The following is a 47,267-nucleotide window of genomic DNA, read 5'->3' on the forward strand; positions in this document are numbered from 1 at the left end:
GGACCCCGGAGATTGCCTAGAAAACACTCAATAAACGATTGAGCAAATAAACATGAAAAATCTAGGAATCCTCGCCTTCTTCAAGGCGAGGTTGTTCAAAATCCTATAAATCCTAATAACATTAAAACAACGAATATAACAATTGCTGCTTTTAAAAGGGTTTTTAAGTTTTTAATAACCGCATATACTATAAAAAATAAAACAATTAATTTAAATATAAACAATAAGCTCATATTTAACCGCCTGCTAAGATGGTTTTAGTGCCTTCTTTTGATATTTCTTCTTTTTTGAATTCAACATCATATTTGACAGTTTCAATGACTTCTTTTAGTGCATCCAATGTTTCTCCACGATGTGCTCCTAAAACTGCCACTAAAAATAACATGTCTCCAGTGTAGAACTCTCCGATGTAGTGAACAACGGATATTTCATGAACGTTATATTTGATCTTTGCATTTTCCACGATTTTTTCAATTTCCGCTTGGGTCTTGTCCTTGTCCGGGGTTGTTAAAATTAACTTCTCAAGGTTCATGTTTTCTTCTTTTCCACGTACAATTCCTTCAAATGTGAAAATTGCACCGGAATAGTCTACTTTTGTACTTTTTTTAAGTTCTGCGATTAAATCTGCAGTTGTTACTTTGTCTTCTTTTGCTTCGATTACTCTTACAACCATTATTTCATCTCCATGTAAATATTGTATCTAATTGTATATAACTATTGTTATATGTCACTTATTTCCTTTACTGATAAATTTTTCAATCTTTCAACTCCGTTTATTTCATCCAATAACTCCTGAGTTGCCTTCGGAACAAGTTCCTCCCAGTTTTCATCGTTCAGTATTCTGCGTCTCACTTCACTTCCGGATAGGTGCAAGCGGTCATATAATAATGGCTGTCTGACCTCGTAGCCTTCCTCTGAAAATAACTGTTTGACAAGGGGATTTCCTGAATAGACAATTGAAAATGGTGGGGTAAGCATTTTTACATGTGCCGCCCAGATTGCATTGAAATTGATGTCCTGCATAGGTATGATGTAATACCTTGAAGGATCAATGCCGCTGTCTGCCAGTGCCTGGTTCATCATGACAATCCTCTCACCTGCAGTAAATGGATCCTTTATCTCATGGCTTAGCTGTGCACTGCCGATACCGATGATGATTTCATCCACTTCAGATAAAATCTGTTTTATAACTTCCATATGTCCGTTATGGACAGGCTGCATTCTTCCTATTAAAATTCCACGTACTTTTTCCATAATATCACGGGCTTAAAGTGTCAAGACTATTTACAAGATTTACTGCGGTCTGATGCTTTTGAGCTATTGAATCGGTAATTGAAGTTTCAACAAGAAGAGTGTTGATTCCCTTCTTGGCAATAGGTTCAGTTACCTTTTCGGGACTTGTACCCTCATCAAAATTGAAATCTACAAGGTTAACGTCATTGCTTAACTTTTGAATATATGAATCGATTTTGTCTGTACGGTTGGACAGGCTGAAAACGAAATTGGAATATTCGTAGTCCGGATTGATTTCATGAACGTCAACCACAACAAATGGATTGTCATTTCCAATATTCGGTACAATGAACTTGTTTGCAAGCTCTTCACCGGCTGCCCTTGTATCTTCTTGGGAAGTAAGGTTGTCTATTGTCTTGATGTAATATATTACATATTTTTTGTTGAGATTCTGGGAACTGTTTTCATTTGTAATGTTGTAAATTGTCTTGTTTACTTCTTCATGGATTTCATGCTCTCTTGGATGAACTCCTAGAATGATGCCTACGGTTTCGTTTGAAGATTCATTTCCTGCAATAATCTTATAAACCGTACCGTTAACATTACCTCCAACGCTTGTAACATTATAGGTGTTTTCAGGAGTTTTTATAACTTCACCTATAATGAATGATAGATTGATTACCACTATAACGATTAGTATTATAAGCAGTATCTGATATTGAATTTTTTTATTCATAAAATGACCTAATTTTCGTTAATATATAAATAATTATAAGTAAACTTATATTAAAGACTTTTTACTAAAAATATATTATATTAAATTATATGGAGTACTTTTAATGGAAACTAAAAATATAATAATCATTGCCGCAGTAATTGTGGTAATCGCCATTGTTGGCGTTTTTGCTTCTGGAATGTTAAACAATAATAATGGACCTGCCGGTGAAACCACTCCATTTAAGACAGATTTTATGGAAGGTACTTTCGCAGGTAAGGTAAAACTCGTTGATGACAATGAATCATACATGCGTTCATATGAGGATAAGGAAAACAAGATTACTTACAACATTTCTACCGTTGACGATTCTGAAGCACTGATGGATATTTACTACCTGCAGGGTGTGATGAATCCTGAAACCAGGTCATTCAATGGCAATGATTGGAACATATACTTCTCACAGGCTGTAGAAGGAAACGACTCAAACTCCTCTGACAAGCCGATGAACATCATCATCTGCCAGTCACAGGGTGAAAAGCAGGGATATTTAATTTATATGATAATCGATGCTGATTCAAAAGTAAATGCAACATTGAACACATATGGTCAGTCATACACTGACTTTGTGGAACCGTTACTTAAAAGCATTACCTTAAAGAAAAGTAATAATGTTCCAAAAATATATGAGCAATTTGGACTGACCGAGGATCAGTTTGCAGAACAAATGGAATTGATTCAACAGGTCAAAGCAGGTAATCAGACTGCTTTACAGCAGGTAGCAGGATAATATGAGAATTACAGTCTTTCATGCAAACGAGTGCGACAAGAAAAAGTGCACGGCCATAAAACTGGCGAAGATGGGAAAATGCAGGCTGGTGGAAAACATCAACAAGATTCCGTCAGGTGCAATCGTTTTAAATCCCTATGCGGAAAAGGCTGTATCATATGAGGATTACCGTTATGTGCAAAGAAGGGGAATTGTTGGGCTTGACTGTTCATGGAATGAGGTGTCAAAGTCCAAAAAATTCTTTTCTTTATCTAAATACCATCGCTCATTACCCTTTTTAATTGCAACAAACCCAGTAAACTATGGAAAGCCATGCATACTGTCCACCGTTGAGGCCATAAGTGCAACATTATACATTACACGTTTCAAGGATGAGGCACGTGACATGATGGACGGGTATAAGTGGGGCCATACATTTCTTGAATTGAACCATGATCTTCTGGAGGCCTACAGTGAGGCAGACACCAGTGCCGATGTTGTACGTGTTCAAAATGAGTTTCTTGAATCCAAGAATGAATGACTTTTACTTTTTTTAAAATATTTTTTTAATCTTTCTTTTTTGGTAAAATTTTAAATTTTTTTGTATATCAAAAATTTATATACAGTTTTATAATATTTTTTTCATGTTCTGTTAATTTTTCCGATTTATGACAAAAATGGATTACATTAATATTAGATTGTACATTAAAAGATGTTCTATAAAGAATTTCATTTATGCTTAAATATTTATCTTTCTATTTAAAAATATAATAACATTATTCATTTTTAAAATGATTCATGTTTAGGGTGTTTAGTTGTGAAGATAAAAAGCATAATGTTGATAACGGTAATGTTGTTGACAATTTTGATTATGGGTGTCGTCAGTGCTGGTGACACGTCAGATTTTAATGGGAGTGCAATATTGGAAAATGACCGTTGCCTTGATGAACATGTAATTTATGCAGATAATATTTATTGTGATGATTTATCACTAGAGGATGATCTTGAAGTTGAAAACACAGATTTTTTATCTAATGAGTATATGCCCAAGACTTCAAATGAAATTCAAAACTGTGTTGATGCGGCAAGTAACGGAGACACGATTATTTTTAATGGTTCATATCTGATTGAAAGCACAATTGAGGTTAATAAGGCAATAACATTCGTCGGTGTAAATGATGCGACAATTGATGGAAATAATCTTGTTAGATTGTTTAGCGTGTCAGCATCTGGTGTGGTATTTAAAAATATCACGTTCAAGAACGGTAACTCTTTAATGACTGGTGGTGCTATTTATTCTACAAATGTCGAGTTCAACACTTCAGTACAAAACTCTAGGTTTGTAGATAATTTTGCTAAAAATTATGGTGGTGCGATTTATAACGGTAATGCCTTGAATTGTACTTTCATTAATTCTTCAGTTTCCAAGAATGCTGGGGGTGTTATTTATAACGGTAATGCTTGGAATTGCAGTTTTATCAATAATTCTGCTGATTCTGCCGGAGGTGCTATTTTTAGAGGTTCTGCTGTTGATTGTCGATTTGTAGGAAATAAAGTTTATAGAAAAAACGGAGGTGCCATTTGTGATTGTGATGCAATAAACTGCAGTTTTGTTAATAATTATGCTAATGATAATGGGGGTGCTATTTATAATGGAAATGCTTGGAATTGCACTTTTATTGGCAATACTGTTACCTCTTATGGTGGTGCCATGTATGGTGGTAATGCCTGGAATTGTAGTTTTTTAAATTGTTCATCCAGAAGCAGTGGCGGAGCTATTAGAGACACATATGCATGGAACTGCCGTTTTGTTAATAATTATGCTAAAAATTATGGTGGAGCTATATTATATGGGGGTGCTTTCAATTGCAGTTTCGTTGACAATGTTGCTTATGCTGGTGGTGCAATTTTCTTTAATTGGGGCGATAATGCGGTGAACTGTACTTTTATTAATAATTCCGCATCAAACAATGGTTATGGTAGTGCAATGAATAATGGTAATGCTTTGAATTGTATTTTTATTAACAATTCTGCTCCTAAAAGTTGGGGTGGTGCTACAAACTATGTTTATGCTGTAAATTGTATTTTTATTGAGAATTATGCATATATTGGTGGAGCTATGGCTAGAGGTTCTGCTGTAAATTGTAGTTTTGTTAGAAATGCTGCCAGTTATGGAGGTGCCCTACGTGACAATGATGCAATTAACTGTAGTTTTATTAACAATTCCGCTAAGGGTCATGGAGGTGCAATTTCATTAGTTGCTCAGAATAATGTAATTAATTGTTATTTTGAAGGAAACACTGCCAATTTTGGTGCAGTAATTAGGATAGAAAATGGATCTAATATTACTTTGGAAAATTTAACCTGCATAAATAATTATGCTGAAACATATGGAGGAGTCCTAGATGCAAAAGGCTCAAATTTAACAATAAAAAATTGTAATTTCACCGACTGTTACTGCAATCAAAATGAGGGAGGAGCCCTTTCTTTTGACACATTAAACAATTTAACTATTGTCAATTGTAATTTTAATGCATGCCATTCAAGAGCATATGGTGGAGCTATCAGAGTAGAGGCATCCAATAATGTATTTATGGATAATTTAAGATTCATTGATTGTTATTCCCAAAGGGGAGGATCAGTTTATATTGGTGAAAATGATAAAAATGCTCACAGTTCAAATATTACTCTTTCCAACTGTAATTTTGTTAATTCATCATCCGATTATGGAGGATCGATCTCATGCATGGGCGAAACTAAAGATTTCAATTTATTGAACTCATCATTTTGGAATAGTTCCTCAAATATTCACAGTGGTGCGGTTGACTGCTATAAAATTGCAAATGTCAATATTAAGGATTGCGAGTTTATCAATTCCAGTTCCGTTTCATCCGGAACAATACGATTATATTCAGTTAGTGGAGTGAAAATAGGATATTGTGAATTTGAAAATTGTTCCTCAACTAATGAGGGTGGTGCCATTTATGCCAATGAGGCTGAAAATCTAATGATTGAAGATTCCTCATTTAAAGATTGCACCTCATTTTATGGAGATTATATTAATATGGGTGATGTTTCGGATTATTGTGTTGTTGATTGTATTTTTGATGTGATTCCGGAAGGTATAGACTATTATTATGATTCTATCATTGATGTTGATGATTTGTCCATTGTCCAGGGCGTTGATGCAATATTGGCCGTTAAGCTGTCAAATATTTTAGGTCCTCTTTCAAATAAAATCATAACATTTGCTATTGAAGGTGAAACATTTACAAAAAGAACATTTTCCGACGGTTCAACCGTTTTCGATATCACTGATTATTTGCCTGGTTTGGGAAAATATAATGTGACAATTGGCTATGAAGGTGAAGGTAAATTCAAATCAGTTTCAAAGACAATTGCTGTTCACATCAATACTCTCATAGCTAATTTGACTTTTGAAAAGATAGGTAAATATTATATGGATACTGTTTTGGCATTCAAATTAACCGATTCAAAAACAGGCAATGGAATTGACCATGTTCCAGTCATGGCGACATTTTCCAATGGAAAGACTGTTCGTTTTTCAACAGATTCCAATGGTGAATATTCATATAGGGTGCCTTTCATTCCAGGTATATACGGGTTTAAGGCATTGGTGGATATGAATAATGTTGAGGTAAATGCTATTGGGTCGGATAATCTGAATATCGAGAAAATCGCCGGTGAAATTGATATAAGCTTTACAAAAGGCAAAAGGGACATAAATGTAATCTTATTCAATCCGATAAATTATGATTTCTATAGGAATGTAAAGGTGATACTTGAGTTCAGTAACGGTGCATATACAGAAATAATAACCGGCAGTGATGGAATTGCAACTTATACAGTACCATTTGACATAGGCAATTATTCTGTTTTAGCTTATGTCGACGATGAGTATACAGAGTTTCCAATAACAGAATTCAATGGCATTGAAATTACTGAAGAGTCAGGTCCTGTTAATTTAGATCCTTCTAAAATTAGTTTCGGAAACAATATAGTTTTTGATTATAAAAATTCAGGCTACACAACCTTTGCTACTGTCGGCTGCAGTATCCGTTCTGAAAATGTTTTAGTTGTAAATCATCCTGAAATCAGGCCGAAGATAGTAGGAAATAGGATTACAGTTTCAGGTTTGGATGTCGGAAATTATGTTTTGCGTGTGGTAACCACTCCAGATGAAGGATATTATTCTGTTATAGGCCAAATTAACATAACTGTCAACAAGATTTCAGCAGTTGGTAAGGCTTCAAAGCTCACAGTAGTGCTGAAAAAAGGCACTTTATGGACTGTTAAAATCACTGATTCTAAGACAGGCAAACCTATAGCTGGTCTGAAGCTTACATTGAAGGTTTACAGTGGTTCTAAATTCAAGACTGTAAGTGTTTCAACCAATTCCAAAGGTATAGCAAGCTATCAGACTAAGGGATTAACCAAAGGAAATCACAAAGTAGTTGTAACTTCCAATCAGGCAGGTTATAAGTTAAGGGATTTCACATCATTCATTAATGTTATAAAGCCAAAGGCTTTGAAGTTTAAACTTAAAAAGAATAATCCTACTAAAAAAGCCACCTTGATTTCTTTCCAGATTCTAGACAAGAAGACCAAAAAGGGTGTCAATGGTGTTAAAGTTAAAGTAAAGATTTACACTGGCAAAAAATATAAAACTTTCACCCTCAAATCCAAAAAGGTCAGTAAGGTCAAAGGAATCATTGGATTTGCCACCAATGAGTTTTCCGCCGGAAAGCACAAGGTTGTAATCGAGCCTGTTTCCTTGAAATATAGTGGGTCTGGCAAAACCACGATGGTGATTAAGAAATCTGCTAAAAAATATCCTAAAAAGACATTTAAAGTATAATGAGAATATAATTTTTCTCATTTTGTTTAATGAAAGCTTGATTTACTCAAAAATTTCCTTAAACTTTATTTCAAAGGCAATATATACTTAATAATGACATAAAATTTAAATAAAGAATGATTCGAAGTTTCATATAAAAAATACTATACATTGGAGGTTTTATTTATTAAGATTAAAAAATATCTCTGGGTTATATTGTTGGGTGTATTGTTTATATTGGCAATTGCATCGGTTAGTGCGGAGGATTTAAACGATACTGATGTAGAATTAATTTCCGATGAAGTGGCTGTTGATGAAGACATATTTTTAAGTCAGGATAATCAAGACACAATATTGGAGATTGATGATGCTGAAAACAATACTTTAGAAGTTGTTGAGGGGGAAGTGTTGGCTGCCGAATATCAATATTTTAGTGATATTCAAGAAAAAATTGACTCAGTTAGTCCTGGAGATACAATTTATCTAAATGGGACTTATTACGGTTTTGGAAATCCAATTATTATTAATAAATCCATTACTCTTAAGGGACTAGGTGATGGGGCTCAATTAAAGGCCAATATTAATACAAATCTAAAACAGTGCGCGATATATGTTAAACATTCGGATGTTACTATTGATAACTTAAAGATAAGTAACGGATGTGATCAATGGGGAGGAGGCATTTTAATTTATTATAGTTCACCCTTGTACAAGAGAATCACAATCACAAATTGTCAGATAAAGGATAACAGTGCTGATGGCAATTATGGTTATGGTGGAGGAATCTTTTTTTGGACAGAGGATTCCATCATAAATAATTGTACTTTCATCTCTAATCACTGCACAGATTTTGGAGGTGCAATATATACCAACGGACTGAACAATAAAATCATGAATAGTAAATTCAGTTACAATTATATTTCTAATGAGCTATCTGGAGATGGACTTGAATATTTCAGAGGAGGTGCAGCAATATACAGTGACTGTCAAAGTTTAATAATTGATAACTGTACGTTTAGTGAAAACTCTGCTCGTGAATCATATGGAGGTGCTCTCAGATTGGCAGCTTCAGGAATTGTCAGAAATTCAAATTTCAAAAGTAACATAGCGCTTTTAGCAAAAGGGATATATGTTACAAATGATAATATCACTTTCAATGGAAATTCATTTTTCTTAGAATATAAAGAAGATCCAAATGCATTATTTGGAGGCATAACTGCAGACAAGTTAAAATCCTCAAATACTTTTAACAAGACAAGAATTGATACAAGTGTCAAATTCAGTGCGGAAATGATAATGGAATATTCCACATCAGGCTCAATTTATGTGACTGTTGATGGTGGAGTCATAGATAAAACTGCCATCAAGGTTATAAATCATCCTGAAGCTAAAATATCTTTCATTGATAATGTTATCACTGTTTCTAATTTGAATGTGGGCAAGTACACATTATCCGTAACAACAATTCCTGATGATGACCATAAATCTGTAGACAGTACTTTACCTATCACCGTTAAAAAAGCAACTGCAGTTATTAAGGCATCTTCTGCTACTGTTGTCCTTAAAAAAGGCACTGTTTGGGTAATTTCATTGGTCAACTCTAAAACAGGTAAACCAATCAGTAATGTGGAATTAACATTAAATGTATATACAGGTAAATCCTATAAACCTGTAAAGGTTAAAACCAATTCCAATGGGATTGCTAGTTTTAAAACAAATATTTTGACTAAAGGTACTCATAAAATTGTTGTGAGAGGCACACATGAGGGTTATAATTTTAATACTTTAACTTCCTCAATTAAAGTTATTAAACCAAAAGCTTTGAAATTCAGGTTACATAAGAAAAACAACAGTAAAAAAGGCTCTCTTGTTACTTATCAGGTTTTAGATAAAAAGACCAAAAAGGGAGTAAATGGCGTTAAGGTTAAAGTTCTCATTTATACAGGTAAAAAATTCAAAACAATTAATTTAAAAACTAAAAAAATAGGTAAATATAAGGGGATTGCAGGATTTTTCACCAATGAATATTCAGTTGGAAAGCATAAGGTTGTCATTAAACCTATTTCGATCAAATATTCAGGTTCTGGCAAGACATCTATTATAATATTGAAATCCGCTAAAAAGTATCCTGCAAAAACATCAAAAGCATGAATATTTAAGTTAAATGAGTATATTTTAGAATAATCAGTAAATTGTGGTGTGTGAATGTCTGAAAATAAGGCTATTTTCATAAGTTATTCAAGCAAAAACACGGAAATTGCTGAAAAAGCCAGAGATTATCTTGAAGAAAATGGTCTAAATTGTTGGATGGCTCCAAGAGACATCAAGACAAGTGTCAGTTATGCTCAGGCAATCATGGATGGTTTAATCAATGCTAATATGGTTCTTTTGGTATTCTCAAAAGATTCTCATGATTCAAAATATGTCCGAGAAGAGCTGAACAATGCATTCATTAGGGACAAGCCAATCTTGCCATTTAAAATTGATGATACTCTTCCAAGCGGTAGGGTTGAGTTCTTTTTGAGAAATCAGCAGTGGCTTGATGCAAGTTCTGATCCTGAAAGCTTTTTTGATGAATTGCTTGAGGATGCAAATCGTATCTTGAAGGGTATTCCGTTATCTCCTGTTGAAATTTTATTGTCTGAAAAGTTAGGGTCCAATCTGGATTCTCCAGAAAAGATTGAAGGTTTATATCAAAATATAGGCAACGTATCAAGGGTGATAATGAATTTTGATGGCATTGAGGATATGAGCGACGAGTTTGCATTGGAATACTTAAGTCAAAAGAAGAAAAAGAATTACGGCGTTATTGAGATAAACAGGTCTGAAAAAATCAAAAGGATTTTAAAAAATGTTTCATCTCCTCAGGAACCTAAAAAACGAAATATTCTGCCGTTAGTTGCAGTTGCAGCTGTAATACTTATTGCCGTTGTGTCATTTGTTGTGTTCAGCGGTAGCGGAAACGTTGATGAGGCCACCCCAACGGGAGTTGCAATTGACTATGTGCAGATGGATGATGACAGCTCAAAAGGATATGAGTGGAAATATTCATATTTCGTGTTTGGGTCTGTAACTGATGATATCGCCAATTCATCAGATTATAATGTGCATATAGAATTTTTGGATGATTCGGGAAATGTACTTGAAAAGAATGATACAAAAGTCAACAGGATTGAGGAAGGAATCCTTGCTGTCGCATATCTCAATGAGGATAATGTGAAAAAGGTCACGGCCGAATTGCGTGACGGAAACGGTAATGTAATCAATTCTGCAGAATCCAATACTATAAAATAAGGAATGTTGGTGAGATAAATGAGTCATGATGTTTATGTCTGTTATGATGATAAGAACCAGGAGATAGCGAACAAGATTTGCAATCATTTGGAAAAGAAGAGTTACCGTTGCTGGCTTAAAAGCAGAGATGTTGGAGTGGGAAACGTCATTGATGAAATGATGGAAGCCATTAACAACTCAATTTTAATGGTGCTGGTATATTCCGAAGACTCCAAGAGATCAAATTTTGTAAATACTGAAGTAGATTTTGCTTTTGGTGAAAACAAGCAGATAATAGTTTATAATATTGATGGTTCAAACTTGGACGGTGGTTTGGAGTTCCTTTTGAAAAACAAGCTCATGATTGAAGCACATCCCAACCCTGAAGGAAAGTTTGGAGAGCTTGTTAGTGCAGTTAATGAAATCACCAAACCATATGTTCCTCCATTCTGGAAAAGATATAAGATTCCAATAATTGCAGTAGTTGCAATTGTTCTGATTGCGATGGTTGGAGCATTTATCTTCACATCATCCGATGGTGGAGGAGATTCATCTGGAATGCAGGTAAATGCCGGTGATATTGCGATTAATGTCACAGACTTTCATGTGGATGACGTTACAAATGAGTCCTCCTCCTGGAACTATTCATACTTTGTAGGGGGAACCATTTCACCGAATCCAAGCAATCCCGATGACTGCAGAATCATTGTTGATTTTTATGACCAGTCCGGTGAATTGATAGATACAAGTGAAACAGTATTATCAGAGGCTCAGAAATTCAGCAGCGGATTCATTTTTGGATCTGCAGTGTCAGATACCAATAATATCAATAGGATAGATGTCCAATTGGTCAATTCCGATAATGTAATTTTAGCACAATGTGAATCTCAATTGTAAATGTGGGGAGTTAAAAATGAATACAAAGCATATCATAATTGTTGTTGCAGTTGTTGCGGTTGTCGCAATTTTTGGAGCTTATTTCATGTTGGGTGAAAATCAAGAAATAACCTCAGAACAGGTTCCCATGCGTTTAAGCAAATCTGCATATATGGAGATTCCAGACAATCCTAATGCAACACTAGAAACAGACAAAAATGGGGTTTCCCGTTATTCTGATGAAAAAGATGACATTAACATCACTGTTGCATCAAACCTGTCATTGTCATCAAGTAAAAATGAAATGGATAAGATTAAGGATTCGGTTGCTACAGGATCCAAAAAAATAGTGGAAGACAATGTTGTAATATATGAAAAGAATGGGACATATTCAGTTTTTGTTAAAAATACTCAATATAACGACACTGTACTTATTCAGTCTTCCAACAAGAACCTGCTACTTCAGTGCTTTAACAGCATTAAGTTCCATAGTCCTACGGATTCATTGAAATTCAATGATACTGGAAGTTCTAAAGGTTCAGACACTTCATCATCTAAAGTTGTTGATATTGCTCAGCAAACTCAGTCAACTGTCGAGAAATCAACCTCTTCGGCTTCTAGTTCCAGTTCAGTTTCTTCTTCAAGTTCCGGTAGCAGCTATGGAGACAGTTACAGTGATTATGTAAGCAGTTCAAGAGGTTCAGGATTAGGTGGTTCAAGTAGTTCCCATAGTTATGGTGACAGCTACGAGGATTTTGTCTAAATCATGAAAGATTGTAATTTAACTTACAATCTTTTTTTATTATTTTTTTCTATCAATTTTTCTTATTTTTACTCATTTTAACTAAACCTTTAAATACTATTAAGTTAAAATAATTAATTAATAGTTATGGTATTCATAACGGTTTATTATTATTAATTTTCATGATTATAGGAGGAGTTATTAATGGCAAGATTTGAAGAAGCAGAAAACAGAATGTTCAATGTTAAAATCTGTTTAAAATGTAATGCTCGTAACCCTGCTGCTGCTACAACCTGCAGAAAATGTGGTTACAAAGGTTTAAGATTCAAAGCAAAAGAATTAAGAGGATAATTTTAACCTCTTTTAACTTTACTATTTTTTTAATAAACATTAATTTAATATATTATTTTTAATAAAACTATTTTTAGATTCATATGAAAGACGTTGAAAATTATATCAGAGACATTTTAAAAACTAGGAAAATTCATTTTACATTAATAGATCCTGATGAACAGACACCAGAGGAAGCTTTAGAAATTGCCACTCAGGCCATTGAAGGTGGAACTGATGGAATCATGATTGGGGGGTCAACTGTCAACGGGGATGATGTCGACAACACCTGTAAGATATTGTCCGAAAACATTGCAGTGCCTATTATCATATTCCCTGGAAACACCAGCAGCGTAAGTAAATTCGCTGATGCAATCTTTTTCATGAGTTACGTTAACTCAACCAACCCTTACTGGATTAACGGTGCACAGGCACTTGCGGCACCTTCAGTAAAGGCATCCGGAATTGAAATTTTACCTATGGCTTATATGGTTGCAGAACCTGGTGGAACTGTTGGATGGGTCGGGGATGCAAAACTGGTACCGAGAAACAAGCCTAAAATACCGGCTATTTATGCAATGTCTTCTGAAATGTTCGGTATGAAATTCTTCTATCTTGAAGCAGGTTCCGGTGCGGATAAACCTATTCCTCCTGAAATGGTTGCATACTCAAAAAGGGCAACTGATAACATGATAATTGTTGTTGGTGGCGGAATTCGTGATGCAAAAGCAGCATACACTGCAGCCAAAGCAGGTGGAGATGTTATCGTTACAGGTACAGTTGTTGAAGAAGTCGATGACATTAAAGCTAAAATTCAAGAATTAACCGGAGCAATCCTAAAAGCTTCACAAGAGTAGTTACCAACTGCTCTTACCAAATCTTTTTTTAATATTTAAACATAATATATTAGTGTGATATTATGTTAAATTCATTATATGAAAAGGCCATCGCTAGTAGAGGATTGATAATCGATATTGAATCGGACACTGATATCGAATCCCAATTGGAACATAAATGGTTTAACAGGGACATCGGCGAAAGCCGTGCCGATTTTTCAATAGCCGCAGGGGACGGAAGTTTCAACAAGAAGAAATTCCTTACAACCAACTTCTGTGCAGTGGGAGCGGAATCCATTATTTATGATGGCGAGATTAAAAAAATTGACGACTCGGACATATTCAATATTCCGCACGTGTCCTTTTTGGATGAGCTCTTAAGCAACTACATGGCAATCTATGAATTGAAATGTGCGCTTAGGACCCTTAGGGACTATGATGTTGACTATTACATGATTGACGGTTCAATATTGGGAGATCTGCAGAATGCGTTTCCGAGGGGTGCAAAGCTGCCTTCCATAATAAGGGACAATCTGGACGATACATTATTGCATGAGTTTGAAAGCCGTTTGAAGACCCGGCATTATGGACTGCTCTTTCCGGAGATTAAAAGCAATTTGAAATTGATTGAAATGCCTAAAAGTGAGGATTCAACAATTCTTGAGGAAATCAATCTGCAATTGGCGGCAGTTGAAAAGATCATTCTTTTAAAGGAGATTCTGCAATATAGAAAAAGAATCATATCAATATCAAAGACCTCCTCAGACAATGACTTGTTTCACTGGAACATTCCTGACATAGCATTTCTTGACAAGTTCACCAAAAGGCAGGGAATGACAATAATAAAATACAGGACAGTTCATGAAAGCTTGCCTTTCCCATATTTCAAGGATTTCTTTACAAGTCTAACATTTACAGTATTTTATGTTCGTTTGCAGGATAATAAAAATGTATTGAAAGTTGAACTGCCTTACAAAGCAACTAAAGAGGAAGTATTTGAGATTTTACGAAAGATTAACGTTTTGTCTGTTCAGGGTTATCCGTACCTTCTAAACAAGGCCCACAATGATGTGGTGATAACCGACAGGAACATGAAGGAATTGATGAAGATAGCTAAGATTTACGAGACAACAAACAGGGAAGTGATGTCATGGTAGTAGGAATCTGTGTAGGAGAAACCAATTTAAATGAGGTAACATTTATTTCTAATAAAATGCCACAGGTTGGCCAATATGTAACAATTGAATACGATGGAAAAAAGGTGCTTGGAATGGTTGAAAACCTGGTAAGGGGAAACGATGCATTGAACGTTGACATCAATGACTTCAAGGCAATCCAGAAAATCTCCAAAATAGGTGTTGAGGACAACTACATCCGAGGAAAGGTCAAGATCCTTGGGGATGTAAACGATCATCTGAGGCTTCCAAGAACACCTGTGCTTCCGGGAACCGAAATTAAACTGGCTGATGCTGAAATCCTGAAGGAGATATTCAAGGTTACAAATCCGATTAAGCTGGGTACACTTGTAAATCAGAGTGATGTTGATGTAAACGTTGATGCAAATCCGGTTCTTTCAAGACACCTTGCAATCCTTGCGATGACCGGTGCGGGAAAGTCAAATACCGTTTCCGTTCTGATTGACCAATTGCTTGGATACAACGTTCCGGTATTCGTGTTTGACATGCACGGTGAGTATAAGGGTGCGGAGTTTCCAAACGGTGATGTTAATGTTATAAAGCCAAAGATAAATCCTACTTACATGTCATTTCATGAGATTAAAAAGCTTGTAAACATTCCGACAAATGCGTACCTTCAGGAAAGGTATTTCAGAAAGGCGTTCAAGGAAGCCAAAAAGCAGGTCAGTGACGGAACTGCCCATGAAAACAACTTCCTGCAGCTGATGTATGACATTCTTGAAGTCGATTCACTTGAGGAAGGTTCAGACAAAAGGATAGTCGATGTCATGAACAAGATTGACGATTCCATGGACAAGTACTCAAACCTCTTCGACCAGTACACAGGAAACATCCTCACAAGCATTAAAAAAGCCCATGTCAATGTCCTTGACTTGAGTCAGGTTGATGAGGCTGTAGCGAGCGTTCTTGTAAGTCATATCCTTAGAAATTCACTTAACCGTTCCAAAAAGGCAGCTCACAGTGGAAACAAGGAGGAACTGTTTGAAAATTCCGTATTCTATATCCTTGAAGAGGCTCATATCCTTGCTCCAAACAAGCGTGACAGCGATTCCAAACGATGGATTCAGCGTGTCGCACGTGAAGGGCGTAAGTTCGGTCTGGGACTTTGTCTTGTAAGTCAGTCACCAAAGACAGTGGATCATGATGCACTCTCACAGATGAACAACATGATAATCCTGAGGTTGGTGGAGCCTGAGGACCAAAGGCATGTCCAGTCAGCAAGCGAAAGCCTGTCACAGGATTTGGTCAACCAGTTGCCATCATTGAATGTCGGTGAGGCCATTGTTTTGGGTTTGATGACCAAGGTGCCTACATTGGTCAAAATCGATAAGTTTCAGGGCCGTACCCATGGGGATGATATGGACATTGTATCATACTTTAAGGATTCAATAAAAAAGGAAGCTGAGGAAATCGAAAGGCAGGAAGATGAACTGATGGATATGGGATATAATTATTAATGGTATCTCATTCATTTAAGTTCAATTTTAACATGGGACCCAATATAGAGATATCAAAGATTCAAGTGTATTGGGTTTGAACAGTTAACTGAAATTACAATAAGTTAATATTTTGAAAAATATTTTCAAGTTGCTAGTGATTTGAAAATCATTTTTTCAAATACTATTTTTTACCGTCTAAAATCAATATTGATTAGTTTTCAAATGCTCTCTAGGCAAACTATTAAATATGGATTGGAATATACTATTACACATTAAATGCTTGTTAAAGTGTTTAAATTGGTTATATACAATAAAATTAAAAAGGTAATATAATGAAATTTGCACATTTAGCAGACACTCATTTGGGTTATCGTCAATATGGTTTATTTGAACGGGAAAAGGACTTTTATGAAGTGTTTGATAAGGTTATAGATAAGATAATAGAAGAAAAAGTTGATTTTGTAATACATGGTGGTGACCTTTTTGAAACCGCAAGACCTTCACCGATGGCACTTTTGACATTCCAGAAAGGACTGCTTAAGCTTAAGGGTGCCGGAATACCTATGTATGCAATTGCAGGAAACCACGATGTCGTGATGAGAAAAGGATCCATCCCTCCACATGTAATATTTAAAAAGTTGGGCTTGAAGGTGATAAGCACTATCAATCCTACCTACCTTCATGGAGACATTTTCATTGCGGGGCTTCCATACTATCCGTCATCACATAAGAAGGCATTAAAAAACAAGTTGGCCGAGCTGTCTGAAAAGGCAACACACCATAAAAAGTCAATTCTTGTACTTCACCAGGGAATCGATCAGTATTTCAGTCTGAATTATGAATTGGAGCTTGGTGAAATTCCTAACAATTTCGACTACTATGCACTGGGCCATATCCACAAGTATGTAAACGATGCATACGGTAATGGAAGGCTTGTCTATCCTGGTTCGGGTGAAATATGGAAAACTTCCGAATTGCCGGACTATAGGGAGAACGGAAAGGGTTTTGTCGTTGTCGATTTTGATGGCACAAAACCTTTAATAAAAAGGGTAAAGATTGATATTCCACGTGAATTCATTGAAAGGACAATCAACTACAATGATTTGGAAACAGGCATTCAGGCTATCAAGGAAACAATCAAGGACTTTGATAAAAAGCCTATTTTAAGACTGACCATCAGGGAAGTTGAATCAGATACCAGCAGGGTTTATGAAATAATTAACGAGGAACTTGGTGAGTTGGCATTGATGATAAGGCCGACATTTGTCATGAAGGATGAGGATGTAACCATTCTTCCGACTGAAGGTGAAAGGATAGGTCCGGAACAGCTAATAATTGAAAGCCTTAAGGGGTATGGCAACAGTGAAGTGACAGAACTCGCCATTGATTTGTACCGTCTGCTTTCAAAGGACAAGCTTGAGGAGTCTGAGGAAATTATTAACCAATACTTTGATGGACACTACACCAATGTGGTTGAGGACACTGAATTCACTACCGAAGCAGTAGTTAAGGAACAACCTCCGGAGAAAAAAGAGGATGTGCAGTTAACATTTGGTAAGGAGGTTCAAGAATGATTTTCACTAAATTAAAATTAAACAATTTCAAGTCTCATGAACACACTGTAATTCCATTCGATAAGGGAATCAGTGTCATTGTAGGTGAAAACGGTGCAGGTAAATCAACAATACTTGAGGCAATCAGTTTTGCATTGTTCAAACAGCATACTGCCAAAAAAATTGATGATTTGGTAAGAAACAATGCCAATGCAATGTCAGTTGAGTTGGAATTCACATCAAACGGTCGTGATTATAAAATCATCCGTGAAAAAAGATCCAATCTCAAATCATCATTATATAAAAGAACCTCCTCTCAGGGTGGATTTGTCCACATCTGTACCGGAGACAGGGAAGTGGCTAATGAAATTCGCCAAATCCTTGACATCGATTCTGATCTTTTCCTGAATGCAATCTACATCAGACAGGGTGAAATTGCTGAGCTGGTTGACAAGACTCCTGCAGAGAAAAAACAGCTTATCGGTAAACTGCTCGGTATAGACTCCCTGGAAAAGGCATGGAAAAATCTTCTTCCTTACATTACAGGATATGAATCCCAGCGTTCTGAACTTAAGGGAAAACTATATAATTCCTCTGAGCTTCTGGAAAAGTATACAAATAAGAAACAGGAACTTGAAGTCCTTAAGCAAAAGGGCCATGAACTCGAAGAGCAGTTAATGGATGTTGACGGATTGCTTAAAGAAATTTCAGAAAGCAAAAGGAATATGGAACGTGAAAAGGAAATTTATGAAACTCAGGTCATCAATTTGGAAAATGAAGAAAAGACCTTCGCCAAGCTTGAAGAGGAAAAACATAGGGTTCAGGAAGAATTGGATAAAATCCGTGAATCCGAAGAGGAAATTTCCAGACTTGAGAAATATGTTTCAAAACTGGACATGTATCTTGACTTTGAAAAATCAGTTACAAGCATTCAAAGGCTAAAAGAGGATGAAAATGAGATATTGGAGAAATTGGATTCAATTGCCAGTCAAAAGGAAATAGTTTCTGCTAAAAAAGAAGGATACAACAAATATCTTTCCTCTGATGAGGACATTAACAGGTTAACAGACCAAAAGAACAGTTATGAAAATGAACTGGCTACAATGGCAAAACTTGAAAAGGACAAAAAGGGCCTGTTAAAGAATATCGAAGATGAGCGTAATGATATTGAAAACTTCTTTTCAAGATCCAAAGATAAGCTTGATGATTATGGTCTCCATCAAGACAAATTGGCTGAAATTGATGATTTTAGCCATTTGGAAAAGTCAACAAATGAGTTCATTGATGAGATTTCTACCAAAATAGAAGATTTGGGCAATGAAATCATTACCAAAAATGAGGATATAGTCGTTTACAAACAGAATATCAAGGCATGTCAAAAACCTTTGGATGATTTGGAGGGAATTGACAATAAGTGTCCGGTCTGTCAATCAGACATCACTTCCTACAAGAAAAAGGAATTGACCAAACATTATAATGCTGAAATCAAGGATAATGAAAAGTTGATTGCACAGGAAGAGGAAAACGTTCGTCTGTTGACTAAAAACAAAAACAGTTTTGAAGAAAAGCATGAAAGCCTTACTGAACTTTCCAAAAACATCATTGAATACAAGCACAAATTTGAGCATCTGCAAAATCAGCTGGTCAAATTGAACAAGATGGATGAGGATTTGGAAGGCAAGGAATTCATCAGCAATAAACTTGGTGAACTCATATTGGTCATTGCAAACAAGAAAGAGGAACGTGAGACATTTAAACAGGACCATGATACATATATCCAATCCAAAGGAGCTTTGGAAGTTTTAGGAAGTGAAACTGAATCTCAATATAAATTAAAACAGGTTCAAAATGAAATAGACAACCATGTAACCAACATCAAGTTGGCTATTGAACAGGATCCTCACTTGAGTGGAGATATAGGTCCAAATGAACTTAAAAATCGTATTGATGATTTAAAGGAAAAAACTGAACTTTACAATCAGCTTAAAGGTTTTGTTCAAAACAAAAATTCATATATGACTCAATTGGATAATATCAAGGAGGATATTGGTGTTTCAATCAATCAAAAGGATATCATTGAAAACAAGATTAAGGCATCCCTATATGATGAGGAAAAATATGAGCAAATATTATATAACTTTGAAAGATATGAAAGAAGGAAATCTTCATTCAATGAAGAGCTTTTCACCATCAAGGGACAGGCCAAGGAATCTATTGTTGTTTTAAATGATTTGGCTGATAAAATCAAGACTGCATCTCAATTCAAACAGGAATATGATAATGTTGATGATTATATCAATCTTTTAAAACATATCCGTGAATTGTACAGTCGTGGTGGAATTCAGAAAGAATTGAGAAATATTTCACGCCCTGCCATTCAAAAGCATACCAAAGAGTTTTTCAAGGAATTCAATTTCAACTATTCAGACTTGACAATTGATGATGACTATGAAGTGACTGTCTACGGTCCTGAAGGGGAATCTTCAATAAGTATGGTCAGTGGTGGTGAAAAGATTGCTATTGCACTTGCCTTAAGATTGGGTATAACTCAGGCAATGGCAAACGGTGAATTGGATACTATCCTGTTGGATGAGCCTACAATTCATTTGGATGCTTCAAGAAGACATGAATTAATTAATCTTTTGAAGGAAATGTCCACATTGCCTCAAATGATTATTGTAACTCATGAAGCGCATCTTGAAAATGCCGCTGACAATCTGATAAAAGTAGAAAAAGAAAATGGTATTTCAAAAGTAATAATGTAACCACATTATTACTCTATTTTTTTTAGTCAATCATTTCGATTGCATCTTTGATGGAATCGACAATACAGTTTACATTCCATCCCACAATGGTTGCGGCTTTTTGTTCTAGTATTTCAGGAACCTCTTCAAGTCCGTATGGTCTTACAAGAACGATTGGTATGTTGTATTCGTCACTTGCTTTAAGTAAGTTTTCAAAAAGTTCCTTGTTGTCATTGTAAAGTCCGGCAAGCATTATGATTCTGTCAACATTTTTGTAGAATGATTCACCTGCAAGGGAATAGTCTCCTGACATTGATTCTTTCCATAGAAAATCAACTTTGGAATAGAGTTTTTCTGTAAATTGGGCGTATTCTCCGGTTTTGTCAAAACCGTTAGTGATTATTAAATTGTAAATCTTGTCATTTCTTTCATCTTCAAACATTTAATCACCTTGCTTTTAATTTAATCGTAATGGTATAAAAATATTTATAAATTCTAAAATTTAATGTTTAACATAGTGATTTATTTTTTAGGAATTATTTTTTATGAAAGCGGCAGTTATTGGTTTGGGTGTAGAAGGTAAAAAGGCGGTTAATTCTCTTTTAAGACATGGTTGGGAAGTATATGCAACTGATTTGAACATTAATGTAGATTTAAACGGTTTGGATTTGCCAACATTGTCAGGAAGTATGATTGAGGATAAGCAGACCATTTCAATTGTTGGGGATAATATTACTGTTGATTTGGGTTTTACCAACTCATTCGCTATTGAAACCTGTGATGCAATAGCCATCAGCCCTAGTATGTTCGGAGGCTCATTTGCCGAAAAGCTTCTGGAAAATGGAGAACTTTTATGTGATGTTGTATCCGGACACAAGGATCTCCTCACAATAGGAATTACCGGAACCAATGGTAAAACCACTACAGTTCATATGCTGAAATCTATTTTGGAAGATGCAGGCAAAAAAGTCCTGGTCGGCGGAAATGGTGGTGGTGGATTTTCAGGTTATTATGACCTGATTCTTGAAGCTGAAGATGGTGATTATGACATCATGCTTGTTGAAGTGTGTGACATGACCCTGGATTTTGCCAATTACTGTTTTGATTTTGATATGGTTGGTTTGACCAATATTGGAAATGACCATATGGATGTCCACAAAACCATTGCCAACTATAAGAATTCCCTGGTAAGGTTTTTTACAGACAAAACCATTTTCACAGCTTTTGATCAGGATTTCAATTCCGATTTTAAGAATGCCGCAGAAAATACAATTCCCTATTTTGCCTATCAGGATGAACTGCAGTTGGTCGGGAAGTTCAATCTTTTAAATGCAGGTCTTGCAATGGCCATTGCCAGAGAACTAAAGGTATCCAAAACTCAAGTCAGGGAATCTTTGGCCAACTTCAAGGCTGTTGAAGGAAGACTGGATGTCTATAAGATTAATGATGCACAGGTTTATGTTGGAAAGACAGATAACTCCGATGCCCTTGCATCAGTTTTGGCTGAAAAGGACTTTTATGCATTATTTATTGGAACTCCAAGACATAATGAAACCCACAGGCTTGACATATTGGATGTTGCCGTCAACTACAATCCTGAAGTGATAGTGTTGTTCCCAGGTTTGGATGACACACTTGATATGGCAATATATAGGCTTAACTCATTAGGTTACATGGGAAATATCATCACTGTAAATACGCTAGACCAAATTATAGAATTGGTTGCAGAATATTCTCATGAGGAGGCCATTCTTATTGGAGGTAATGGTCAAGATACTATTATTGATATTCAAGAGAGAATTAAAGAAATTTCAGAAAAATTATAACAATTTTAATAACCTTTTTATAATAGTTGTAATTATAATTATATATTGTATATTTTATAGGTGTATGAAATGAGTAGTTGGAGAAAGATTTCTATTGCAATATTAATAGCATTACTTGCGTTATGTGTATTCATAGCCGTTGTTGGTTCTGCAAGTAATCATTATACTGCTGAATCCGTAGCTACTGACTATAATCTTCCAATTGGCCAATCCATGTTTGAAAATCAGTCTATTGTAGGTACAACTGACCCGGTTGTTGTTCCTTTAGCATCACATATAGGATTTTTAGCACATGAGCTTCAGGCATTTGATTTACAGGGAATGCTGATTGCTGCATCAACAGGTATGATTCCATTTGATTTTTCAACTGTTGCAGGTGAAGGTATAGATTCCTACGGAAATGTGGTTGATGTTCAAGGTCCAGGATTTTTGACTTTTTCCGGAGACAAACTGGTTGTAAAATCACCGGATAACTATGTATGGGCTTACAGTGCTCCATATAAATGGTTACAGAAAACCGAATCTGGTGTGGATGTTTATGAAAATGGTACAAAAATAAAATCTGTACCTGCAGATCAAATTCGTGAATTAGAATATCATAATGATTATTATAACGCTTCAACAATTGCAAGCTGGTATAATTATGATGCACAAGTGGGTTCCACATTCACATTGGAAAAGGGAATGGTTGGTCTATCTGATGGAAGAAATAATGTTTCTGCAGCTGATGTTCCTAAGATATTTGGTCAGGACACTGTAGACTATGCATCTGAATATCCTACCGGATCTTCCATATTGTTGTATGCGGGTAATTACACAGAACAAGCAGGTGAAGCTTACGGTACTGATTTAGGTTCCCACCCAGAATATGGAGATTCTATCAGGGAAATTAATGCAAGACAATTCGTTGATGCATGGAATGGAACTATAATTCCTCCAAATTCAACCGGAACAGGTAAGGATTATGTGTACTTCGAGTCTGCAAGTGATTCACAGGCTCCTGGTGGAAGTGCTGCACACGGAGTATGTCCTTCTGCAAGGGCATTAAGGGCTGCTGTTACCTCTGAAGGATTCGATCTTCCAGTAGGTATGTGTTGGGATGAAGATGCAGTTCTTTTCGGTTATAACCCTGCCCGTGATATTGTAGTGACTAATAATCATGACTATCCTGTACAGATTAAAATGTGGACCGAGGGTGAAGGTACTGGAATGGGTATCTATGCCCAAATAGTAAGATATATTCCTAATGATTGAATATATCTTTAATTAACTTTTTTTATGTCTATTTCTACTATCATTACTGCTGCGGGCAAGAATTCCCGTATGCGAAAAGATCAAATTTCTCGCGGCATTGAACTAACCAACAAACTTATTTTACCGTTCAATGAAAAGACCGTTATAGAGACCACCATTGATAATGCACTATCCTTAAATATAGACGAATGCATTGTGGTACTTGGGCATTATGCTAATGAAATAAAGGAAGCTATTTTTGATAATTACAAAGATGATGTAAAATTCATAGAAAACAATCCGGTTGATGTAGGTCTTTCAACATCATTGTATAATGGACTGTCAAATACTGGCTCTGATTTTGCATTGTGCATCACTGCCGACCAGCCGACAGTTCTTCCTGAAACCTTTGAGAAAATGATTGAAGTTTCCCAAAATTCAGAAAATCCTTTTAAAACAATATCTATATTGAGAAGAAGAAAGACAGGTCTTTTGGATACCGCTGAAGGTCTGGGAATGCCTTTTGTTGCGCCTCGTCAGAATCTTATGAGATATCTTGAAAATGAGGATGACAATCTTAATCCGATTTTAAGAAAGATATTTGATGATGGATACACATTCTATGGAATAAAAGAAAAAAATGAAAAAGAGTTATTGAATATTAATCATTATGATGATTATCTTCAGCTTCTAGACTGAATCGAGACCTGAGATAACATCTTCTATTTTTGCTTTGCTGATACCTACAATCATTTCATTGTCCATGATGTCCGCATAGCCTCTTGAACCGCTACAGCCTAAAGTGAAGTTCACGCCATCGCTTATGTATGGATTTGCAAAAGCGTCTCCACATAATGATTGGATACCTGCAAATGAAGGTTTCATTTTCGCACCGGTTTTATAGACGATACTTTGTGCAAGTTTCATTCCTCCGACCGGTTCGGTTATGACCTGAATCACGTCAGCTTCAAAATCTGCTTCATCTAAAGGAGCATATATGATTCCCCAGTGGATGTCCTTAACGATGGATAGTTCTGAAGTCAGTTTTTTAGCGGTTTCAAGGTCCTGGAATCTTCCAAGTGAAAAGTATTTTTCACCGTTTGCCAATTTTTCTGGCATGTCCCTTAAACCGATTGCACCTGCTCCTCCAAGGCACATTTGCTGGTCGACGGTGGAGTAGAAAGTGCTTCCCAGGGATGCTTTTCTAACCATTTCACAGTGTCTTATTTTTTCGCCAATCAGGTCAATGCCTTCAGGAAGTTCATCTTCTGTTTTAATCAATTTCATTGCTACAGGTTTTGCATCGAGATTGATTTTTTCTTCGATGGTTTCACAATATTTTTTGTTTAATTCTAAATTAGTCATACAATCACCTTAAATTGTTATTTGTATTAGGGAATTTTAATATCTTTTGTTTTAACACTGTTATTTTTACAGAATGTCTTGAAATCACATGCTTTGCAGGTTCTCTCGTCAGATTCGCCTTTCCAAGCGTCCTGAATTTTACATCCTTTAATCTCCTGAATCAATGAGCTTTCAATATCAAACACCACCTTGTCAAATTTGTCAAGGGATTCGTCAATCAGTGCATCGTCAATATTTATTATTCGAATTGATCTTGCAATCTTGAACTCATCACTTAACTCAGGTGCCTTTTCATCCTCATTCCAGTTCATGATGCGTTCGACATCATCGACAAATTGTGAATAGTCGATTTCATCATCTGTAAGGTCATGTGCAATTTCGTCCTGAATTAAAAGCAAATCCTCCTTTGATGGAACAAGTTCGTTTAGATAAAATATTATTCCCGCAAAAATAGGTTTTGCGTCTTCCTGTTGTTTTCGAAGCCATGAATATGTTAAAATTTGCTGTTCATGATTTTCCCAAGGGTTATTGATTCTGTCAGGGCTTTCTGCAGCAGGTCTTTTCATGCCCTTGTAGTCAATGATGATTTCATATTCGTCCCCATCGGTGAAATCGCTTATTTTTCTTGCAAATTCAGGGTCCTTTTTTAGAAATTCAATGATTCTGTTGTTGTAGTTGTCAAGATTGGTTTGACTCAGGTTGCTGTTAATCTTCAGGGAACTTAAAACATCAACAATACCGTTTATTCCATAATAATTTGACCTGCTGACATTTTTCTCATAATGGGGCATCTGCCTTATTCCCTTAATCGTAAGTTCAGTCGAATCAATCAATGGAAACAGATGAGGTCCCCAAACGTTAATTGCCTTTTCAGCCCTTGCACTTGCCAGTTTCTTATGGTCATGTTCATTCAAATCATCAATGGTCAAATCAGTGTTTAAAATACTGTAAAACAGATCCTCATCATATGGGTACAGTCCATCAACCTGCAGCCTCACATCAATCATATCCTCTATCGGTCTGATGTCCTCTTTCCAGTCCCATGGAAACTGCTTGTTGTCTGAATCCCACTGAAGATATGCCTCCTCCATAACTCCGTGGATGAATTCCCCAAACCATCTTTGAACAGGCCTTGAGGGTGGTAGGGTACCCTTGTTCTGGTAGCGGTACTGAAGATTGCAGTTTAAAAATGACAGCAAATCTCCGGTCAGGCTGTATTCGGGAATCATATATGCTTTTGATCTTGAAGGTAATTTCATTTTCTAACCTCATATTAAATATATCTCATTAAATCCAATGTAATTTTCATCTCTGCTCCATCCAAGCGCCACATTCGGAATATTGAAGTGGTCCTTTTTGCGAGAATATCCTTCTATTGCGGAGTTCAGTCCTACAAGTAACAGGACACTTTCCGCCCTTGAAAATGCAACAAAATACAGTCGTGTCAGGTCATCGAATGCACGGTCCTTTTCACTTCTCTCGGATTGTCCAAGTTCACTGTATTGACGTATGCTGTCTTCAATAGTGATGTTTTTAGGTTCCTTTTTAGGAAATCTCAGATGTCGGGTTTTAATATGGTTGTCATTGAATTTCGAACCCACATCAACAATAACCAATGGAAATTCCAATCCCTTTGACTGATGGATTGACAGGACATTCACCCTGTCATCAGGCAATGTGTCAAGCAGGGATTCGTCAATCTGTATTCCTCCGGTTGCAAGAGGTATGAATATGTTCCAGATTGCTTCAAGGATTGATTCCGTTTCAAGTTTCTTGTTTTCAAATGATATGTGTGAATAGTATTTGCTGAAGAATCCGGTTTGTGTAATGGACTTTGTAATCGCTTCAAGATATACTATTCCCTCAACGTCTTCCTGCAGTTCGTCAATCCATGTAATCAGCTTGTATGCAAGTTCCATAAGACTTGCCTTTTTGGGCCATTTGTCAACTCCTCTTGGAATTCTGTTCTGCCAGTAAAGGACGAATTGACTCAGGTTTATCGGTTCATGAGGTTCGGGGTTCAATTTTATATATTCGCGTGCCTTGACCCTCCATTTTGTCATGGTCACCTTTGCCAGATTAGGAATGCTTTTATCTGAAAGCTGAACTTTTCCTTCAGGGTCGATACATTCTAGAATCAATCCGCAGAATATCTCCACAATCTCGACTTTCTGAAGTTCTATTCCCCTTGGATTGAAGACCTCAATTGGTGTTCTTTGATTTTTAAGACTTTTTCTCAAATAGAATAGGAATGTGTTCTTTCCGAACTGCTGTTCTTTTGGGGAATAAGAAAGAATGGCAATGTCTGAGGCTGATCCGTATTCTGTGTCCAGCTTAAGTGTAATCCTTTCGATGCTTTTTCCCTGTCTTTCCCTTTCCGCATTCATCTGCTGCAGTTGGGCAATGTCAATGTCATTTAACTTGTTGAAGTAATCCTCATCAAGAACCTTGAGAACCTTAGGGCGGACCTCCCCCTCATTGATAAGTTTGGAAAGCAGCCTTGCAAGGTCATTTGAAAGCATCTTCACGTTGTTTCTGAACAGTCCCAATATGGGCATCTTGTCCTTTTCAAAATCAGGGGCTATGATTTTAGGCTTATTCTTAACCCTTGCATGCTGATATTCACCATCCAGTTCGACAAACCTGTTGCACAGGTTGATAATGTTTTCTGTTGAACGGTAATTTGTCTTTAGGTTGATTTCCTCTACATCAATTCCCAATTTTTCCTTTACCCTTTGCTTATAATTGGTAAACAGGTCAACTGTGGCTCCCCTAAAGCGATAAAGTGACTGGTCATCGTCACCTACAACTGTGATGTTTCCATTGTTTTTTATTGCGGATTCTGCAATTGTGAAGTAAATCTCTTCCTGAATCAGATTGGTGTCCTGGTATTCATCGATCAATACAAGGCGGACGTTGTCTAAAAATAGGTCCAGCTTTCCGTCTTTCAGGAATTTCAGGAATCTGGATTCAAGCATTGTGAAATCCATAGTGTTTCTGTTTTTAAGGATTTCTTCATATCTTTTGATGCATTTAAGAACAATCTGCATTCCTGTATCATGTTTGGCTTGTTGTAGCAATTCATCGACATCCAGTTTGTCCTGATATATTCTGTCCTTGATTTCAAGCAGTGTTCCACTCATTTTAGAAGGTTCATCAAGCTTTTCCTTACCTGTCAGGAATTTAAGATACTCCTGCAGGCTTTCATTCTTGTATAACTCATTTTCACTCAATACCTTTATCATGGCTGAATTGGCCACGAACTCTTCAATAACTATCGGATGATTTTGTCCTGGCTGTTTGTGCTGTCTCATTATCTCTTCAGCTAGTTTATCAATTGTACCTACATTGATTTGATTCAAATCGATTCTGATTATTTTCCCGATTGTATCGAAGTCATCGGTATCTTCAAGTATGTGGGTTTTTATTTCATCTCCCCAGCCAAGAATCCTGGAATAGAGTTCTTCTGCAGCTTTTCTTGTAAAAGTTGTTGCAAATATCTCATCAGGGTTAATGTCATCTACAAAAATGTATTTTAATATTTTCAAAACCATTACGGTGGTTTTTCCGCTTCCAGGTCCTGCTACTAAGAATAATGATTCGGTTGTTTTTGATAAAATTGCCTTTCTTTGGTCTTCGTTTGAAGAAATGTCCCTTTCAAGTACATTCACTATTATTTCTTCAAATTCCTTTTGTGAAATCATTTTTCACCTCTAATTTAATTTATTAATTCTTATAATTAATATATTAATTGAGAGAGCATTTGAAAACTGAATGTTCAATTTCGTTAGGTATTTTTTTTGAATACAAAAATTTTATAAATATTTATGGACATAATAAAACATATGGGAGAAAAATCTTCCATAATATGTATAAGTTAGAGGCAATTTTGCTTCTAACTAAATTCTTTTTAAACAATATTTCTCCAATTTTCATTTTCAAAGAGTAGTTACCAAATGCTCTCTCATTTGATTTAAATACTAATTAGATTAATATAGTATTATAATTAATTTTAGCTGATATTATGTCTGATGTGGAAAATATTGATATGTTTAAAAATGATGTAAGATATAGGGAAAACATTGCCCATATTGAGACAATACCAGCTAAAAAAGCTAGTTTTAAGAAAGTCGATAACTTAAATAAAAAGATAACTGATTATCTTGACTCAAAGGGTGTCAAACTATATGAACACCAGGCGGAAACATATGAGGCAATACAGGATGGTGAAAATGTCATCATCACCACTCCGACGGCTTCAGGAAAAACTTTGGCATTTAATCTTCCCATTATGGAGACAATGATTGAGGATGAGGATGCTACTGCACTTTATATTTATCCTGCAAAGGCATTGTCAAACGACCAGTTGCATGTTCTCGAAAACCTTGAAAATGAATTGAAAATCAAAATCAAGCCCCGAACCTATGATGGGGACACTCCAAGGGAGGACAAACGCGGAATACGTGAAAAGTCCAGAATTGTTCTGACAAATCCATATCAGCTGCATCTTATTCTGTCCTGGCATCACCAGTGGTCAAGGTTTTACAAGAACCTGAGATATATTGTCATCGATGAATCACACTACTACAAGGGTGTTTTCGGTTCAAATGTTGCATTTCTAATCAAGAGACTGAAAAGGATTGCAAACTTTTACGGATCATATCCTCAGTTCATTTTATCCTCTGCAACACTTGCAAATCCTCTGGAGCTTGCAAATCGTCTGACCGGTGAGGATTTCAAGCTTGTTGACAATGACACCTCACCAAGCGGTGAAAAGGACTTTATCCTATACAATCCATTCAAGAATTATGTCAGAAAGAAAATCAACACTCAGAACGCCCCTTCAGTTCACATGGAAACAGAAAACATATTCCTCTACATGATGCTTAAAAACATCCAGACATTATGCTTCACCGTTTCAAGAAAGACAACCGAACTGATAGCAATGTGGGCTAAAAATGACATGACACAAATCAAGGGTCAGCTTGCCCACAGGATAGCCGCATACCGTGCAGGTTATCAGGCATCTGAAAGGCGTGAGATTGAAGAGGGACTGAAAAGCGGAAAATATCTTGGAGTGACCTGTACCAATGCATTGGAATTGGGAATTAATATTGGGTCTCTTGATGCGGTTATCATTTCAGGATATCCCGGCACCATGATTTCAACATGGCAGCAGGCAGGAAGGGCAGGAAGAAGCAATCAGAAATCACTTGCAGTACTAATTGCCTTTGAAAATCAGCTTGACCAGTATTTCATGAACAATCCTAAATTCTTCTTTGACAAGGCTCATGAAAATGCCATCATCGACTTGACAAACCCTATTCTTCAGGAGGCTCATCTTCTGTGTGCGGCCAAGGAACTGCCTTTGCAGAGGGGTGAGGCGGAAAAGTACTTCAACATTTCACAGAATGTTGTTGATGAACTTGTATCCAAAAAGGATTTGCATGAAAACCATAAGGGAGATTTTATCTATCCTTATGATGACAATCCTGCAATGGACCATTCCCTTGATCAGATTTCTTCACAGGAATTCAAGGTAATGAACAATGGAAAGCTACTTGAAACAATGGAGAAGTCACAAGTATATCGTGAAGCCCATGAAGGTGCTATTTTAATCAATAAGGGGGACACTTATGTTGTCGACAGCGTAAGCTTTAAAAATGGCTTTGTAAATGTAACAAGAAAGGATGTGGACTATCATACTATGGTTTTAAACCAGACAGATATCAGCATCAAAAAGAAACTGTCCAAGACAAAGTACGGCAAGCTAAGCATCCATTTCGGTGAGCTTACAGTAAGCGAGGACTACTTCAAATACAAGAAGATGCAGTTTTCAAAGTCAGTGGGCACCTATCCGCTGGATTTACCTCCACTGAAGTTCAATACCAAGGGACTGTGGTTTACAATACCTAAGCAGGTAAAGGACACATTGGAAGACATGTTTCCAAATGAGGAGGAGGTATTCGCAGGAGGTCTGCATGGTGCCGAACATGCATTGATAGGTCTTTTCCCACTTCATACGATGTGTGACAGGTTCGATATTGGAGGTCTTTCAACCAATTATCATGAGGATACTCAGGAAGCAACCATTTTTATCTATGACGGTTATGAGGGAGGAATAGGTATCTGTGAAAAGGCTGTTGACGTATTTGTTGAGATGTTGGATTCAACAATAGACCTTTTAAACAACTGCCAATGTCAAAGCGGATGTCCTTCATGCATCTATTCTCCGAAATGCGGAAACGATAACAAGCCTTTGCACAAGAATGCAACCAAATATATCCTTGAATACATGAGGAAAATGATTTCTAAGGATGATTTGGAGGTTGAAGCTGAAGTCATTGTCGAAAATGAGATAATTCCTGATGAATTTGACGAAGCTTATGAACTGTATAAGAAAGGGGATTATTCCGCTTCAAAGGATGTCTTAAACAGTATCATCAGTAATGATAAAAACCATTCTAAGGCATTGGCTTTGATGGCTCAGATATTATATGAACAGGATCAAAAGGATATAGCGCTGATGTTTACCAAAAAGGCACTTTCATGTGACAGGTCTAATGAAATGGCAAATGAGCTTGAGGTTCTTCTTACAAACAAGCAACCAAAAGAGACTATTGAACTCAATTCATTGGATGACATTGATGTTCTTTATGAAGAGGCCTATGATCTGTATGAGCAGGGGGATTTGGCAACCTCATCTGACATACTGGAGAAACTTCTGGACTTTGATGATAAAAACTCAGATGCCTTGGCATTAATGGGTTTGATATATTATCACTCAGGCATCTTTCCAAAGGCTGTCGAATATTACAGAAAGGCATCAAAAATAAATAAAAATGGTGAAATGGTTCGTGAATTGAAGATGAGGGTTTCCTAGGGTGAGCCTGTAAATGGGCTGAAACCTTCCTGGAAGTGTTCGCATACATTTTCAAGCTCTTCAGGAATGTCTATTTTTTGGGTGCAGAAATCTATACATGTTCCGCAGAATGTACAGTTTTCAGCAGGCACCTTTTCGAGGGCCAGTTTGTCATAGTATAATCTGTATATGTTTGACTCCGGCTGATTTTTATGGGTATTGTAGAGGTGGAAATATTCAGGAATTGGAATTTCCTCTGGGCATTCCTTCAGGCAATATCCGCATTCGCTGCATGGCACCGCCAGATTTTCCTTAAGTTTCAATGCCATTTCGGATAAAAACTCATTCTCCTCATCACTTATCACTTCAAAATTCTCAAAGGTGTTGCAGTTGTCCTCCAAATCACTCATTTTGCTCATGCCGCATAAAACCATTTTGACATGTTCAAGTGACGCGCAGAACCTTATGGCAAAACTTGCAACTGATTTGTCCGGATTGAATTTTTTGAATTCCTGGTTGATTTCATCGGATTGGTTTACGATAACCCCTCCCTTAAGGGGTTCCATCACGTAAACGTCAATTCCATGTTTTACGCATAAATCATAACACTTGCGGGATTGGATTGAGGTATCCTCCCAGTCGAGGTAGTTAAGCTCCAGCTGGACAATGTCGATTAAATCCCCGTATTTCTCAAGGACCTTTTCAAGCAGGCTTGCATGGTCATGAAAGCTGAAACCGATCTTTCGTGCAATCCCATCCTCTTTCATCTTTTTTATAAATTCAAATGAGTCATGCTTTTCTGCCAGTTTGAACCATGGTGTATTAATGTTATGGATGAACAGAACGTCAAAATAATCGATTCCCAGTCTTTCAAGCATTTCTTTTGTAAACTTTTCATTGTCATCTTTGCTTGTCAGAGCCCATGTTGGAATCTTGTCACATATCTTGAATGATTCACGTGGGTATCTCTCCACAACGGCCTTTCTTATTGCAATTTCACTCATTCCGTTGTGATATGCATATGATGTATCGAAATAGTTAAAGCCTTTTTCCATATATATGTCAACCATCTGGTTGAATAATTCTTGATTTATTGATGTTGGGTCGTTTTTATCGGTTTGTGGAAGTCTCATGCAACCGAAACCGAATTTGGATTTGTAAGTCATAATAATTGTCTCCTTTAACTATTATTTATATAAGAATATTATTTAAATGTTGTTAATATCAACAATTATGGATAATCATTATTGACCTTTAAGTTAAATCCAGACCAATTTATTTTTTTAATATTAAAAGTATTACTTACAAATGACTACAATAGTAAATACTTTTATTAATAAAAAATACTAAAATTATAATATTAATATTTAATTTAGGAGTAGTAAAATGCACGAATTATCTATGGCTCAAGGCATTATAAATGCAGTTCTTGAAACTGCAGAGGCAAATAATGCAACTGAAGTTAATGAAGTTGCCGTTGAAGTTGGAAGATTGGCTATGATAAATCCTGAACAGTTGGAATTCATATTGGGAATTTTGATTGAAAACACTATCATGGAAGATGCGGAAATTAAATTTGAAGAGATTCCTGCAGAGATTAAATGTCATGAATGTGATTTTCAGGGTGAGGCCATTCTGGATGACAGTGATCATTACGCTCCACTTGTTAAATGTCCTGAATGTGACAGTTTAAATGTAGAAACCTTAAACGGTAAAGATATTGTTGTTAAAAATATTGTTATAGAAAAACCTGATGACAGTTAAGGAGATGAAAATATGCACCAAGTAGCTGATGTGGAAGTAGCAAAAAATATTATGGATGCTAATAAAAGGTTAGCAAACAAAAACTTGAAAAATTTAGAGGAAAAGGATATCTTCTGTGTTGATTTTGTAGGAGCAATCGGTTCCGGAAAAACAACACTTGTAGAGGAAATCATTGACAATACTGATTATAAGATTGGTGTTTTGGCAGGAGATGTAATCTCCAAATTCGATGCAGGACGTATAGAAAAGCATGATGTTCCTGTTGTAGGTTTAAATACAGGTAAAGAATGTCACTTAGATGCACACCTTGTCGGTCATGGACTTGAAGACCTGCCATTGGATGACCTTGACATGGTAATAATTGAAAATGTAGGAAACCTCATTTGTCCTGTTGACTTTGATTTAGGTTCACACTTAAGAATCGTTGTCGTCAGTGTAACTGAAGGTGACGATACCGTTGAAAAACATCCAATCATATTCCAGACATCTGATGTGGTCGTAATCAATAAGGTTGACCTTGCGGATGCAGTTGGAGCAGATGCAGACAAGATGGTTGCAGACGCTCAAAGATTAAACCCTAACGTTAAGGTTATCAAATCCAGCCTTAAACAGGGAATTGGACTTGATGAAATCATCAAAGTAATTGAAGATGCAATGAATTAGATTTATTTGGGTGGTATGATGAAGATATGGATTGATATTTCAAATGCGCCTCATGTAAGGTTCTTTAAGGATGTAATCAAATACCTTGAGGCTGAAGGTGAGGATGTCATTGTCACAGCAAGGCAATTTGGTGATATCCATAAGCTGCTTGATATGTATGATATTGATTTCATTTCCGTTGGAAAACATGGGGTAAGTCTATATGACAAGCTCCGCGAGAGTACACAGAGAGTATACAATCTTGTAGACATTATTCATGGTGAAAGGGTTGATGTCGCCCTTAGCAAGCATTCCATTGAACTTCCAAGAATTTCTTTCGGTCTTGGAATTCCAAGCTTGTATGTTCTTGACAATGAAAAGGCCTTGGCTGCCAATAAGCTTACACTCCCGCTATGTGACAGAATCATCGCTCCAAACAGCATAGATTTCTGGCAACTGATGAAATTCGGTGCAGATCCAAACACTATCATTCCATATAACGGTACCTCTGAACTGATGCATTTTAAAAGCTTTGAATATAACGATAACATTTTTGAAGATTTAAATCTGGATTTAAAACATTCAAAAACCATACTTATGAGGCCTGAACCTTCATTGGCATCATATCTTGATGTTGACTGCAGAAAGTCAGTCCTCTCACCTATCGTTGACGAGTTAAAGAATATTGCCAACATATTGATTCTTCCAAGATTCAAGGAACAGTCCGAGATATTTGAGGGAATTGAAAACGTTTCAATACTAAAACCTCCAGTTGATACATCAAGTATCATCAAGAAATGTGACCTTGTAATCGGTGCCGGAGGAACTATGAACAGGGAAGCTGCAATCCTTCAGACTCCTGTCATTTCATGCTATCCTGGTGAAACATTGTCCGTTGACCAGTATTACATCAACAAAGGCTTGATGTACAGGTCAAACAATCCAGATGATGTTATTGAAAAGGCACTCGATTTAATTGTCAATCCTGGTGAAAAAATTGAGATTGAAACCGATGATTTGTTCCAGGTGATAATTGACAATTTATATGATTTGGCCAAAAATGGTAAATAGTTTTTTATACTAATACATTCATATAATAATAATGTACTTTATTTTTTGGGCTGGTAGCTCAGATGGTAGATCGTCGCCTTGGCATGGCGGAGGCCCCGGGTTCAAATCCCGGTCAGTCCATTTTTTAAATAAATGAATTTGTGATTATAATATGTTGTTAATTGCTCAAAACCACTTACAATTAATTGTAGAAGTAGGAATAATGCTATTTGTTACAATGGTATTTGCTCTTAACCTGATTCCATTATCACTCAGTGTCGTAACCTTTTTATCATTGTTTCTCATGGGAGGTTTCACACTTATTTTTGGAGCGGACATTGCTCTTTTGGTAATTTCTTCAAGTCAGGCAGAGTTTACACACCCGTTCGGTCCGATAGCATTGTTAGGTACTGTTGCAGCTTTAGCATCGCTGAAGGTGATGAAGGAATCGGGCGTTGATATACGGCCGCTTAGACGTTTTGTAATTTTATTTTTAATAGGTATCACTGTATTCGGTGGATTGATGCACAGGTCCTTTTTGATATTGTGGGTAATCGGTCTTTTCTTCGGATATCTGATGATTTCCAAATCATTCAGAGAAAAATCCATTTTCACCTTTAAAAGAATTATCGGATTTTTAGGTGTAATTGGAGTCGGTTTCGTTCTTCTTGAGGTCATAGCAAGAGTTACCGGAATGACAATTTTCTCACCTATGCTTAGGTTTGGAAGGATTGAGCAATATTCCCTATCAAGTATCAAGACAGTACTTCAAAATATTCAGTTGATTGGTCACAATGCACAGGCATCCTATTGGGGAGCGGAAGGTACAGCATTCGCTGAAGGTTATATCACATTGCCAATGCAGCTGGTACTTTTCTTCGGTCTTCCTTTCCCGATGTTTTTCGGTATACTTGTAAACCAGAAGGATACAATCGACTATATGCTTCCAGGTATCTTCGGATACGGTTTTGATTTCGGTATACTCGGATTGGCAGGTTTGATGCTGTTTGTAGTTGGAACCATTGTAATTGGTTTTAAGGTATTGAATAAATACAGAGAGAAAAGAGAAAAGAATAATAAAAAATACTTGGGAAGAGAAGTATTGTTAACAGGAGCATTAGCTTCATTCTGTGCACAATCTCTTATTGGACTATTTGTGTTCAACAGGACAATCAATGGTATGGCATTGCTGACATTCATATTCGTTGGCGCATTGATTCTAGCTAATGTCGTTACACTCAAAACAAGATCATAGAGGGTAGTTTTATGAAAGCTTTAGTATTACTTGGATGTCCTGAGACTCCATCACAAACTCCACTGGCAGTTTATGTTTTTAACAAATTGACAAATTTAGGTTATGATACAACAATTGCGGCAAATCCTGCGGCTAAAAAACTGGTTAAGATATCTGACCCTGAAGATTATTATCATTTGAACCTGGTTGATTTGGAAAGACTTTTAGGTGATATAAATCCGGGTGATTTTGATTTGCTTGTAGGTTTTGTTCACAAGGATGCGGCAGCATCATTTTTCGTAACATTTGAGCAAATATTGCAGTGCAAATCTCTTGCATTGGTATTTTCAAGAGATGCCGATGAAGTTGCGGAATTTGTCAGTATGATAGAAGAGAGCGGAAGTGACGCAAGTATTGCAGCCGTTAGGGCTTTCCATAATCCTTCACCGATTAAAGTTAAATTTGACAGAGCAATCAAGGAGATGGAATAATGTCTTTTTGTTTAGATACTTACTTACAACAGTCTGACAATTATGAAATCCATGCCTCAAAAGCAGGTTTTAAGGACTGTGCAATGATTATAAGATTCAAGGCTGATGATTTGGTCTACATCAAACCTGGTGATGAGGTGTTGGGTGTTCGCGTCATTGGAATTCCTCCGATACCAATAGGTTTTGACCATGAAAAGGGAACCGTGTTCCTGCCTTATACAAAACCTTGTCACGGAACTTCCGTTGTGGAATTGCCGATTGATGAGGAAGAAGTTGAAAAAATCAGAAAACTCGACACCGGTAAAGGCAAATGAAATCAACAGTCGTTGGAAGCTTTCCCGTTGAAGTCAAAAAGGACACTTCAACTAAAAATAAATTATTAAGTGCTCTTGGAGCATATGATCCTTTTAAGCAATCCATTAAGGATAGTGTCATCGCTCAGCTTGATGCAGGAGTTGATATAATCTCCGACGGTCAGGTTAGAGGTGACATGGTTTCTATTTTTACAGAATTTATTCCCGGAATGAAGATTGTGGACGGTAACACTGAAATCATCTCAAAAATCAGAAAGCCGACTCAGGAAATTTCAATCAAGGACCTTCAATATGCAAAAAAGGTCATGAAGGATTATTATAATGGAAATATTCCTGAAGGATGCGGTGTAAAGGGAATTATCACTGGTCCAAATACTATTGTGCATTCCTCAAGGATTCAGGGATTTTATAAAAACAAGGAGGATGCCATAATCGATTTGGCACATTCACTGAAATTTGAGGTTGAGGCAATCGTAAAAAAGGTTGAGCCGGTTTACATACAAATCGATGAGCCGTTTTTATCCACAGGAATGGTTGACATGAAAACCGCACGTGAGGCAATAGACATTCTCCATGACGGTCTTGATGTGCCTTTGGCGATGCATGTCTGCGGTATTTTAAAGGATGCCTTCAGTGACATTTCCAGATTCAATGTTGAAATACTTGATTTTGAATTTGCAGGAAACAATGTCAATCTGGATGTTTTGGAAAAGAACTATTCACTGGTTTCAGGCAAAAAGATAGGTTTCGGATGTGTTGATTCATCAGTTAACACTGTTGATGATAAAAATGATGTCGATGAGCTTGTCCAGAAGGCCATTGAAATAGTCGGAAGGGATAATCTGTTGCTTGATCCGGACTGTGGTCTTAGAAGGGCACCGAAGGACGTTGCATTCGATAAGCTTAAACTGATGAACCAGATTAAAGATAAATACAGCTAATTTTGATTTTATGACTAGATTTTGTCCAAATTGCGGTGAGCCATTAAAGGAGGATGCCTTGTTTTGTGCCAACTGTGGTGAACAGGTTTCCCCAAAGAAATCTTTTAGAAACTATCTGATTTTGGCAGCCATTGTTGTCATTTTGGTTGTAGGTGTATCAGCTATTTTTTTAACCAATCAGACTCAAACCGTTACCGTTGACAATGTGCAATTTAAAATTCCCTCAGATTATGAAAAGGAACCCTTAAGAACAGATGTTAATTTTGATAAGAATGTCAAGTCAAGTTCCATGGGATGGAGCAATGACAAGCACTATATAGAAATTGGTGTTTCAAGAACTCCTGGTGAGGGTGTAAACAGCGAAAAGGTCGCAGCAGGTTTGGGCGGAACACCGACTAAGATGTTGGGATATTCAGGTTATCTTTTGGAATTTGAAAATGAGGGTTATGCGTTCATTTTTGGTCTGAGGGATGAGGTTGTAATGGTATATGTCAACGATTATGATGCATTTGGCGATGTTGGGGTCGTTGGTCAAATTTAAATTGATGGTTTGATTCCTCAAAAATCATGTCTATGACTTTTGAGAAAACCGGTATTTTTCAAACTTTAACGGTATTCATGTTTAAAGTTTTTGTCATATAGCTTAGATGCATTAAACTCACCTGGGTCTAAGACATCTCCCACCACAATCATTGCAGTCTTTGTTATATTGGCATCTTTAACTTTTCCTGCAATATCTGCGAGGGTTCCTCTAATTATTTGCTGGTCTGGCCAAGTTGCCTTTTTGACCACTGCCACAGGGGTAGTTTCCTCATACCCTACAAGCAGTTCATCGACCACCTTGTCAATCATGCCTATGCCCAAGAAGATGCACATTGTAGCATGATGCTTTGAAAAGCTTGAAATGCTTTCTCCGGATGGTTTTGGAGTTCTTCCCTCAGGACGGGTGATAATGACACTCTGTGAGATTTCAGGTAGTGTCAATTCAGCTTCCAAAACGCTGGCGGTACCAAACAGTGAACTTACGCCAGGAATGATTTCATATTCGATATCATGTTTTTTCAGCTCACGGATCTGTTCTGCTATTGCGCCGTATATTGAAGGGTCTCCTGTATGTACACGTGCAACAAGTTTTCCTTCGTTTACCGCTTCAGTGATAATTCCGTCGGTTTCCTCAAGATTGAGGTATGCGCTGTTGTGAATTTCACAGTCTTCACGGGCAGGACTCAACACGTCCTTGTTTACAAGTGAACCTGCATAGATGATGACATCTGCCTCTTCAATGACTTTACGTCCTTTCACTGTTATTAAATCGGGATCTCCCGGTCCGGCACCAATAAAAATTACTTTTCCTTTCATGTAAATCAATTTGTTTTTAGTATTATTTAACGATTTTGTATCAATATTGACTTTTGTTTAGAGTAAACTTTATTAATTTCTAAGATAATTAAAAAATATGGATAATAAAGGTTTTATTTCAATAGAATATTTGTTTTCATTATTTATTCTTGTCATTATTGCTTTAGGCTTGTTATTTTTCGCATCCTCTTCAATATCATCAAGTTTAAATATTGAAGATAGTGTTGCTCACAGGCTGATTCTTGATGATGTGGCAAATCAGATTGCCCAGGTTGACTCGAATGGTGTGGGGTACTCAAAAATCCTGAAATTGCCTTCAGACAGGGGATATTATGAAATAACTGTCGACAAGAACAGGATGACAATGAAATTTTCAGACAAGAAGGGTGAATCGATGCTTATTCTTGCAGATATTGGCTCGAAATATACATTGGTCAGTGGAAGGAGTTATATGATTTCAAAAACGTCAAAAGGTGTTGTGATATCATGATTGACAATACGGGACAGGTTTCAGCCGAGTTTCTGTTTGTATTTGGTGTTTTGATATTGATTGTCATGTTGAGTATAGTGTTTGTAAGTGACCAGCAGGAACTGAACATTGCAATGTCTGCGGCCCGAAGCGGTGCAATCGAAGGAGTGGGCACATCATCTTCAGCAATCTATCCGGAAGACACGTTCAGGGATTATTCGTATGATAAGGAATCCTTGCTCATGCCATATGATGTTAGAATAGTCAATGTGTCATATAATGATTTGGGATATGACGTAAACTATGAAAAGAATTGGATACGGTTTGAGGTTTATGCAAAAACCTCCGACCGCTTCGATAGCGATGAGCTGGTATCAATCGGTGACAGGATTAACTATAACCTAAGAAAATCACTTGCGCTGAGCTTCAATTCAACCGCTTCGACAAACAAATTATATAATCCCGTTTTCTCCAATCATTATGTCTACACAACCGCTAATGTTAAATGGGTTTAAGTATAAACTAATCATCATGTCTAGATATGAAAAAGGTAAAAAAACTCTTGAAAGTATTCAGAACCGTTCAGTTGAAGAGATATTCAAGGAATTGGAGGATATTGCACCGGACCTCTCAAGGTTTGTGGTCGAGTTTCCATATTCTGAAATATACACACGCCAAGAGCTTGACTTGAAGACACGTGAAATCTGTACAGTTTCAGCACTTACTGTTCTTGGAACAATTCCTCAATTGAAGGAACATATCAACGCCGCATTGAATGTGGGAAACACTCCAACAGAGATTGTTGAGATAATAATGCAGATGAGTGCATATTGCGGTTTTCCAAAATCCATCAATGCAATGATGGCTGCAAAGGAAGTTTTTGCTGAAAGGGATTTGCTTTAAGTGATAATATGTATGAACTTGACGGTTATGACATTTCCGATACCAATTATGATAAGATATGTCTGAACTGCCAGTTTTGGGAATCAAATGTGCAGCTGTACGGTGCGGCTCAGGGAGTCATGTGCACAAGGGGAATGGGCCAGACAGGACCGAATGATTCCTGCAGCATGTTCCTGCCGAATACCAGTGCAAGCGAACAGGACCTGAACAGATATTTTGAAAAGCAACAGAATTTGCATGTCTGGAAACGATCGAGGGATTGAAATTACAGAAGAGACATTCGATGCTATTGCATCAAAGCTACAGGATGATTTGGCTGAAGCCATCCAGGGTAAAAAACAGATTAGCGAGTATGAGCTCATTGTCTACAAGTACGTGTTCATTTCAGAGCTGAAGATGCCTTTATTTGATGAAATGGAAATGGAAATCACCTCTGACTCATTTATAATTCATCTTATACCTGATGGTTTAATGTTATCTCAACTGAAAAAACTGGACGAGGCATTTGACAGATTCAAGATTAGTTTTTTACCAAATTCATACAATCTTATCAAATTGAATTTCAAATTGTGTGATTAAATGTATAGTGAAAAAGAAAAACAGGAACTTATGGATAATCTGGTTGAAATGGAAACCTTCAGAGTCGATACCGGCGATGAGGGCAAAATCCTTCAGGAAGATTTGAAAAAATACTTCATCAACGGTGAAGGTGATGTGGAGGATTTGATTTTCAGGATTGAACTCTACTTCTACGCCTTCAAACTGTTCTGCAGAAAACAGGTGAAAATAGACAGAAACCAGTTCACAATATTTTTAAATGATTCTCTTCTTGATTATCATCTGATTAATTTGGTAAAACAAGATTTGACCGAGTTTCAATTGGAAATTGAAGCGGTCAAGGAAAACAATGATGTTCTGATTAATCTGAACTTCATTTTACATTTCTAGATTTTAAATATTTTGCGGGCGTTGGCGGTGGTTATCTCATCAACTTCGCTGACACTCATATCTTTTATTTCAGCAATTTTATGAACTGCCTTAACGACATTTACAGGTTCGTTTCTCTCTTCTTTTGTCATTGCAAGATATGGGCTGTCTGTTTCTGTTAGGACATAATCAAGATCTATTTTTTCTATCAAATCCTGATGATGCTTTGAATAACAGAGCATTGTGGAAAAGCTCATGTATGAATCGTCACGGTTCATGATACGTTTTGCGGTTTTTAGGCTTCCTCCATAGCAGTGGAAAACGAAATAGGGGATGTTGTCATAGTCTTCAATGATGTTCACGGCTTTTTTCTCACAGTCCCTTACATGCATCACTATCGGTACCTTATATTCATCCGCCAGTTTTAAAAAGCTTCTGAAAATCTCCTGCTGTCTTTCACGAAGTGTTTTATCTGTGACATAGTAGTAGTCCATGCCCACTTCTCCGATTGCAACGATGTCATCCAGATGTCTGCGGATGTTGTCATGTGCAATTTCGATATCTTCCTGTGTGGCATTCTGTGAGCTTACCGGATGAAAACCAAAAGTAGGATAGATGAATCCTTCATAATCCTTTGAAAGTTTTAGAACGTCCATGTTGCTGTCATTGCTGTAGCCTGAAACAATTACGTGATTCAGTTTGTCCTTTGCTCTTGCAATGACCTCCTCACGGTCATGGTCAAAATCTTCAAAATCAATGTGGCAATGTGTATCTATCATCTAAACACCAAATCTACGTTCCCTTTCCTGATATGATCTGATTGCCCTTATAAAATCAACTTTTCTCAGTTCAGGCCATAGGGTTTCACAGAAATAAAGTTCTGAATATGATGACTGCCACAGTAAAAATCCGCTTAGACGTTCCTCTCCGCTGGTACGGATAATGAGGTTAGGATCTTCCAGTCCCTCGGTGTAGAGGTTTTTGCTTATAAGGTCCTCATCAACGTCATCGATACTAATTTCTCCTGCCTGTACCTGTTCGATAATCTTTTTAACGGAGTCTATGATTTCCAGACGTCCGTCATAACCAATAGCTATATTGAATAATCTTTTATTGTAGTGTGCAGTTGCGTCTTCTGCTTCCTTAATTGCATCACGAACGCTTTCAGGTATCAAATCAAGTTTGCCGACCACTTTGACCTTCACTTCGTTGTTGTGAATTTTTGGATGGTCAACCAATCTCTTGAAGTTTTTTACAAACAGGTTCATCAAACCTTCAACCTCATGTTCTGGTCTGTTAAAGTTTTCGGTTGAAAAAGCATAAACTGTAATTATTTCAATTCCAAGTTCGATACTCCAGTCAAGAACTTTCTCTAGGGTGTCAACACCTATTTCATGGCCTTTAACAACGTCAATGTTTCCCTGCAGTTTGGAGTATCTTCTGTTACCGTCCATGATTATGGCAACATGTTTTGGCATTTTTTCTGGTTTTAAATCACGTGTAATGTACCATTCATATAATCTATAAAGTATATTTTCTGCCATTCTAATCCCTTATTCTGATAAATCGCTAGCTAATGTTAAACTACGGACATAACCATCAATGCTTTGATCTCTACTTGTGTCGATATATACTCTATCCATTCCAAATGTTACTGCACCATAACTTGGCCAGGAACTGAGCAACACAAGTGTTCTGAAAATGATGTTTCCCACTCTTCCGTTTGGGGCGATAATAACGTTGGATTTGTTGTTAATTGCCTTTTCGATTAAAATGAAATAGTTGGTCACTTCTTCAGAAGTATTTTCCTTAAGAAGTTTTGTTAGTTTTTTGCTGTCGATTATTGAATTGGATACTTCTTTTCCTCTTCCGAAATCATCCTCTCTTCCTTCAGCAAGAATTGCAACTTTAGGTTTTTTACCTACTTTTTTGAGAAAATCAATACAGTTTAAGGCGATTTCATATCTCTCTTCAACGGTCCTGCCCTCATCAATTCCAACAGGTGACAGGAGAAACTCAAAGTCTTCCCCATTGACATATGTTGCCCTTGACAGTTTAGGATAGCGCTGTTTGAGTTCTTGCATGATATTTGATGCCGGAAGGGAACCACGTACTACTGCATCAACATTATTATCTAAAACTGCTTTAATTAAGTCTGCATCACTATATATTAGTTTTATATCCGTTTTTGGGTGTTTTTCTTTAAAAATATGACACGCTTGTATTATATTTTCATTTTCTCCAACACCGATAGCTATCGTTTTCATTAATTTAATTATATGTATTTCATTATAAATTAAAGTTTTCTAATTTTTAATGTAGATGTTAAATTTTTAAGGTCGTAATTCTAAAATATTATTATCTTGTGGGGATGTTTTTATGGTAAGTGAGATTCAAAATTTATCAAAGTATAGTCTGAATGATTCCGAAAAGATGAGTTTAATTGATGATGTTCTGGAGGAATTCCGTGAAGTTCATGTTCTGCGCGCTCCAGAACTCAGATTTGATTATAAAGCTGAGTATAGTTTTCAGGAGGACTCCATACCATGTGATGAGAAGGCAGTTTTATTAAAAGATTCAGATTTATTAGAAGAGCCTGCAAAGTACTGTCCTGAATGTGGCAGGAAGTATCCCGAAGGCGAAAATGTATGCTTTGACTGCCTGGTACACTTAAAAAACATATCCGATAAAATTGAAATCTCACAAATCGAATACGCTCCACAATTCACCTTTAAGGGCAAACATTCATTTGACGCTTTTGATGAACTATTGAGTATGGACAATCTCTCTAAAATCAATCAATTCAGATTCTCAATTGAGGATTATTCACAAATCATCCATTCAATTAAGCTTCAGGCATTAAAGAACTTTGATGATATTGTCAAATCCAATGAAATAGACTTTGACGAGCTGGCAATCCTTGATAAAATCATTCTTTTTGCAAAATCATTTGTCAATGTAAAATACAAATCATCAGGTCCCCAGCTGGGATACTTTGAAGACAACACCATTTTCATTGATGACCGGCAAACAGACTCACTTCAGATAACAACCCTGATTCACGAGCTGTCACATTTCATAATTCAGGAGATCCTGGTGGGGATTGTGTGTAAAATCCTGGACGCTTCAAGATGTGACTTCATAGAATCCGTTGTCTCATTCATACTGTCATACACTCCATTCACTCAACTGATTGATGAGTATTCGGCCCACAATGTAGAGGGAAGATTTACGATTTTCGGTTTTCAGGACTATTCATCCTATCTTCAGATTGAAAGTGAGCTTGACGGTGAGATGAGCCGTGAGGAAATCGAGATAACAAAATCTATCGGAAACACCTTTGCAATCACAATCAAGGAGGTTCTTGAATCACTGATTGACAGGGAGTTGAGGGAGGACATTAAGGACCAGTTCCTGAGTGACGTCTTGGACAGGCCGAACTATGCCGCACTGAGAATGGAAAACTGTCAAATCCTAAATGATGAGGGTTTCATCAAATCCATCTGGCTGATTTTAAATGACGGTTTTGAGGTTGCCACTTCAAACATGGATTATTTTACCAAAAACTTATAAATGATTAAACTCAACTATTAAATAGAACAATCACCATTTTTGAGTTTCATTCGCCTAAATTTTGCTAAACCAAAGCAATTTTACAGGTTCACAAAACTTTTTTTCAAAAATGTCTGATTGATTAGATCCATAGGTGTTAATATGAGCAAAGAAAAATGGGTAGAGTCATTATTGGATGATATGATTGAAAGTCGATGGAGCGAAGACGTAATAAAACATGAGATTGAACGTTTAAGTGATATCTCAGATTTTGAACCTATAAATCAGTATTCAGATAAGGAACTGGATGATTCAGAACTTATTAAAAACGATTTCAATACACAGATTGAAAATTTCTCCAAAAGCGACTATAAGAATTATCTGATTTCACAGGCAGTTGATGAAATTGGAGAGGAAATCGATTTCAGCAATGATTACCTTGAAGGATTGATTCGCCAGCATTTGGATGAGGAAAATGATTTTCTTGACAGGGTCATGAAGGAAGCCATTGCCGAAGACGACTATTTTCAAAAAACCATCGAACGGAAATTGGCTGAGGAAAGATACCATGAGTTTTATGACAAGGATGAATTGTATGTTGTCGAATATCCTGGCGAAAAGGAGATTTTTGATGATTTGGGCGATACCAGCTATATGGATCAGGGAATATTTGAAGGTGCAAACACAGACAGGTTTGAAGAGCCTTTTAAATATATGTACTATGAAAATCAATTTTTTGACGATGATTTGGTGGATTATAGTCCGGATGACATTATCATTTCCGATTATGATGCATCACAGGAGCACATTGATATCTCAGAGGCTCCGGATGACATCCTTTTAGATGAGCCTGCAGGTGAAAATCTTCAAGCTAAAATAACCGAAAGGCTGATTGAGGAGAAATATCTGGACAGGGTCTTTGTTGAGATAATCAAAAGGGACAGCTATTGGGATAATCTGATTGAGGAAAAATTGGCTAGTGATGGAAAATTAAATCAAAAGATTGAAAAATTGCATTAAATTACTTATAGGATTATAACAAATTATATTCTATGAACATTAAGGATAGAATTTTAACCCTGAATACAGAACACACCGGCGAAAGTGCAGATATCAGTGATTTGCTTTTAACAATCGTAACCAAATTTCAGTTATTCGAGCCATGCACCTACCTTTCAGAGGACGATGAATGGTTGAGTGTGGCCATGATTTCCCTTGAGGACAATGATGTTTCACAGGCATTATCAATTAAAAAAAGCGAGATTACAGTATATGGTGTTTTCAATCGTGACGAAATAGATTTAAACATTTCACCTCAAAAGGGATCTGAGGATTTGTACCAATGAGGGAAATATATTTGGATGAGGATTTTGATGTTGATGAGGTTACCTCCCAAATCAATAAGGTAATGTCCAAGTGGTCAATTCAGCTTCTCGACATCAACGGTCCCAACTGGGTTGTCTATGACTATGATATGGATGTCAAATACCTATTTCAGTTTCAGGTTGACTTCAACGATATAGAAGTGCGCATAAAATTAGAGGATTTGAAACTTAATGTAATCCATCACATTGAATCCCTAAAGGATGAGACAACATATAGGGACAATTTGGCTAATTCAGTTTTTATAAATTGAACAACCTCGCCTTGAAGAAGGTGAGGATTCCTAGATTTTTTCATGTTTATTTGCTCAATCGTTTATTGAGTGTTTTCTAGGCAATCCCCGGGGTCCCACCGGTTAAGTATGTTTATGGCTGCGTTGACATCTCGA

Annotated in this window: 47 protein-coding genes and 1 tRNA gene; 36 read left to right on the forward strand and 12 right to left on the reverse strand. The window is 36.7% G+C overall.

Translation table 11 applies throughout. The features are described 5' to 3' along the window. Positions 1 to 235: 235 nt before the first annotated feature. Genes QZV03_RS05425 through QZV03_RS05435 form a run of 3 tightly spaced genes read right to left on the reverse strand, consistent with a single transcriptional unit; the run spans position 236 to position 1,969 of the window. A complete protein-coding gene (locus QZV03_RS05425; protein WP_296874687.1) occupies positions 236 to 673 on the reverse strand; it encodes a molybdenum cofactor biosynthesis protein MoaE in 438 nt (145 codons plus the stop codon). Between the two features lie 47 nt (positions 674 to 720). Next, positions 721 to 1,254, reverse strand: a complete 534-nt coding sequence (locus QZV03_RS05430) for a nicotinamide-nucleotide adenylyltransferase (protein ID WP_296874688.1) — start codon at positions 1,252 to 1,254, stop codon at positions 721 to 723. Between the two features lie 4 nt (positions 1,255 to 1,258). Beyond that, positions 1,259 to 1,969: a hypothetical protein gene (locus tag QZV03_RS05435; protein ID WP_296874689.1), complete on the reverse strand. Its 711-nt coding sequence runs from the start codon at positions 1,967 to 1,969 to the stop codon at positions 1,259 to 1,261. Positions 1,970 to 2,072: 103 nt separating this feature from the next. Between QZV03_RS05435 and QZV03_RS05440 the strand changes: the two genes are divergently transcribed. The 13 genes from QZV03_RS05440 to QZV03_RS05500 all read left to right on the forward strand — a co-directional run bounded on the left by QZV03_RS05440 (position 2,073) and on the right by QZV03_RS05500 (position 20,585). Then, positions 2,073 to 2,738, forward strand: a complete 666-nt coding sequence (locus QZV03_RS05440; protein WP_296874690.1) for a hypothetical protein — start codon at positions 2,073 to 2,075, stop codon at positions 2,736 to 2,738. A gap of 1 nt (position 2,739) precedes the next feature. Further along, positions 2,740 to 3,258, forward strand: a complete 519-nt coding sequence (locus QZV03_RS05445) for a DUF367 family protein (protein WP_296874691.1) — start codon at positions 2,740 to 2,742, stop codon at positions 3,256 to 3,258. A 276-nt stretch (positions 3,259 to 3,534) separates the two neighbouring features. After that, positions 3,535 to 7,596: a SpaA isopeptide-forming pilin-related protein gene (locus tag QZV03_RS05450; RefSeq protein WP_296874692.1), complete on the forward strand. Its 4,062-nt coding sequence runs from the start codon at positions 3,535 to 3,537 to the stop codon at positions 7,594 to 7,596. Between the two features lie 216 nt (positions 7,597 to 7,812). Next, the gene (locus QZV03_RS05455) at positions 7,813 to 9,726 is read left to right on the forward strand and encodes a hypothetical protein (RefSeq protein WP_296874693.1); all 1,914 of its coding nucleotides are present in this window, start codon (positions 7,813 to 7,815) and stop codon (positions 9,724 to 9,726) included. 54 nt (positions 9,727 to 9,780) lie between these two features. Further along, positions 9,781 to 10,869 carry a toll/interleukin-1 receptor domain-containing protein gene (locus QZV03_RS05460; protein WP_296874694.1) on the forward strand — a complete coding sequence of 363 codons (1,089 nt, stop codon included), beginning with the start codon at positions 9,781 to 9,783 and terminating at the stop codon, positions 10,867 to 10,869. A gap of 18 nt (positions 10,870 to 10,887) precedes the next feature. Next, positions 10,888 to 11,745 (forward strand): toll/interleukin-1 receptor domain-containing protein, encoded by an 858-nt coding sequence (locus QZV03_RS05465; RefSeq protein ID WP_296874695.1) that lies wholly within the window; start codon positions 10,888 to 10,890, stop codon positions 11,743 to 11,745. A 16-nt stretch (positions 11,746 to 11,761) separates the two neighbouring features. Next, positions 11,762 to 12,487, forward strand: coding sequence for a hypothetical protein (locus QZV03_RS05470; RefSeq protein ID WP_296874696.1), 726 nt, complete (start codon positions 11,762 to 11,764; stop codon positions 12,485 to 12,487). Between the two features lie 183 nt (positions 12,488 to 12,670). Continuing rightward, positions 12,671 to 12,817: a 50S ribosomal protein L40e gene (locus QZV03_RS05475; RefSeq protein ID WP_296874697.1), complete on the forward strand. Its 147-nt coding sequence runs from the start codon at positions 12,671 to 12,673 to the stop codon at positions 12,815 to 12,817. A gap of 83 nt (positions 12,818 to 12,900) precedes the next feature. After that, the gene (locus QZV03_RS05480; RefSeq protein ID WP_296874698.1) at positions 12,901 to 13,653 is read left to right on the forward strand and encodes a geranylgeranylglyceryl/heptaprenylglyceryl phosphate synthase; all 753 of its coding nucleotides are present in this window, start codon (positions 12,901 to 12,903) and stop codon (positions 13,651 to 13,653) included. A gap of 62 nt (positions 13,654 to 13,715) precedes the next feature. Beyond that, entirely contained in the window at positions 13,716 to 14,789 is a 1,074-nt protein-coding gene (locus tag QZV03_RS05485; protein ID WP_296874699.1) for a DNA double-strand break repair nuclease NurA, read from the forward strand. Next, positions 14,783 to 16,285: an ATP-binding protein gene (locus tag QZV03_RS05490; protein ID WP_296874700.1), complete on the forward strand. Its 1,503-nt coding sequence runs from the start codon at positions 14,783 to 14,785 to the stop codon at positions 16,283 to 16,285. The genes QZV03_RS05485 and QZV03_RS05490 overlap by 7 nt, the downstream gene beginning before the upstream one ends. A 314-nt stretch (positions 16,286 to 16,599) precedes the next feature. Beyond that, positions 16,600 to 17,841, forward strand: a complete 1,242-nt coding sequence (locus tag QZV03_RS05495) for an exonuclease SbcCD subunit D (protein ID WP_296874701.1) — start codon at positions 16,600 to 16,602, stop codon at positions 17,839 to 17,841. Further along, positions 17,838 to 20,585 (forward strand): SMC family ATPase, encoded by a 2,748-nt coding sequence (locus tag QZV03_RS05500; RefSeq protein ID WP_296874702.1) that lies wholly within the window; start codon positions 17,838 to 17,840, stop codon positions 20,583 to 20,585. Before QZV03_RS05495 ends, QZV03_RS05500 begins: the two co-directional genes overlap by 4 nt. 22 nt (positions 20,586 to 20,607) lie before the next feature. Here QZV03_RS05500 and QZV03_RS05505 read toward each other — a convergent pair whose 3' ends face one another. Continuing rightward, positions 20,608 to 21,006 (reverse strand): nuclease, encoded by a 399-nt coding sequence (locus QZV03_RS05505; protein WP_296874703.1) that lies wholly within the window; start codon positions 21,004 to 21,006, stop codon positions 20,608 to 20,610. 103 nt (positions 21,007 to 21,109) lie between these two features. On the opposite strand from QZV03_RS05505, the gene QZV03_RS05510 reads away from it, so the two are divergent. The 3 genes from QZV03_RS05510 (at position 21,110) to QZV03_RS05520 (ending at position 24,322) form a co-directional block, all read left to right on the forward strand. After that, entirely contained in the window at positions 21,110 to 22,390 is a 1,281-nt protein-coding gene (locus QZV03_RS05510) for a Mur ligase family protein (protein ID WP_296874704.1), read from the forward strand. Between the two features lie 69 nt (positions 22,391 to 22,459). Then, complete coding sequence (locus QZV03_RS05515; protein ID WP_296874705.1) at positions 22,460 to 23,644, forward strand: hypothetical protein; 1,185 nt, start codon at positions 22,460 to 22,462, stop codon at positions 23,642 to 23,644. A gap of 24 nt (positions 23,645 to 23,668) precedes the next feature. Further along, positions 23,669 to 24,322 carry an NTP transferase domain-containing protein gene (locus QZV03_RS05520; protein WP_296874706.1) on the forward strand — a complete coding sequence of 218 codons (654 nt, stop codon included), beginning with the start codon at positions 23,669 to 23,671 and terminating at the stop codon, positions 24,320 to 24,322. On the opposite strand, the gene QZV03_RS05525 is transcribed toward QZV03_RS05520, so the two are convergent. From QZV03_RS05525 to QZV03_RS05535, 3 genes are read right to left on the reverse strand one after another with little or no spacing between them, the layout of a single operon-like run. Further along, entirely contained in the window at positions 24,314 to 24,988 is a 675-nt protein-coding gene (locus QZV03_RS05525; protein WP_296874707.1) for a DUF169 domain-containing protein, read from the reverse strand. The genes QZV03_RS05520 and QZV03_RS05525 overlap by 9 nt on opposite strands. Before the next feature lie 26 nt (positions 24,989 to 25,014). Continuing rightward, positions 25,015 to 26,247: a PD-(D/E)XK nuclease family protein gene (locus QZV03_RS05530; protein ID WP_296874708.1), complete on the reverse strand. Its 1,233-nt coding sequence runs from the start codon at positions 26,245 to 26,247 to the stop codon at positions 25,015 to 25,017. 9 nt (positions 26,248 to 26,256) lie between these two features. Next, entirely contained in the window at positions 26,257 to 28,692 is a 2,436-nt protein-coding gene (locus tag QZV03_RS05535; RefSeq protein ID WP_296874709.1) for a DEAD/DEAH box helicase, read from the reverse strand. 320 nt (positions 28,693 to 29,012) lie between these two features. On the opposite strand from QZV03_RS05535, the gene QZV03_RS05540 reads away from it, so the two are divergent. Then, a complete protein-coding gene (locus tag QZV03_RS05540; RefSeq protein ID WP_296874710.1) occupies positions 29,013 to 31,871 on the forward strand; it encodes a DEAD/DEAH box helicase in 2,859 nt (952 codons plus the stop codon). Here QZV03_RS05540 and QZV03_RS05545 read toward each other — a convergent pair. Next, positions 31,868 to 33,016: an aldo/keto reductase gene (locus QZV03_RS05545; RefSeq protein WP_296874711.1), complete on the reverse strand. Its 1,149-nt coding sequence runs from the start codon at positions 33,014 to 33,016 to the stop codon at positions 31,868 to 31,870. The genes QZV03_RS05540 and QZV03_RS05545 overlap by 4 nt on opposite strands. A gap of 220 nt (positions 33,017 to 33,236) precedes the next feature. Here QZV03_RS05545 and hypA point away from each other — a divergent pair, with 220 nt between their 5' ends. The 9 genes from hypA (at position 33,237) to QZV03_RS05590 (ending at position 38,827) form a co-directional block, all read left to right on the forward strand. Further along, the gene (hypA, locus tag QZV03_RS05550; RefSeq protein WP_296874712.1) at positions 33,237 to 33,614 is read left to right on the forward strand and encodes a hydrogenase maturation nickel metallochaperone HypA; all 378 of its coding nucleotides are present in this window, start codon (positions 33,237 to 33,239) and stop codon (positions 33,612 to 33,614) included. 12 nt (positions 33,615 to 33,626) lie between these two features. Beyond that, entirely contained in the window at positions 33,627 to 34,277 is a 651-nt protein-coding gene (gene hypB, locus QZV03_RS05555; RefSeq protein ID WP_296874713.1) for a hydrogenase nickel incorporation protein HypB, read from the forward strand. Between the two features lie 18 nt (positions 34,278 to 34,295). Then, positions 34,296 to 35,327: a DUF354 domain-containing protein gene (locus tag QZV03_RS05560; RefSeq protein ID WP_296874714.1), complete on the forward strand. Its 1,032-nt coding sequence runs from the start codon at positions 34,296 to 34,298 to the stop codon at positions 35,325 to 35,327. Between the two features lie 47 nt (positions 35,328 to 35,374). Next, positions 35,375 to 35,447, forward strand: a tRNA-Ala gene (locus tag QZV03_RS05565). Between the two features lie 31 nt (positions 35,448 to 35,478). Continuing rightward, positions 35,479 to 36,561: a hypothetical protein gene (locus QZV03_RS05570; protein ID WP_296874715.1), complete on the forward strand. Its 1,083-nt coding sequence runs from the start codon at positions 35,479 to 35,481 to the stop codon at positions 36,559 to 36,561. A gap of 11 nt (positions 36,562 to 36,572) precedes the next feature. After that, positions 36,573 to 37,031, forward strand: a complete 459-nt coding sequence (locus QZV03_RS05575) for a DUF1890 domain-containing protein (RefSeq protein WP_296874716.1) — start codon at positions 36,573 to 36,575, stop codon at positions 37,029 to 37,031. Next, complete coding sequence (locus QZV03_RS05580; protein WP_294998509.1) at positions 37,031 to 37,345, forward strand: DUF1894 domain-containing protein; 315 nt, start codon at positions 37,031 to 37,033, stop codon at positions 37,343 to 37,345. Before QZV03_RS05575 ends, QZV03_RS05580 begins: the two co-directional genes overlap by 1 nt. Then, entirely contained in the window at positions 37,342 to 38,286 is a 945-nt protein-coding gene (locus QZV03_RS05585) for a methionine synthase (RefSeq protein WP_296874717.1), read from the forward strand. The genes QZV03_RS05580 and QZV03_RS05585 overlap by 4 nt, the downstream gene beginning before the upstream one ends. A gap of 10 nt (positions 38,287 to 38,296) precedes the next feature. Then, positions 38,297 to 38,827 carry a zinc ribbon domain-containing protein gene (locus tag QZV03_RS05590; RefSeq protein ID WP_296874718.1) on the forward strand — a complete coding sequence of 177 codons (531 nt, stop codon included), beginning with the start codon at positions 38,297 to 38,299 and terminating at the stop codon, positions 38,825 to 38,827. A 65-nt stretch (positions 38,828 to 38,892) separates the two neighbouring features. On the opposite strand, the gene cobM is transcribed toward QZV03_RS05590, so the two are convergent. Beyond that, positions 38,893 to 39,645, reverse strand: coding sequence for a precorrin-4 C(11)-methyltransferase (gene cobM, locus QZV03_RS05595; protein WP_296874719.1), 753 nt, complete (start codon positions 39,643 to 39,645; stop codon positions 38,893 to 38,895). Positions 39,646 to 39,775: 130 nt separating this feature from the next. Between cobM and QZV03_RS05600 the strand changes: the two genes are divergently transcribed. Genes QZV03_RS05600 through QZV03_RS05625 form a run of 6 tightly spaced genes read left to right on the forward strand, consistent with a single transcriptional unit; the run spans position 39,776 to position 41,965 of the window. Beyond that, positions 39,776 to 40,135, forward strand: coding sequence for a hypothetical protein (locus tag QZV03_RS05600; RefSeq protein WP_296874720.1), 360 nt, complete (start codon positions 39,776 to 39,778; stop codon positions 40,133 to 40,135). Further along, positions 40,132 to 40,629 carry a TadE/TadG family type IV pilus assembly protein gene (locus tag QZV03_RS05605; protein WP_296874721.1) on the forward strand — a complete coding sequence of 166 codons (498 nt, stop codon included), beginning with the start codon at positions 40,132 to 40,134 and terminating at the stop codon, positions 40,627 to 40,629. The genes QZV03_RS05600 and QZV03_RS05605 overlap by 4 nt, the downstream gene beginning before the upstream one ends. A 16-nt stretch (positions 40,630 to 40,645) precedes the next feature. Further along, on the forward strand, positions 40,646 to 41,017 hold the full coding sequence (locus tag QZV03_RS05610; RefSeq protein WP_296874722.1) for a carboxymuconolactone decarboxylase family protein: 372 nt from the start codon (positions 40,646 to 40,648) through the stop codon (positions 41,015 to 41,017). An 8-nt stretch (positions 41,018 to 41,025) separates the two neighbouring features. Next, complete coding sequence (locus QZV03_RS05615) at positions 41,026 to 41,280, forward strand: hypothetical protein (protein ID WP_296874723.1); 255 nt, start codon at positions 41,026 to 41,028, stop codon at positions 41,278 to 41,280. Next, entirely contained in the window at positions 41,234 to 41,596 is a 363-nt protein-coding gene (locus QZV03_RS05620) for a hypothetical protein (RefSeq protein ID WP_296874724.1), read from the forward strand. The genes QZV03_RS05615 and QZV03_RS05620 overlap by 47 nt, the downstream gene beginning before the upstream one ends. Beyond that, on the forward strand, positions 41,597 to 41,965 hold the full coding sequence (locus QZV03_RS05625; RefSeq protein ID WP_296874725.1) for a hypothetical protein: 369 nt from the start codon (positions 41,597 to 41,599) through the stop codon (positions 41,963 to 41,965). On the opposite strand, the gene QZV03_RS05630 is transcribed toward QZV03_RS05625, so the two are convergent. The 3 genes from QZV03_RS05630 to mtxX are packed head-to-tail and all read right to left on the reverse strand — an operon-like array spanning position 41,962 to position 44,211. Then, complete coding sequence (locus QZV03_RS05630) at positions 41,962 to 42,723, reverse strand: TatD family hydrolase (protein ID WP_296874726.1); 762 nt, start codon at positions 42,721 to 42,723, stop codon at positions 41,962 to 41,964. The two genes, QZV03_RS05625 and QZV03_RS05630, sit on opposite strands and share 4 nt — an antisense overlap. Beyond that, positions 42,724 to 43,488, reverse strand: coding sequence for a polyprenyl diphosphate synthase (uppS, locus tag QZV03_RS05635; RefSeq protein WP_296874727.1), 765 nt, complete (start codon positions 43,486 to 43,488; stop codon positions 42,724 to 42,726). A 9-nt stretch (positions 43,489 to 43,497) separates the two neighbouring features. Continuing rightward, complete coding sequence (gene mtxX, locus QZV03_RS05640) at positions 43,498 to 44,211, reverse strand: methanogenesis marker protein Mmp4/MtxX (RefSeq protein ID WP_296874728.1); 714 nt, start codon at positions 44,209 to 44,211, stop codon at positions 43,498 to 43,500. Between the two features lie 112 nt (positions 44,212 to 44,323). On the opposite strand from mtxX, the gene QZV03_RS05645 reads away from it, so the two are divergent. The 4 genes from QZV03_RS05645 (at position 44,324) to QZV03_RS05660 (ending at position 47,132) form a co-directional block, all read left to right on the forward strand. Continuing rightward, complete coding sequence (locus tag QZV03_RS05645; protein WP_296874729.1) at positions 44,324 to 45,517, forward strand: hypothetical protein; 1,194 nt, start codon at positions 44,324 to 44,326, stop codon at positions 45,515 to 45,517. A 141-nt stretch (positions 45,518 to 45,658) separates the two neighbouring features. Then, the gene (locus tag QZV03_RS05650; RefSeq protein ID WP_296874730.1) at positions 45,659 to 46,516 is read left to right on the forward strand and encodes a hypothetical protein; all 858 of its coding nucleotides are present in this window, start codon (positions 45,659 to 45,661) and stop codon (positions 46,514 to 46,516) included. A 32-nt stretch (positions 46,517 to 46,548) separates the two neighbouring features. Beyond that, entirely contained in the window at positions 46,549 to 46,842 is a 294-nt protein-coding gene (locus QZV03_RS05655) for a hypothetical protein (RefSeq protein WP_296874731.1), read from the forward strand. Continuing rightward, a complete protein-coding gene (locus QZV03_RS05660) occupies positions 46,839 to 47,132 on the forward strand; it encodes a hypothetical protein (RefSeq protein ID WP_296874732.1) in 294 nt (97 codons plus the stop codon). Before QZV03_RS05655 ends, QZV03_RS05660 begins: the two co-directional genes overlap by 4 nt. Positions 47,133 to 47,267: the final 135 nt, after the last annotated feature.

This window comes from uncultured Methanobrevibacter sp. (assembly GCF_902788255.1).
Lineage (GTDB): Archaea > Methanobacteriota > Methanobacteria > Methanobacteriales > Methanobacteriaceae > Methanocatella.

Bases quoted from the DNA above. Each gene is read 5' to 3' on its own strand.
- QZV03_RS05425 (WP_296874687.1), bottom strand. From the start codon at position 673: ATGGTTGTAAGAGTAATCGAAGCAAAAGAAGACAAAGTAACAACTGCA.
- QZV03_RS05430 (WP_296874688.1), bottom strand. From the start codon at position 1,254: ATGGAAAAAGTACGTGGAATTTTAATAGGAAGAATGCAGCCTGTCCAT.
- QZV03_RS05435 (WP_296874689.1), bottom strand. From the start codon at position 1,969: ATGAATAAAAAAATTCAATATCAGATACTGCTTATAATACTAATCGTT.
- QZV03_RS05440 (WP_296874690.1), top strand. From the start codon at position 2,073: ATGGAAACTAAAAATATAATAATCATTGCCGCAGTAATTGTGGTAATC.
- QZV03_RS05445 (WP_296874691.1), top strand. From the start codon at position 2,740: ATGAGAATTACAGTCTTTCATGCAAACGAGTGCGACAAGAAAAAGTGC.
- QZV03_RS05460 (WP_296874694.1), top strand. From the start codon at position 9,781: ATGTCTGAAAATAAGGCTATTTTCATAAGTTATTCAAGCAAAAACACG.
- QZV03_RS05465 (WP_296874695.1), top strand. From the start codon at position 10,888: ATGAGTCATGATGTTTATGTCTGTTATGATGATAAGAACCAGGAGATA.
- QZV03_RS05470 (WP_296874696.1), top strand. From the start codon at position 11,762: ATGAATACAAAGCATATCATAATTGTTGTTGCAGTTGTTGCGGTTGTC.
- QZV03_RS05475 (WP_296874697.1), top strand. From the start codon at position 12,671: ATGGCAAGATTTGAAGAAGCAGAAAACAGAATGTTCAATGTTAAAATC.
- QZV03_RS05480 (WP_296874698.1), top strand. From the start codon at position 12,901: ATGAAAGACGTTGAAAATTATATCAGAGACATTTTAAAAACTAGGAAA.
- QZV03_RS05485 (WP_296874699.1), top strand. From the start codon at position 13,716: ATGTTAAATTCATTATATGAAAAGGCCATCGCTAGTAGAGGATTGATA.
- QZV03_RS05490 (WP_296874700.1), top strand. From the start codon at position 14,783: ATGGTAGTAGGAATCTGTGTAGGAGAAACCAATTTAAATGAGGTAACA.
- QZV03_RS05495 (WP_296874701.1), top strand. From the start codon at position 16,600: ATGAAATTTGCACATTTAGCAGACACTCATTTGGGTTATCGTCAATAT.
- QZV03_RS05500 (WP_296874702.1), top strand. From the start codon at position 17,838: ATGATTTTCACTAAATTAAAATTAAACAATTTCAAGTCTCATGAACAC.
- QZV03_RS05505 (WP_296874703.1), bottom strand. From the start codon at position 21,006: ATGTTTGAAGATGAAAGAAATGACAAGATTTACAATTTAATAATCACT.
- QZV03_RS05510 (WP_296874704.1), top strand. From the start codon at position 21,110: ATGAAAGCGGCAGTTATTGGTTTGGGTGTAGAAGGTAAAAAGGCGGTT.
- QZV03_RS05515 (WP_296874705.1), top strand. From the start codon at position 22,460: ATGAGTAGTTGGAGAAAGATTTCTATTGCAATATTAATAGCATTACTT.
- QZV03_RS05520 (WP_296874706.1), top strand. From the start codon at position 23,669: ATGTCTATTTCTACTATCATTACTGCTGCGGGCAAGAATTCCCGTATG.
- QZV03_RS05525 (WP_296874707.1), bottom strand. From the start codon at position 24,988: ATGACTAATTTAGAATTAAACAAAAAATATTGTGAAACCATCGAAGAA.
- QZV03_RS05530 (WP_296874708.1), bottom strand. From the start codon at position 26,247: ATGAAATTACCTTCAAGATCAAAAGCATATATGATTCCCGAATACAGC.
- QZV03_RS05535 (WP_296874709.1), bottom strand. From the start codon at position 28,692: ATGATTTCACAAAAGGAATTTGAAGAAATAATAGTGAATGTACTTGAA.
- QZV03_RS05540 (WP_296874710.1), top strand. From the start codon at position 29,013: ATGTCTGATGTGGAAAATATTGATATGTTTAAAAATGATGTAAGATAT.
- QZV03_RS05545 (WP_296874711.1), bottom strand. From the start codon at position 33,016: ATGACTTACAAATCCAAATTCGGTTTCGGTTGCATGAGACTTCCACAA.
- hypA (WP_296874712.1), top strand. From the start codon at position 33,237: ATGCACGAATTATCTATGGCTCAAGGCATTATAAATGCAGTTCTTGAA.
- hypB (WP_296874713.1), top strand. From the start codon at position 33,627: ATGCACCAAGTAGCTGATGTGGAAGTAGCAAAAAATATTATGGATGCT.
- QZV03_RS05560 (WP_296874714.1), top strand. From the start codon at position 34,296: ATGAAGATATGGATTGATATTTCAAATGCGCCTCATGTAAGGTTCTTT.
- QZV03_RS05570 (WP_296874715.1), top strand. From the start codon at position 35,479: ATGTTGTTAATTGCTCAAAACCACTTACAATTAATTGTAGAAGTAGGA.
- QZV03_RS05575 (WP_296874716.1), top strand. From the start codon at position 36,573: ATGAAAGCTTTAGTATTACTTGGATGTCCTGAGACTCCATCACAAACT.
- QZV03_RS05580 (WP_294998509.1), top strand. From the start codon at position 37,031: ATGTCTTTTTGTTTAGATACTTACTTACAACAGTCTGACAATTATGAA.
- QZV03_RS05585 (WP_296874717.1), top strand. From the start codon at position 37,342: ATGAAATCAACAGTCGTTGGAAGCTTTCCCGTTGAAGTCAAAAAGGAC.
- QZV03_RS05590 (WP_296874718.1), top strand. From the start codon at position 38,297: ATGACTAGATTTTGTCCAAATTGCGGTGAGCCATTAAAGGAGGATGCC.
- cobM (WP_296874719.1), bottom strand. From the start codon at position 39,645: ATGAAAGGAAAAGTAATTTTTATTGGTGCCGGACCGGGAGATCCCGAT.
- QZV03_RS05605 (WP_296874721.1), top strand. From the start codon at position 40,132: ATGATTGACAATACGGGACAGGTTTCAGCCGAGTTTCTGTTTGTATTT.
- QZV03_RS05610 (WP_296874722.1), top strand. From the start codon at position 40,646: ATGTCTAGATATGAAAAAGGTAAAAAAACTCTTGAAAGTATTCAGAAC.
- QZV03_RS05615 (WP_296874723.1), top strand. From the start codon at position 41,026: ATGTATGAACTTGACGGTTATGACATTTCCGATACCAATTATGATAAG.
- QZV03_RS05625 (WP_296874725.1), top strand. From the start codon at position 41,597: ATGTATAGTGAAAAAGAAAAACAGGAACTTATGGATAATCTGGTTGAA.
- QZV03_RS05630 (WP_296874726.1), bottom strand. From the start codon at position 42,723: ATGATAGATACACATTGCCACATTGATTTTGAAGATTTTGACCATGAC.
- uppS (WP_296874727.1), bottom strand. From the start codon at position 43,488: ATGGCAGAAAATATACTTTATAGATTATATGAATGGTACATTACACGT.
- mtxX (WP_296874728.1), bottom strand. From the start codon at position 44,211: ATGAAAACGATAGCTATCGGTGTTGGAGAAAATGAAAATATAATACAA.
- QZV03_RS05645 (WP_296874729.1), top strand. From the start codon at position 44,324: ATGGTAAGTGAGATTCAAAATTTATCAAAGTATAGTCTGAATGATTCC.
- QZV03_RS05650 (WP_296874730.1), top strand. From the start codon at position 45,659: ATGAGCAAAGAAAAATGGGTAGAGTCATTATTGGATGATATGATTGAA.
- QZV03_RS05655 (WP_296874731.1), top strand. From the start codon at position 46,549: ATGAACATTAAGGATAGAATTTTAACCCTGAATACAGAACACACCGGC.
- QZV03_RS05660 (WP_296874732.1), top strand. From the start codon at position 46,839: ATGAGGGAAATATATTTGGATGAGGATTTTGATGTTGATGAGGTTACC.